Origin of the sequence: Oceaniglobus indicus, assembly GCF_002751875.1 — a bacterium.
In the GTDB taxonomy this organism is placed as follows: domain Bacteria; phylum Pseudomonadota; class Alphaproteobacteria; order Rhodobacterales; family Rhodobacteraceae; genus Oceaniglobus; species Oceaniglobus indicus.
The window spans coordinates 167,335-222,227 of record NZ_NMZM01000007.1 but is presented as its reverse complement, the minus strand read 5'-3'; the positions used below and the strand labels follow the sequence as shown (position 1 = coordinate 222,227).

Here is a 54,893-nt window from a genome sequence, read left to right as displayed (position 1 = left end):
TCGTTCGGCACCTTTTCGGTGCGTGACAAGTCGGCCCGCATCGGACGCAACCCCAAGACCGGCGAAGAAGTGCCGATCCATCCGCGCCGCGTTCTTACGTTTCGCCCGTCGCACCTGATGAAGGATCGTGTGGCCGAAGGCAATCGGACCTGACCGCCGTGACGAAATCCCCCGACGCCTTCCGCACCATCAGCGAGGTCGCTGAATGGCTTGACGTGCCAACCCACGTTCTGCGCTTCTGGGAAAGCCGCTTTACCCAGATCAAGCCGGTGAAACGCGCGGGCGGGCGGCGTTATTACCGACCATCGGACATGGAATTGCTGGGCGGTATCAAGAAGCTGCTGCACGAAGACGGGCTGACCATCCGCGGTGTTCAGAAGATCCTGCGCGAGGAAGGGCCGAAACACGTTGCCGCCCAATCGCCGTCGATCGATGCCAGGGGATCTGACGACGCCGAAGGACCGATGGCCGTCGATGTGCCACCGCTGCCGCCCAAGGGCGAGGTGGTGCAGTTCGCGCCCGAACGCGCCGCCCCGGCAGAAGATCCGCCCGCCGATCCGGACGACGCGTTGTCGCGCTGGCCCTTTGCCAACGATGCCGACGACGCCGATCAGGTGGCCGACCCGACCCCGCCCGAGCATTCCGCGGCCAGTGAAGACAAGGCGCCGCCGCCCATCGACGACAGCGCCGACAAAGATGAACCGTCCGCCGAACCGGAACCACAGCCCGCCGACACAGCGCCGAGCGAGGCCGACACCGCCCCGGCGCGGGCCGTTGTCGCCGTGCCCGATGACGCGCGCGGTTTGGCGGCCTATATCGCCGCGCTTCCGGCGGAGCGTCTGACCAACCGCGCGCCCGATCTGATCCCGCTCGTGGGCCGGATGGAACAGTTGCGCGCCCAATTGACCGACCGGATCGGGGCCGAAACCGGGTAAGCGGCAATCGGGTAAAAGAAGCCCAATTCGCCTCTTGTCACCGCGGCCAACTTCGTTAAAAGCAACCTCAGTCGGGCTATGGCGCAGCCTGGTAGCGCGTCCGTCTGGGGGACGGAAGGTCGCAGGTTCGAGTCCTGCTAGCCCGACCAACAGCTCTACCATCGCTATTTTCTTCCCTTACGGCCAAGGATTGTCAGGATGAAAGGCGTTCTTCCCAGTCAATCCCTGTCGGCCCTTATCGATCGCGGTGCCATCGTGGCCGATCCGCCGATCGATCCTGCACAACTGCAACCCGCATCGCTCGACCTTAGGTTGGGCACCGTCGCCTGGCGGGTCCGGGCGTCTTTTCTGGCCGGCGCGGGCGCCAGCGTGGCCGACCGGTTGAACGATTTCGCGATGCATCGGGTCGATCTGACCGAGGGCGCGGTCCTGGAAAAGGGCTGTGTCTATGTCGTGCCCCTGATCGAGGGGTTGAACCTGCCGCGCGATGTTCAGGCCGTTGCCAATGCCAAAAGCTCGACCGGCCGACTTGATCTTCTGACCCGCACCATCACCGACGGCGGAACCGAATTTGACCGGATTCCCGAAGGTTACGCCGGTCCGCTCTATGCCGAGATCTGCCCGCGGTCGTTTTCGGTGCTGGTGCGGCCGGGAATGCGGTTGAATCAGATCCGCTTTCGATCGGGCGCGGCGCGGCTGGATGATGCCGCCCTGCGTGCGTTGCACGATGAGACCCCCTTGGTCGACGGCGAGGCCATCATCGACGACGGATTGGCGTTCTCCGTCGATCTGCGGCCCGAAACCGGCGATCTTGTCGGCTATCGCGCCAAACCACACACCGGCGTGATCGATCTCGATCGGATCGGCGCCTATCGCGCGGCCGAGTTCTGGGAAGAAATCCGCACCCGTGACGGGCGTATCATCCTCGATCCCGGCGCCTTCTATATTCTCGTCTCGCGCGAGGCGGTGACGATTCCGCCCCTATATGCCGCTGAAATGGCGCCCTACCTGGCGATGGCCGGGGAATTTCGGGTGCATTATGCCGGTTTCTTCGATCCCGGCTTTGGCTGGGCCGCGGCCGGCGGCAACGGATCGCGCGGCGTTCTCGAAGTGCGCTGCCACGAAGCGCCATTCGTTCTGGAACATGGCCAGGTTGTCGGGCGGCTGGTGTACGAGCGGATGTCAGACCGGCCCGAGCGGCTTTATGGCGTTGAAATGGCGTCGAACTATCAGGGCCAGGGCCTGAAGCTCGCCAAACAGTTCACCTTGGGCGATGCATCCGATGCCGGGGGCCAACCGCCCGCGACAGCCCGACCCTAGATCTTTCGCAAACCGCGCGCGGCGTTCAGAAACGGCCCGCGCGACGGGCCATTTTGATCGCCTGCTTGGCGCGCTTGGCGTTGCTGCGCCCGGCGTCCGCCTGGCGGCGTTCCTCGGGCGTCATGTCCTTGCGGGCCTTGCCCTGGCCGAATGCATGATCGATCCCGGCGTTTATGCCCTTGTTCATGAACATGCGCGTGAGCATGCGGATGATCTGGTTCATGTCTCGTCCTCCTGCTGGGGCGTGTCGTCGAAAAGACCGCCCTGGGTGTCCTCATCCGGTCGGTTGTCATCGGCCGCTTCCGGAGGTGGCCGGTTTTCAAGCAATCCTGCGGCGCGGAGTTCCTTCAACCCCGGCAGATCGCGGGCCGATTCCAGACCGAAATGATCCAGGAACGTCTGTGTCACGACAAAGGTGACGGGACGGCCCGGTGTCATGCGGCGGCGCCCGATCCGGATCCATTCGAGTTCGAGCAGTTGATCGATGGTCCCGCGCGAGACGGACACGCCGCGGATCTCCTCGATCTCGGCCCGGGTCACCGGTTGATGGTAAGCGGCGATCGCCAGCGTTTCAATGGCGGCGCGCGACAGCTTGCGCAGTTCCACCGTTTCCTTCTGCATCAGGAACCCCAGATCGGGGGCGGTTCGCATGGCCCAGGCTTCACCTACCCTGACGACCTGAACGCCGCGCCCGCGATAGCGGTCGCGCAACAGCAGCAACGCCGCCGCCGCATCACAGCCATGGGGCATCCGCGCGTTCAGATCCGCCACCGTGACGGGTTCGGACGAAGCAAACAGGATGGCTTCGACCATGCGTTCCTGTTCGGGCATCCCGGGCGCGGCGAACAGGCTGCCGGTGCCGGTCTCCTCGCGCTCAGACATCGTGGGGATCGCGGGCACGGATCTGGATCGGAGCGAAGGTATCGTCCTGGCGCAGATGTATCCGGCCCGCCTTTACCAGTTCAAGCGAAGCGGCGAAATGGCTGGCCGTGGCGGATCGGCGGCGCTTCGGATCACCGCCCCACCCCTCGGGCAGGTAACTCAGCAGATCCGTCCACTCGCCGGCATAGCCGATCAGCCCGCGCATCCGTTCCAGCGCCTCTTCCAGCGTCATCACATCGGTGCGGTCCATGACGAAGGGACGGAAATCGTCGCGCGTGCGGATCCGCGCATAACCCTGCATCAGATCCAGCAGCGTGGCGGTGTATTTCACCCGGCGCACCCGCCGCATCCCTTCGCTTTCGCCGCGGGCGAAAAAGTCGCGCCCCAGACGGTCACGCGCCATCAGCTTGGCGGCGCAATCGCGCATGGCAGCCAGCCGTTCAAGCTGAAACGCCAGGTGGGCGGCGAGATCGTCACCCGACGGCCCCTGATCGCTGGGGTCGGGCGGCAACAGCAGCCGGGATTTCAGGAAGGCCAACCACGCCGCCATGACCAGGTAATCGGCGGCCAGTTCGATCCGCAGCGCCTTGGCCTGTTCGACAAAGGCAAGGTATTGCCGCGCCAGGGCCAGGACCGAAATCTGGCGCAGATCCACCTTCTGGGTGCGGGACAGGGTCAGCAACAGATCCAGCGGCCCCTCGAAACCGTCGACATCGACGATCAGCGCCTCGGCGGCCAGCCGGTCGGCGACGCTGTCGAATTGCGGATCGGGATCGCTCATGCCTCAGCCCCGTGCCAGGTGGCGCGCAAGTTCGGCCTCCAGCGCGGGCAAGTCAATGGTGTCGGGCGTTTTGCGCCACGTCATCGCACGATCGGCGCGGGCCTGCGCCGCGGTGCCCATCCGGCCCGCCACCGCCGCCACGTCCTGCATTTCGGTCATGTCGGCGTGGCAATGCAGGATCATGTCGCACCCGGCGTCAAGCGAGGCACGCGCCCGGTCAACGATCGTGCCGCCAAGGGCGTTCATGGAGATATCGTCGGTCATCAGCACGCCATCGAACCCGATGATGCCGCGGATCACCCCGCCCACGACTTCGGCCGACTGGGTGGCGGGCCTGTCGGACAATTCCGGCAGGACGATATGGGCGGTCATTGCCAGAGGCAGGTCACGCAGGGCGCGGAACGGCGCGAAATCGATGGCTTCAAGGGTTTCGGCGTCTGCGTCCGCCACCGGCAGATCCTTGTGGCTGTCGACGCGGCCCAGCCCGTGACCCGGCATATGCTTCATCACCGGCAGGACACCCCCCGCCAGCAACCCGTCGGCCGTGGCGCGGGCGTTGGCGGTGACCGATGTGGCGTCGGTGCCGTAACACCGGTTGCGCAGGAACGCATGGGTTTCGGGGCGGGCCACGTCGCAGGTGGGCGCGCAATTCGCGTCGATCCCAACCGCGCGCAGCTCATCCGCAATGATCCGGGCGCGCAGATACATCGTGCGCGCCGCCTGTGCGCCTGCCGCTTCGATCTGATCCAGCGGCGCCATCCAGTCGCGCCAGTGGGGTGCGCGCAAGCGTTGCACCCGACCGCCTTCCTGATCCACCAGAACCGGCGCATTCCGACCGACGGCAGAACGCAGATCGCCGGTCAGGCGACGCACCTGGTCGGGCGTCTCGATATTGCGCGCGAACAGGATGAAGCCCCACGGCTGGCTTTCGGCAAAGAACGCCGCCTCATCCATCAACAGATGCGGGCCGTGACAGCCGAAAAGATAGGCGCCCTGCCCGGCCATTGAATCAGCGCACCACCACGGGAATGCAATCGGCGCTTTTCGCCAGCAGCGCCGAACAGAACCGGCGCGAGTCGGCCAGATCCTCGAACCCCATGGCGCGCAGGCGATAGAACGTCTTGCCGCCCGATTGCGCCCGCTGCACGACGCGAGACTTGCCGGCGAAGTATTCCTCGAACCGTCCCCCGATGGCGTCCCACTGTGCGCGGGCCACTTCGGCGCTTTCGAAGGCGCCCAACTGCACCAGGCGGGTGCCGCTGGCCAGGCTGTCGGCCGCAACCTCGACGGTCGTCTCGGCGGACACCGTCTGGACGTTCGTCGCCCGTACCGGTGCGGCGCGCACCGTTTCCAGGCTTGCGGGGCGCGACGGCGGGCGCGGCGAGCGGGCGATGCCGAGATCGTCGTTCACGGAGGCGACGGCGTCTTCCGGCTCGGCCCCCGCACCGCTGAGGGGTTCGACCCCCGCGCTCAGCGCTTCGGCAAGGGCCAGGGCATCGGCGCGTGAATCGCCCGTCAGTTCGGGCATCGGCGCGGCCGGTTGCAGGGCTTCGGCCACCGCACGGTCGGTGGCCAGCGAATCCTCGGGAATATCCTCGACCTCGCCCAGGGCCAGATCGCCTGTTGCGGTGTCGGCGGTCGTATCGGCGTCGGCCGTGACCGTTTCGGCCGCGGGCGCTTCGAATTGCGGCAGGCGTGGGCGCGGCAGATCTTCCTCGGCCAACTCCAGCGGGGCCGGCGCAAGGATCAGGCGATCGCCCGGCGCACCGGCGGACCCGGCGGCCGCCACTTCGTTCACGGCAAGCCCCTGATGTTCGGCGCGCTGCCCCCCCGGATCATCGGGCGCCACCCGGATCGGGCCTTCCAGGGCGCGCACCACCGGAACCCCGGTGACGTCACGCACCAGCAACTTGTAACCCCAGACACCCGTGCCCGCGATCAGCGCAAGGGACAGCAACCCACCGGTCCAGTTCATGACGTGGCTCATGCGGCGCGCCGGCTCTTCCCCGGGTGCGTCCGAGTGATAGCGTTCGGCGCGCAACTGCGCCCTTTCGGTTTCGTCGTAAACGTCCGCCATGCCTTGCCTCTTGCTGCTCGCACCGCTTTTCAAACCTGGCACGATGCAGGTCCGCGGTGTCGTTTCTTCGTTGCCTTCGTCCGGTAACGCGCCTGTATCCCCCCGCCCGGCGCCTTTTTTCAGCGCATTTCTTCCGCAGGAGTGACATTAAGGATACCAAGACCTGCGGAAATAACAACGGAAACGGCGCGCGGCAGCGCGATTTTGGCCGCCGAGGCCGAATTGTTGCCATCCTGCAAAAACCGCAGCGACGGATCGTCGTTGCCCCGGTTCCACAGCGCATGAAAATCCGACGCCAGGTCATAAAGATAAAAGGCCACGCGGTGCGGTTCATGGGTGCGCGCCGCGATTTCCACCAAGCGTGGCCATTCGGCCAGCTTGCGCGCCACGGCGATCTCTGCCGGATCGGACAGATCGGGCACGTCGTTCAGCGCGATCCCCTGATCTTCGGCCTTGCGCAGGACCGACCGGATGCGCGCGTGGGCGTATTGCACGTAATAGACCGGATTGTCCTTGGATTGCTCGACGGCCTTGGCGAAATCGAAATCCAGCGGTGCGTCGTTCTTGCGCGTCAGCATCACGAAACGGGTGACGTCGGGGCCGACCTGGTCGACGACATCGGCCAGCGTCACGAAGGTTCCGGCGCGCTTGGACATCTTGAACGGCTCGCCGTCGCGATAGAGCTTGACCAGTTGCGTCAGCTTGACGTCCAGCGGCACGGCACCGTCCGACAGGGCCGACACCGCCGCCTTCATCCGCTTGACATAACCGCCGTGATCGGCGCCGAACACGTCGATCAGCGCGTCGAACCCGCGCTGGATCTTGTCGTAATGATAGGCGATGTCGGGTGCGAAATAGGTCCAGGCGCCATCCGATTTCATCACCGGGCGGTCCACGTCATCGCCATGCGCAGTCGAGCGGAACAGCGTCTGCTCGCGCGGCTCCCAATCGTCGGGCAGCTTGCCCTTGGGTGGCTCGAGCGTGCCCTCATAGATCAGGCCCTTGGCTTTCAGATCACCGATCGCGTCCTCGATCCGGCCGGTGCCATACAGCGACTTTTCGGAATAGAAGCTGTCCATCACGACGCCCAGCTTCTTGAGGTCGGCGCGGATCAGCTCCATCATCGCGTCGGTGGCGAAGGTGCGCACGTCGCCCAGCCAGACCTGTTCGTCCTTGCCGACATAGGTGTCGCCGACGCGGTCCTTCAACGCGCGCCCAACCTCGATCAGGTAATCACCCGGATAGGTGCCGTCGGGAAACGCCACCTCCTGTCCGTGTGCCTCGAGATAGCGCAGATAGACGGACCGGGCCAGAACATCGACCTGCGCACCGCCGTCGTTGATATAGTATTCGCGCGTGACGTCCCAGCCGGCATAATCCAGCAGCGACGCCAAAGCATCACCGAACACCGCACCGCGGGTGTGACCGACGTGCAGCGGACCCGTCGGATTGGCGCTGACGTATTCCACCAGAACACGGTGCCCGGCGCCCATGTCCGAACGGCCATAATCGGGTTCGGTCAGGATGCGGGTGATCACCCCCGCCCAGATATCACCGGACAGCGTCAGGTTCAGGAATCCCGGCCCCGCCACTTCAACCGTCGAGATGCGCGGATCGTCCGCCAGCCGCGCGGCCAGCTTTTCGGCAAGTTCGCGGGGCTTGGCCTTCGCCGGTTTGGCCAGCACCATCGCCGCGTTGGTGGCCATGTCGCCGTGGGCGGCGTCGCGGGGCGGTTCGACCGCGACGTTGCCCAGATCCAGCCCCCCGGGCAGATCGCCGGCGCGCGCCATGTCTTCCAATGTGGCGATGACGAGGGCGCGAATGTCGGCAAAAAGGTTCATGGCGGCGGTCCTTGGGAAAGACATCGGAATGCACTGGCCGTGTATCACGCCGTCGCACGGGGTCAATATCGCCGGCTCCGGCTTTCCACCGAAGACCGTGATCCCGCAGGCGGCACAGGCCCTATCTGCGCCTGTCAGACCCGCGCCACGGCGCCTGGCGCTTCGCTTCCCCCTGCCCGTTACCCGGCAGCGGGCCGATCAGGCGGCGGCCGAGACATCGTCGCCGGCATCCGGCACCATGGCAACCAGCCGCAGATCCGGTTCGCCCTCGAACGCCTCCTGCTGTTTCTGGCCCAGCGGACGGAACGCGCCCTGCCCGTCGATGTGGCCCAGCAGAACCGCGTCGGGGCGGCGCGCGCGCCAATCCTCCAGCGTGAATTCCTCGCTCAGGGTGGTGACCGAGAAGCGCCACTTGCGCCAGACTTTGGCGTTCAGTGCCTCATAGGTGGCACCATCCGCCAACAGCCGCCCGCCCAATGTGGGGGGCAGTTGATAGCGCGCGAATTCGCTTTTCTCGCGGCCCAGCTGATACACATGCTCGCGCCCGAATTCCGGCGCCAGTTCGGTCGCGACAAGGGTGTTGTAGGCGTCGTTGTCGGTGGCGGCGATCACCGTTGAAAAGGCGTTCAGCTCGACCCGGTGTTCGGCCGCTTCCGACAGGATGTCGCCAAAGAACGTCTCGATCCCGGCGGCCCGCGCACGGGTCAGGCGCGAGCGGTTGGTATCGGCGATCATCACCGGAACCTCCTGTTCCTTCAGCGCCTCGGCCAGCCCGACACTCCAGTGCGAGCCGCCCAGGATCATCACACCGGGCGTGCCCGAGGCCACCAGGCCAAGCGCCCGGGCAAAGGGCGCAAGCGTGAAGCCATGGACGACCACCGTGGCCGCCACCAGAACGAACGCGATGGGACCGATCAGGCCGCCGTCGGCAACGCCAAGATCCGCCAGGCGCGTGCCGAAAAGTCCGGCCACCGCCACCAGGACCACACCACGCGGGCCGGTGAAGGCCACCAGAAGCCGTTCCTTGAACGGCACCTTGGTCGACGCCAATGCCACCAGCACGGTCAGCGGACGCACCGCCAGCACGACCAGTGCCACGAACACGAGCGCGCGCCAGTCCAGCCGCGCCAGTTGCGAGAAATCCAGCGAGGCCGCCAGCAGGATGAACACCCCCGACACGAGCAAAATCGTCGCCTGCTCCTTGAACCGGCGCAGGTCTGAAAAGGACGCGAGGTTCGAATTGGCGATCACGACGCCCATGACGGTGACGCCCAGCAGCCCGCTTTCATGCAGCATCGCATCGCTGAGCGCGAAGACCCCCAGGATCGACACGAACAGCGCCGGCACCTTCATGTATTCCGGCACCATCGCCCGCTTGTACGCATAGGCCAGCCCCCACCCGGCAGCGAACCCCAGAACACCCGCCAACCCGAGACCAAGAACGAATTCCACCGCCGCGCCACCCGCCGTATCCCCGGCGTTCAGCACCAGAACGACGGAAAACGCCAGCACCGCCGCCAGCGCGCCGATGGGATCGTTCAGGATCGCCTCCCATTGCAACAGGGCGGCGGGACGGCGCGACAGGCGCGCGGTGCGCAACAGAGGCGCGATGACGGTGGGCCCAGTGACGATCATCAGACCGCCGAACACGGTCGAGCTTTCCCACGACAGGCCGGCGCCGAATTTCAGCGCCAGCGTCGACAACAGCCAGCCGAGCGGCGCGCCGATGAACACCAGGCGCTTGACGCCCTCGGCGGCATCGCGCAGCGATTGCAGGTTCAGCGTCAGACCGCCCTCGAACAGGATCACTGCCACGGCCAGGGATATCATCGGTCCGGTCAGCGGGCCGATATCGCGGTCGGGATCGAAGATGCCGGTCACCGGCCCCGCGATCAGACCGGCCGCCAGCATCAGCACGATGGCCGGCAGGCGCAGCTTCCAGGCGACCCATTGCGCACCGACGCCCAGAACGCCGACAAGGGCGAATGCCGCCACCGGGCCGATGGCCCCTTCCATTCCGGTGGCCATTGCCATCCTCTCCCTGTTTCGCCTGGCGCACAGTGCACCGGCGCCCGTTGCTGTTGCAAGACTGCCGATGCCGGTCAGCCGTTGGTGGTGTGCGGCGTGTCCTGTGCGACGGGCCAGATCACGGTGCGTCGATAAAGATGCCAGGTGGCATGTCCAAGCACCGGGAAAATGACGCAAAGGCCCAGGAACGCCGGGACCATGCCCAGCAAGGACAGCACCGCGACCGAAATCCCCCAGACCAGCATCACGCCAAGGTTGCCGATGACCGAACGGACGCTGAGGATCATCGCCGTCACGAAGTCGATCTCGCGGTCCAGCAGCATCGGCAGGCTGATGGCGGTCAGCGAAAACAGTAGGAAGGCCAGCACACCGCCGACGGCAAATTCGGTCGCGATCATGGCCAACCCGTTCGAGGTCAGGAACACCTCATAGGAGGTCTGAACGTTCGTCATCGTGCTCAGCCCCATGAACAGCGCAAAGATCATGTGCGCAAGGAACGTCCAGAACAGGAAATAGATGACGATCAGCGCGCCGATCAGCGGGATCTGGCGGCTGCGTTCGGCCCAGACATTGCCCAGAACACTGCCCCATCCCAGGGGCTCGCCCTTTTCCAGGTGCCGGCTGACATCATACAGCCCGACCGCGGCAAAGGGCGCGATCAGCGGAAAGCCCAGCGATATCGCCAGGGTCCACCACACCGTTCCCGCCCCGAGCAGCACCAGAAGCAATCCGCCGAAGGCATAGAAACCGCCGAAAAACAGCCCGAACATCGGGGCCGCCCGAAAGTCGCGCGCGCCTTGGACAAGAGCATCGGTCAGATCGGCAAGGCGCAGGGTGGCGATTTCCGGCTTTGGTGCCATGGCATGTCCGTATCAGGTGGCGGGAAGAAGAGTATCGCGGGCGCGGTCAGTCGTCGGTGTTGGCCTCCGCCCGGCTTTTCCCGGTCAGGTCCATGGCAAGGGTCGCCGCCATGAAGCGGTCCAGATCCCCGTCCAGCACGCCTTGGGAGTCGGATGTCTCGACGTTCGTGCGCAGATCCTTCACCATCTGGTAAGGTTGCAGCACATAGGATCGGATCTGGTTGCCCCAACCGGCGTCGCCCTTGTTCTCGTGGGCTTCGTTGATGGCCGAATTGCGCCGTTCCAGTTCCATCTGGTAAAGCCGCGATTTCAGGGCCTTCATGGCGATGTCGCGGTTCTGGTGCTGCGACTTTTCGGAACTGGTGACGACGATCCCCGTCGGCAGGTGGGTGATCCGCACGGCCGAGTCGGTGGTGTTGACGTGCTGGCCGCCCGCACCGGATGATCGATAGGTGTCCAGCCGGATGTCGTTCGGCGCGACCTCGATTTCGATGTTGTCATCGACCACGGGATAGACCCAAACCGACGAAAACGACGTGTGCCGCCGTGCCGCGCTGTCATAGGGGGAAATGCGCACCAGCCGGTGAACCCCGGATTCGCCCTTCAGCCAGCCATAGGCGTTGGGGCCGGAAATTTTGTAGGAGGCCGACTTGATCCCCGCCTCGTCGCCCGGGCTTTCCGATTGAAGTTCGACCTTATAGCCCTTCTTTTCGGCCCAGCGGACATACATGCGCGCCAGCATCGACGCCCAGTCACAGGATTCGGTGCCCCCGGCGCCCGAATTGATTTCGAGGAACGTATCGTTGCCGTCGGCTTCGCCGTTCAACAGCGCCTCGATCTCGGCCTCGCCGGCGCGGCTGGCCAGCGTTTTCAGCGCCCGTTCGGCTTCGGCGACGACCTCCTGGTCGTCCTCCATCTCGCCCAGTTCGATCAGCTCGATATTGTCCGAGAGCTCCTGGCTCATCGTGTCATAGCGGGTCATGGCATCGACCAGCATCTGCCGGTCACGCATCAGTTTCTGGGCCTTGTCGGGATCGTCCCACAGGCCCGGATCCTCGACCATCGCGTTGAATTCCTCCAACCGGTGAGGCGCGGTTTCGACGTCCATCCGCTGCCCCAGAAGGTGCAGCGATTTTCGGATCGCCTCGACCGTGTTCTGTGCTTCCGCGCGCATAACCGTCCTGTTCTGGTGTGTTTTCCGTTCCTGCTGTTACCAACGCGCCGCGCGATGGGCAAGCGGCACGGCGGCGCGCGTCAATATAGCCCGCCCGATGACAGCGACCCGAAACTGGCGCGGTTCTTGGGAATCTTGGCCACGTTGCCGTCCGAGGTGCGCACGTTGACCCCCTCCTCCGACCCCTCGCCGGACGAGAACAGCGGCAGGTTGGCGCCCATGGCGAAACCGCCGTCGAAGGCCACGCCGAACACCGGCTCCTCGCCGATGCGGAAATACTCGGCGATCACGTTGTCACCCGTGGCATTCGCCGACAGACGGGCGCCCGTGAAGCGGTCGATGTTGATGAATTCGCCGCCCGGCGGCACCGCGAAGGGACCACCGCCATACTTGCGGGTGGCGACCTGCATGAACTGGTCGAACACCGGCGCGCACAGCCCGCCACCCGACCCGGACCGGCCCATGGGACGCGGCCGGTCGTAACCGATGTAACAGCCCGCCGCGATGTTCGAGGTGAAGCCGACGAACCAGGCATCCTTTTCATCGTTGGTCGTGCCGGTCTTGCCGGCGACCGGAACGCCCAGGTTGATCTTGCCGCGGGCGGTGCCGCGTTCGACGACGCCGCGCATCATCGACGTCAACTGATAGGCGGTGATCGCGTCCATCACCCGCTCGCGGTTCGACGTGATGGCCGGCGAGGCACCGGGCGACAGCGACGCGACCTGGCATTCGGGACAGGCGCGCTGGTCATGCTTGTAGACGGTCGCGCCATAGCGGTCCTGCACCCGGTCGACCAGCGTCGGTTCGACCCGTTCGCCGCCGTTGGCAAACATCGAATAGGCCGCGACCATCTTGAACAGGGTGGTTTCCTCGGCCCCCAGCGCATTGGCCAGGAACCGGCCCATGCTGTCGTAGACGCCGAATTTCTCGGCATAGCGCGCGACGGTGTCCATGCCGATCTCCTCGGCCAGGCGCACGGTCATCAGGTTGCGCGACTGCTCGATCCCGGTCCTGAGGGGGGTCGGGCCGTAAAAGCGGTTGGAATAGTTCTTGGGCCGCCACAACCCCTGGGGCGTGTTGATCTCGATCGGGGCGTCGACCACGATGGTGGCCGGGCTGAACCCGGAATCCAGCGCGGCGGCATAGACGAAGGGCTTGAACGACGATCCGGGTTGGCGCGTGGCCTGCGTGGCGCGGTTGAACACCGAATGCTGATACGAAAACCCGCCCTGCATCGCCAGCACCCGGCCGGTGTGCACGTCCATCGCCATGAAGGCGCCCTGCACCGCTGGGATCTGGCGCAGGGTCCAGCGGATGAACGAGCCATCGGAATCCGACGTCATCCGGCGCACCAGCACCACGTCGCCCACATCCAGCAGGTCACCCGCCACCTGCGCGCGATCGCCCAGCTTGCCATTGTCCAGCCGCGGACGCGCCCATTGCACGTCCTTGGGTTCGATCCAGTGACCGTCGGCGTCCTCTTCGACGTCCTCGATCCCGATCCGCGCCGAGGTGTCTCCGACTTCCAGCACTACGGCCGGATACCAGGTGTTTTCCAGATCGACGTCGCGCGACACCCGCACGTCGGCCAAGGCCGCGCGCCATTCGTCCTGGGTGCCCAGCTTGGCGGGATCGATGCTCTTGCCGGTGCCGCGCCAGATGCCCAGGCCCCGGTCATAGGTTTCCAGCGCGAGGCGCAGCGCATCGGCCGCCTCGTGTTGCAATTCGGGATCGACCGTGGCGCGCACGGTCAGACCACCGGAAAAGAACTCGCCCTCGCCAAAGTCTTCCGACAGCTGGCGGCGGATCTCGTCGGTGAAATAATCCCGGTCGGGCAGCGACGACTTGAACGATTCGTAATCGCCGTTCTGCACCGTGCGCAGCGGCTCGACCCGGGCGGTGCGGTATTCGTCCTCGGTGATGTATCCGTTCTCGAACATCTCGCGCAGAACGAAATTGCGCCGGCTGATCGCGCGCTCCTTGGCGCGCACCGGATGATAGGTCGACGGCGCCTTGGGCAGCGCGGCCAGATAGGCGGCTTCCTCGGGCTTCAGATCGGATAGGGTCTTGTTGAAATAGGTCTGCGCCGCCGCCGCCACACCGAACGAATTCTGACCGAGGAAGATTTCGTTCAGGTAAAGCTCGAGGATCTTGTCCTTGGGCAGTGTGCCTTCGATCCGGCTGGCCAGGATCAATTCCTTGACCTTGCGTTCCGCCGACCGTTCGCCGCCCAGAAGAAAGTTCTTCATCACCTGCTGGGTGATGGTCGACGCACCGCGCAGCGCACCGCCCTTTGCGGCCGTGATCGCCGCCGCCACCATGCCCCGCGGATCGTATCCGCGGTGGGTGTAGAAGTTCTTGTCCTCCGCCGAAATGAAGGCGTTCTTCACCAGGTCGGGGATCTCGGACGCCGGGGCGAACAGGCGCCGTTCCTCGGCGAATTCATCGATGATGCGGCCTTCGGCCGAATAGATCCTGCTGATCGTGGGCGGCGCGTATTTCGCCAGCTGATCGGTGTTTGGCAGGTCGCGGGAATACATCCAGAAGATCGCACCGATGGTCAGCGCCGCGAACAGGGCTCCGATGGTGATCCAGCTGAAGATGGCACCGAAGAAGGACAGGATGAAGCGGACCATGACAGGCTCCCTAACGCGATTGAACCTTCATAGACCACGCGGCGGGCGGGGTCAAAATCACGACGCGTCACGATGGGCGGAAATCGGTGCCGTGGCCGGTCACGTTTTGGCGATGCCCGGCGCGCGCCTCACTGGCGCAACTGGCGCGCTTCCGCGGCGTCGGCCTCGGCCCAATCCGCCAGCGCATCGCGGATGCCCTCGGCCGCGCGGCGCCGCCAGGCCGGATCGGTCAGGTTGGCGCGGTCGCGGTCCGACGACAGAAACCCCAGTTCGACCAGCACCGAAGGAATATCCGGCGCCTTCAGCACCGAAAACCCGGCCCGCAGCCGCGGCCGTTTGTGCAGATCGCCGGTGTGCTGGCCCAACTCGCGCACCAAGGCGCGCGCCAGGCGGTCGGAGCGGGGCGTGGTGTTCAGACGGGCCATGTCCATCAAGACCCCCGCCACCACGTCATCATGGCCGGAAAGGTCCAGTCCCGCCAGCAGATCGGCACGATCATGACGTTCGGCCAGGACGCGCGATGCTTCGTTCGATGCTTCCTGCGACAGGGTATAGACCGTGGCGCCCGACGCCCGCCCTTCCGCGACCACATCGGCATGCAGCGACAGGAACGCGTCGGCACCAGCCGCCCGCGCCAGCGACACGCGGGTTTCAAGCGGCACGAAGGTGTCATCGTCGCGGGTCATCGTCACGCTGAAACGCCCGTCCGCTTCCAGCACGGCGCGCAGATCCCGTGCAAACTGCAACATCAGGTCGGCCTCGACGATGCCATCGACCTCGGCGCCCGGATCAAGCCCTCCGTGACCCGGATCCAGCATCACCATCACCGGCCTGTCGCCCGTCTGGCGCGCCGGTGCCGGCGTCACCTCGGCCGGGGCGGGCAAGGTCAGCACGGCCCCTTCCGGCGCACCGGCATTGGCGGCAAACGACGCGGCATCGCCCGGCGCAAGCTGAACCTTCAAAGTGGCGCCGCCGTCAGCCTCGCCCGTGGCCAGTCCCGCGGTTTCGATCATCATCGGCGCATCGAGGCCCAGAACCAGCCGCGACCAGCCGCGCCGGAACGGTCCGCTGAGCACCGAGGTCACGATATCGCTGCGGTCGATCGATGCCACGTCCTGTCCGGCCCAGTCGACGACCGAGAAATCGATCACCAGGCGGCGTGGCGTGTCGAGGGTGAAGATGCGGAACGGCACCGGCTGGCTCAGCGCCAGGGTGATCTGCAGGTTCGCGCCGAAATCGGCAATGTCCGACTCTTCGACGATGGGCCGCGCCATCGCGCCCAACGTGTCCTGGGCGCGCGCCATGGGCGCCATAAGCGTCAAACCGGCCGCAAGGGCCGCCGCCAGGGTCCGTAACTGTATCATCGACTGCTCTGCCTTCTCGGTCTTTTGACGACCGTTGGTGTCATGCTAACGCAACTCGGCCACGGGCGGAACGCAAAAATCCGCCGATCGGACAATTCGGTTTGACGAACCGCTTTTCGGTTCCCTTTGCCCGTGGGCGGCGCCACTATCGGGACATGATCGAACCTGACTTCACGCTGGGCATCGAAGAGGAATACCTGCTTGTCGATGCCGACACCGGCGCCCTGGCCGCCGCCCCCGAGGCGCTGATCGAAACCTGTCGCAACCGGCGCGAAGGCCAGGTCAGCCCCGAGTTCCTGCAATGCCAGGTCGAGGTCGGAACGACCATCTGCGCCGACATCTCGGCCGCCCGCGACGATCTGCGCTGCCTGCGCCGGCTGATCCGCGACGAGGCCGCGCATCACGGGTTGCTGCCGATGGCCGCCGCCTGTCACCCCTGGGCGCGCTGGCAGGACCAGCGCCTGCGCGACCGCGACCGCTATGCCGCCCTGGAATCCAGCCTTGCCGGCGTCGCCCGTCGGATGCTGATCTGCGGAATGCACGTGCACATCGGGATCGAGGATCCCGACCTGCGGATCGACCTGATGAACCAGGCGCGCTATTTCCTGCCGCACCTTCTGGCGCTGTCGACGTCATCTCCGTTCTGGCAGGGGCACGACACCGGGCTGGCCAGTTACCGGGTATCGGTCTTCGACAACATGCCGCGCACCGGCCTGCCCCCCGCGTTCACATCCTTTTCGGAGTTCCAGCGGTCCGTTCAGACCATCGTCCATGCCGGTCTGATCGAAGACAGCTCGATGGTGTGGTGGGATCTGCGGCCGTCCAACGCCTATCCGACGCTCGAGACACGGATCTGCGACGTGTCGCCCCGAATCGAAGAGGCGCTGTCGATTGCGGCGCTGACGCAATGCCTGTTCCGGATGCTGTGGCGGCTGCGTTGCAACAACCAGCGCTGGCGCGTCTATGACCGGTTCCTGATCGGCGAGAACCGCTGGCGTGCGCAACGCTATGGCACCACCGACGGCCTGATCGACCTGGGCCGCGGCAGGGTCATCGATTATGCCGATCTGCTCGACGAGATCATCGCGTTGGTCCAGGAAGACGCCGAGGCCCTGCACTGTCTGCGCGAGGTCGAAGCCGCCCGCGCCATGGTGACGACCGGCACCAGCGCCGAACGGCAACGCGCGGTGCACCGCCACGCCATGGAAAACGGCGCAACCCATGACGAGGCCCTGCGCGCCGTCGTCACCAACCTGTGCGAAGAGTTCAACGAAGATCTGTGAAGGGATTTGTAACGGCGATCACCTGAATCCAGCGAGCGGCGCCCGCTGCTGCGCAAGAACCCGGGGCGCTGCCCCGGACCCCGGAGTATTTAGAGCAAGAAAAAGCCATCGCATGCAGGCAAGGTCGATCAGGCGCTCGACCGTTTCGCAGCTTTTTCTTGCTCTAAATACTCAAGAAAAAACGGCCGTCCCGCGCGGGACGGCCGGATATCTCGGAGCGCCGGATCACATGCGCGATGCGACATTTTCCCAGTCGACCAAGTTGTCGAGGAAGTTGGTCAGATAGGCCGGGCGTTTGTTGCGGAAGTCGATGTAATAGGAATGTTCCCACACGTCGCACCCCAGCAAGGCGGTTTGATCGAAGCACAGCGGGTTGACGCCGTTTTCGGTCTTGGTGACCTTCAGCGAGCCGTCCTTGTCCTTGACCAGCCAGGCCCAGCCCGAACCGAATTGACCGCCACCGGCGGCGGAGAATTCTTCCTTGAACTTGTCGACCGAACCGAAACTGTCGGTCAGGGCCTTTTCAAGCTCGGACGGCATTTTCTTGTCGTCCGGCGACATCATTTCCCAGAACTGGTTGTGGTTCCAGAGCTGCGAGATGTTGTTGAAGATGCCTGACTGCGCAACGGCGGATTTGTCGTACGTGCCCTTGATGATCTCTTCCAGCGACTTGCCGGCCCATTCCGTCCCCTCGATCGCCTTGTTGCCGTTGGTGACATAGGCGTTGTGGTGGATGTCGTGATGGTATTCCAGCGTCTCTTTCGACATGCCCTTGGCGGCCAGCGCGTCGTGGGCATAGGGAAGATCGGGAAGTTGGAAGGTCATGGGATACCCCTTTGTTGATATGTCATTCGACGCTTGATACCTGCTCCGGTCGCCCCGCGGCGTCAAGTCTTACACTGTGCAACGGTCCAGCCCTGCTATTGTTCCGGATTGCCGGCTCCGGCGGTCCGGTGCACCTCGCTGCCCGGCCGGGCGGCATTCGACAGCAATCCGAAGACATATCGCGCAACCGAGCGAAAGCAAAGCACATCGGCCCGATCCGGCCCCTGGAACAGGATCGCCGCCGGCACCTGCGCCAAGCGGGTGCGCCGGATCGTGCCCGGCGGGGAGGCCGCGGGCGACAGGTCGGCCGGCGACAGCTTGGCCAGAACTTCGCGCAGGGCGCGTCCTTGCAGGCGGATCATCGCGCGGGCGTCGGATACGTCGGCGGCAAGGTGGTGGCGGTCGCCCATGGCGCTTGCGATCCGGGCCAGTGCGTCCGGGACATAGCTGCGCGGCGCCATCAGCAACAACTCATCGGGCGACATCCAACAGATCGTGTTGTCGCCAATGACCTCGGCCCGGCCCCTGGCGGGCACGCCTGCGCCGATGACGCCGTGCAAGGTTTCGGACAGGTGCGGATCGGCCAGATCGCCGCGCAGCGTGATCATCCCCGTCGGGCCGGCTTCCGCGATCGTCACATAGCCGTCGAAGCGGGCGTGGTTCAGGGGGGTGACGGGGTCAGACATCCTGCTGCTTGCCTTCCTTGTCATAGAACACCGGGTCGCAGACGCGGGCGTGCACCGCCGTGCCGTCGACCTTGGCAAAGCGCAGCATCTCGCCCATCCGATCCGGTCCGGCGTGCACCAACCCCATGGCGATGCCCCGTTTCAGTGTTGGCGAGTAATAGGTCGAGGTGACGCGCCCCTCGGTGTTGCGCTGGCCGTTGGCGTTCAGCCCCTCGCGGGTGGCATAGGCGCCATCGGGCAGGACCGATCCGTCGGTCGTCTCCAGCCCCACCAGTTTCCAGCGGGCGGGGTCGGTCATGTGCGACCGCTCCTGGGCGCGCTTGCCGATGAAATCGTCCTTCTTCTTGCTGATTGCCCAGTTCAGGTTCAGATCCTGCGGGATCACCGTGCCGTCGGTTTCATCGCCGATCATGATGAACCCCTTTTCGGCCCGCAGGACATGCAACGCCTCGGTGCCGTAGGGGGTGATGCCCTGCCCCTGCCCGGCCTCGAGCAGCCTGTCCCACAGCGCGCGGCCCTGGCCTGCCGCCACCGCGATCTCGAAGCTCAGCTCGCCCGAGAACGAGATGCGGAAGACGCGCGTCGGGATTCCCGCCAGCGTGCCCTCGCGCCATTGCATGAACGGCAGGGCATCACGGCCCAGATCGATGTCGCTGCCGAGCGATTGCAGGATCTCGCGCGCCTTGGGGCCGACGACGGCGATCTGCGCATAATGTTCCGTCAGGTTGGCGGTATAGACCTGCCAATCCCACCATTCGGTCTGAAGCCATTCCTCCATGTGCGCATGGATATGATCCGCGCCGCCGGTGGTGGTGTGACACAGCCATGTGTCGTCCGACAGGCGCGCGACAACGCCATCGTCCATCAGGAAGCCGTTTTCGCTGCACATCAGGCCATAGCGGCATTTGCCCACCGCAAGGTTGGACATCATGTTGGTATACATCATGTCCATGAATCGCCCGGCATCCGGCCCCTTGACCAGGATCTTGCCGAGGGTCGAGGCATCGAGCAGCCCGACACCCTTTCGCACCGCCAGCACCTCGCGGTTCACCGCATCGCCGATGGTCTCGCCGGGACGCGGATAGCAATAGGGGCGGCGCCAGTGGCCGACGGGTTCCCAGTGGGCGTTGTTGGCGTCGTGCCAGTCGTGGATCGGGGTGCGGCGCAGGGGCTGGAACAGATCGCCGCGCGCCTCGCCCGCAATGGCGCCCATGGAAATCGGGGTATAGGGCGGGCGGAAGGTGGTGGTGCCGACCTGGGGGATATTTTTGCCCAAGGATTGAGAAAGCACCGCCAGACCGTTGATATTGCTCAGCTTGCCCTGATCCGTGGCCATGCCGATGGTGGTATAGCGCTTGGTGTGTTCGACGGATTCGTATCCTTCCTGCGCGGCCAGTTGGACGTCGGACACCTTGACGTCGTTCTGGAAGTCCAGCCACATCTTTGCGCGCAACCTGTCGCCCGCGTTCCGCGGCATGACCCACACGGGCGTCGGCGCGGTGCCCGGATCGGGGGCCGGCACGTCCGCGACCGTATCGTGATCGCCCTGCGCGCGGGCAGCGGCGATGCGCCCGGCAGCGTCGCCATCGGCCAGCGCGGCATCGGCAGACAACGCGCCGCTGGCCGCGCCTGCGGTCACGACAAAGGGCTGCCCGTCCTGGCCTGTGGGTGCATGCGACGGGTCGGGACGAAAGTGCGCCTGCGCCTCGTCCCAGGTCAGCTTGCCGCCGCAATGGGACCACAGGTGCACCACCGGCGACCAGCCGCCGGACATCGCCACCGCGGTGCAGGGAATTTCTTCGATGGCAGTCCCGTCACCATCCTGCGCGCACAGCGCGACGCCGGTGACGCGCTTGCCGCCCAGCACCTTCGCGATTGCCTTGCCGGTTTCCACGCGGATGCCCATGGCGCGGGCGGTTTCGCTCAGCGCGCCGCCCGCCGCGCGGGCGTCGATGATCGCGGGCACGTCCAGCCCGGCCTCTTTCACGGCAAAGGCGGTGCGATAGGCGTCGTCGTTGTTGGTCACGACCACCACCGCATCGCCCGCCGCCACGCCGAAGTTGACGATATAGTCGCGCACGGCCGAGGCCAGCATCACCCCCGGCACGTCGTTGCAGGCAAAGGACAGCGGCCGTTCGATGGCCCCCGTCGCCGTCACGATCTGGCGCGCGCGGATCCGCCACAGACGGTGGCGGGGGCCTTTGTGGTGCGGCAGGTGATCGCCCAGCCGCTCATAGGCCAGGAGCGAGCCGTGGTCGTAAACCCCGGCCCCCATGCAGCGCAGGCGCAGGGTGACGTTGCCCATCTTTTCAAGTTGCGCGATGGTCGCGGCGATCCAGGCATCGGCGCCCTGCCCGTCGATCCGGTCGCCGTCCACCGGCGCGCGACCGCCCCAATGGGCCGTCTGCTCCATCAGCATCACGCGGAGGCCGGATTGCGCCGCCGTGAGTGCGGCGCGAAGGCCCACGATGCCGCCGCCCACGACCGCCACATCAACATGGGCGTGCAGGTGTTCATAGGTGTCGGCATCCGGCCCCTCGGGCGGACGACCCAATCCGGCAGCGGCGCGGATCACAGGTTCGTAGACATGCTTCCAGAACGATCTGGGATGCATGAACATCTTGTAATAGAAGCCGGCAGGCAGGAACCGCGACAGGACACTGTTTACCGCACCGATGTCATGGTCCAGCGACGGCCAGCGGTTCTGTGACACGCAGGTCAGCCCGTCGAACAGCTCGGTGGTGGTGACCCGCTGGTTCGGTTCGGCCCGCCCGCCGTTGCCGAGGGTGACAAGACCGTTGGGTTCTTCCGCACCGCTGGCGATCACACCGCGCGGCCGGTGGTATTTGAACGACCGGCCCACCAGCATCCGATCCCCGGCCAGCAGCGCCGACGCCAGTGTGTCGCCCGCAAAGCCCGACATCCGTTTGCCGTCGAAGGTGAAATCCAGCGGTTTCGTGCGGTCGATCAGGCGACCGCCTGTGGCAAGGCGGATGCTCATGGAACGGCCCTTTCGGATTTGGCAACGGCGGGCGGAAGGTGAGCATTTCCATCAGCAAGAAATTGCAAAGGTCGGGCCATCATGATTGCCAGTCCGGGCGGCGGGCGGTGATCCGGTCCAGCACGTCCTGCGGCGGTTCGCTGGTCTGGGCCGAATAGGTCGCGAACACCTCGTTCGTGACGGTGCAGCGCGCGGCGTGAAACCACTTGCCACAGCCCATGGCGTGGCGCCAGCGTTCGAAATGAACGCCGCGCGGGTTGTCGCGCAGGAACAGGTAGCCTTCGAAATCGGAATCGTCCGATCCCGGGCCGAAACGTTTCAGATGCGCCTGACCACCGGGGGACAGTTCGGTTTCATCCGCGGCGATACCGCAGTTCGGACAGGTGAGGATCAGCATGGAATGTCCAGACGCGGAAGGGAGCGGACGCACGATTGCCCCCGCCCCGCATTGCCCGGCGACCGGAACGTCCGCGCGTCAGTTGCCGGTTGATTCTTCGACCGCGTCGGGGGCATTGTCCGCCGCATCGCCGGCGCCTTCGACAGTGACGTTGACGTCGCCGCCTCCGGTGCCTGCCGTGTCGCCGCCGTCCGTCGCAAACAGGACATAGGCAATGACCGCCACGGCAACGACCAGCCCCCCGACGATGAAAGGCATCGCGTTGCCCGATTTGTTATCTTCAGCCATGCGCCAATTCTCCTGAACATGTCATGTGACACTGCAATCGCCGGGTCCGTCAGGTTGTTCCGAAGAAAGTTCATCAGTGCGCCACCCCTGCCGCGACGCTTTCGTCGATGAAGCGCCCTTCGCGGAAGCGGAACATGCTGAATGGATCGGCCAGCGGCGATGTGCCCTTGGCCATCAGCTCGGCCATGGCCCAGCCTGATCCGGGGATCGCCTTGAACCCGCCCGTGCCCCAGCCGCAGTTGACGAAGATGCCATCCACCGGTGTTTTCGACAGGATGGGCGAGCGGTCACCGGTCATGTCCACGATGCCGCCCCATTGGCGCAGCATCTTGAGGCGCGAGATCATCGGAAAGGTTTCGACCAGGGCGCGCACGGTTTCCTCGATATGGTGGAAGCTGCCGCGCTGGGTATAGTTGTTGTAGCCGTCGGCGCCGCCGCCGATGACCATCTCGCCCTTGTCCGACTGGCTCATGTAGCCGTGCACCGTATTGGCCATCACCACGACGTCCATGCAGGGTTTGATCGGCTCGGACACCAGCGCCTGAAGCGCGACGGATTCGATCGGCAGGCGGAAGCCGGCCATGTCGGCCAGCACGCCGGAATGCCCCGCCACGACAAGGCCCAGCTTGTCGCAGGCGATGTCGCCCTTGGTGGTGGCAACGCCGGTGACGCGGCCACCGTCGCGGCGGATCGCCGTCACCTCGCACTGCTGGATCACGTCCATTCCCATGTCGGAACAGGCGCGGGCATACCCCCAGGCCACAGCGTCGTGGCGGGCGGTCCCGCCGCGCGCCTGCCAGAGCCCGCCCAGCACGGGATAGCGTGGGCCGTGAATGTTGATGATCGGCACCAGTTTCTTCACCCTGTCCGGGCCGATGAATTCGGTCGTCACCCCCTGCAGCGCGTTGGCGTGGGCGGTCCGTTGGTATCCGCGCACCTCGTGGTGGGTCTGGGCCAGCATGATGACGCCGCGCGGGCTGAACATCACGTTGTAGTTCAGATCCTGGCTCATCGTCTCGTACAGGCTGCGCGATTTCTCATAGATCGCGGCCGACGGATCCTGGAGATAGTTGGAGCGGATGATCGTCGTGTTGCGCCCGGTATTGCCACCGCCAAGCCAGCCCTTTTCAAGGATCGCCACGTTGCGGATCCCGTGGTTGCGGCCCAGCCAATAGGCCGTCGCCAACCCGTGCCCGCCGGCCCCGACAATGATCGCGTCATAGCGTTTCTTCGGCGCGGGCGATCGCCACGCACGCTGCCACCCCTTGTGGAAACGCAGGGCCTCGCGGGCGACGGCAAAGACGGAATAGCGCTGCAACGGGCGGCCTTTCACTTGGGCGCGGACGGAACCTGCCCGTCCGGCTTAGCGGCGAATATCACGGCAGGCCCATCCACGGAACGGCATCTGCGCGACGGTTTGCGACAACCACCGTGCAAAACGCTGTGACCGGTTGCCGCGCCGCACTGGCATTCGGCGCGCGCGCAGGGCAGATAGGGGTGAATTGGCGGAAAGGGGTCCGATGTTCTGGGGAATAGCCATTGCGCTGGCCGGCGTGGTCGCCGCGCTGATCGGGTTGTCGCTGACACGGCCCGCGGGCGCCACGGTCGACGCATCGTCCGACGTGCGGATCTATCGTGATCAACTGGACGAGATCGACCGCGATCTGGCACGCGGCACGCTGGAGCCCGACGAAGCCGCCCGCGTGCGGATCGAGGTGTCGCGCCGCCTGCTCGAGGCCGATCGCGCCACGAAGGCGCAGCAACCGGCCCGGATGGCACCGAAACCGGCGACATGGCTGGCCGTGGCCGGAACGACGGCGCTGGTGATCGGCGGCGGGCTGGCCATCTATGGTGCGATCGGGGCGCCGGGGTATCCCGATCTGCCGCTGCAGACCCGGATCGAGATGGCGGATCAGGCGCGCCAATCGCGGCCCGGGCAGGAGGCCGCCGAAGCCGAGGCCGCCGCCATCACCGCCGAGGCCGAAGCGCGGGCGCGCGCCACCGCCGACCCGTCGTTCCTGACGCTGATGGACCGGCTGCGCGCCACGATGGAAACGCGGCCCGACGATCTGGAAGGCCAGCGCCTGCTGGCCCGCAACGAGGCCGGGTTGAACAGGTTCGGCGCCGCCGCCGCCGCCCAGGGCCGCGTGATCGCGTTGAAAGGCGCCGATGCCACCGCCGAGGACCACGCCGAACTGGCCGAATACCTGATCTATGCCGCCGGCGGCTATGTCTCGCCCGAGGCCGAAGCCGCCCTGAGCGCCGCGTTGCAGCGCGACAGTCATCAGCCGACCGCCCGATATTATACCGGCTTGCTTCATGCCCAGACGGGGCGGCCGGATCTGACGTTCCGGATCTGGCGCGATCTGCTGGCGCGGGGGCCCGAAACCGCGCCCTGGATCGCACCGATCCGCGCGCAGATCGACGAACTGGCCGCCTTGGCCGGCGTTCGCTATACCCAGCCCGAGCGGGGCGGCCCAGATGCTGCGGATGTCGAGGCCATGGCAGCCCTTGGCGCCGAAGATCGCCAGGCCGCCATCGAAGGCATGGTGGCCAACCTGTCGGCCCGCCTGGCCGATGCCGGCGGACCGCCCGAGGATTGGGTGCGCCTGATCGTGTCGCTTGCGGTGCTGGGGCGCGACGATCAGGCCGGCGCGATCCTGAGCGAGGCGCGCGGCGTCTTTGCCGACGATGCCGCGGCGATGCGCACCCTCAACGAGGCGGCCGAACGCGCCGGAGTGCAGCCATGATCACCGACGACGTCGAAACCTTTGCGGCCGCCCTGCCCGCGCGGCGCCCGCTGGCCGGGCTCGACCTCGGCACCCAGACCATCGGTGTGGCGATTTCCGACGTGCTCTGGTCCATCGCCACGCCGTCCGAAACGATCCGGCGCAAGAAGTTCACACTGGACGCCGCCCGCCTGCTTGAGATCTGTGCGAAGCGCGAGGTCGGCGGTCTGGTCTTGGGCCTGCCACGCAACATGGATGGCAGCGAAGGGCCCCGCGCCCAGGCGACACGGGCCTTCGCCCGCAACCTGTCACGCCTGAGCGATCTGCCCCTGGTGTTCTGGGATGAACGCCTGTCCACCGTCGCCGCCGAACGCGCCCTGATCGAGGCGGATACGTCCCGTCGGCGTCGCGCCGAGATCATCGATCATGTCGCCGCCGGCTATATCCTCCAGGGGGCACTGGATCGTTTGCGTCATCTGAAGGAAAACCCTCGCCCATGAAAGACATCGATCCCGATCTGATCTGGCGGCGCGAGGAACCGTTGTCGCCCTGCGTCAAGGTCTGCGTCGTCCACCCGGTCGAGCGGATCTGCATCGGCTGCTATCGTACAACCGATGAGATCGCCGCCTGGTCGAAGCTCGACAATGAAACCCGCCGCGCGCTGATGAACGAGCTGCCCGAGCGCGCGGTGCGCCTGAAGGTGCGGCGCGGCGGGCGCGCAGGCCGGCTGCGGCGCGAGGGGTCGGACTAGACCGCCACGGGCGTGGCATCGGCCACCCGGCGCAATGCCTCTTCAAGCACCTCGATGCCGGCACCGGCACGATGGCTGCCGTCGGACAGGGTCCGCCGCCAGTGCCGCGCCCCCGGCTGACCCGCGAACAGCCCCAGCATGTGCCGCGTGATCTGGTTGAGGCGACCGCCGGCGCCGAGGTGTGCGTCGATATACGGATACATCGCCCGTGCCACGTCGGCGCGGGTGCGCGTCTGCGCCGGCCGACCGAAGATCCGCGCGTCGGCGTCGCCCAGGATGTCGAACGGCGCATGATAGGCCGCCCGCCCGATCATCACCCCATCCAGACCGCGCGCCAACAGCCCCTGCGCCTGCTCCAGCGTCTCGATGCCGCCGTTGATCGAAACATGCAGGTCGGGAAACGCCTGTTTCATGGCAACGACCAGATCGTGATCCAGAGGCGGCACATCGCGGTTCTGCTTGGGCGAAAGCCCCTGCAGCCAAGCCTTGCGGGCATGGATCTGCACGCGACGCACGCCGGCCGCCGCAATCCGTTCCAGAAACGCGGGCAGACTGTCGTGCGGGGATTGATCATCCACGCCGATGCGGCATTTCACCGTCACCGGCAGATCACCCGGCACCGCGTCGATCATCGCCGCCACGCAATCGGCCACAAGGTCCGGCTTTTCCATCAGAACCGCGCCAAAGCTGCCCGATTGCACACGGTCCGAAGGACACCCACAGTTCAGGTTCACCTCGCCATACCCCGCATCAGCCCCCAGGCGGGCCGCCCGCGCCAGTTCCTGTGGGTCCGAACCTCCAAGCTGCAACGCAACCGGCGCTTCTGCCGGATCATGTTCAAGCAGATGCAGCGCGCCGCCGCGAACCAACGCCGGCGCTGTCACCATCTCGGTATAAAGCAACGCATTCCGGGACAACTCACGATGAAACATGCGGCAATGCCGGTCGGTCCAGTCCATCATGGGTGCCACGGAAAGCCGAGAAGAACCGCAAGCATCTGATTTTGCTTTACTAATCATTCTTTACCCGTCGGCTGTTCAGCTTCAAAACTACTCCATTCCGGCGGGTTATGCCTTATTTCGCCGGGTTTCGCGAGCCGTGTTGCTACGGCGTAGCAACTCACGACGCCACCTTCAGTTCTACCCAGTTACTTCCATCCGCCCTATCACAGGAATTTCATCATCCACCGCAAGAATCCGCTTCTTGCCGTTTCCGCCGGAAAACCGATCGACCGATCTCCTGGTCACAACCCGAGCAGCAACGGAGATCAGGAATGCTTGCCCGTATCAGGTCCCTCGTCGGCAGGGGTGACGCGAACGCGTCGAAGCCGAACTTTTCAGTCCCGTCCGGCGACACCGCCCCTCCGCCCCAAGAGCCCGTACCGCTGCCTCACGCGGAACCGCCGACCACCGCTTTCCCGCTGGAAAGCCTGACACCGAAGCTCCGCAGCGCAGCCGAGGCGATCGTGAGAAAGACGCAGGGACCGGCTGCAATTGCCGCTCAATCAGTGCTATCCGTGGCCTCGCTGGTCGCGGGGAGCCGGGCGAAGGTGGATACTCTCGGATCGCCTGCGACCGCAACTGTGGCCTGCGTCACGATCGCACTATCCGGAGAGCGCAAGAGCGCCGCCGACAAGATCGCGAAGACCGGGGTCAACCGTGTGATCATGCGTCTCCGGAAGGAACACGAGATCGCCATGGCGCGCCACAAGTCGGAAATCGCAAGCGCCGGACGCGGAGAAGAAAAGCCTTCTGCTCCGGTCTGTCCGAGCTTCCTCGTGACGGAACCAACTATCGAGGGCGCCTTCAAGACAATCGCGTCCGGATGCGGGTTTCTGGGCTGGTTCACGGACGAAGCTGCCAGCTTCTGGGGAGGTCATTCCATGTCCAAGGACCAGCGCGCGAAAACGAGCGGCATCGTCTCGAAATTCTGGGATGGCGACTATTTCGTCCGTCCGCGAGCCGGGCAGGAAGGGGACGGCTATTTGCCTCCCACTGCAACAACGATCAATCTCATGTTCCAGCCGACTCTCATCCGTGACACCTACGGCGACGAATTCCTGATCGGCCAAGGCATTCTGGCAAGGATGCTCCCCTGCTGGCCCGTCAGCAACATGGGTAACCGAAAATATCGGCGGCCGTCCAAAGAAGACGAAGCCGCTGTGAGTCGCTTTCATGACGAGGTGGAAGCCGCGCTGATAACTACGCTGGAGGACACCACCGAGCGGCTTCTCGCGCTTTCGGAGGACGCCTTACATCGCGCCCCAGGTGGACGAGGTGGCGGTGATGGGTGAACATGATCGCCTGTCCGGTCCGCCCCATCTCCGCGGTCAGCGACAGGGCCGCGGCCGCGCGGGTGTCGTCGAAGGTTTCGAGGATGTCGTCGGTCAGGAACGGAAGCGCCCCGAAGCGGGCGGTGAAATCGGCATGGCCGGCCACCCGCAGCGCCAGGTAGAGCTGGCCGCGCGTGCCGGTGGACATGGCGTCGGCGGCGACCGGCTGGCCGTCGCGGATGCCGACGAGCCGCTCGCCCGCCCCCGTCGGCTGCGCCTCCAACCGCGGCCATTCCCCGCCGGTCATGCGCGCGAAGGCCCGTTCCGCGGAGGCAAGCATCGGGCCGCGCCGATCCTCCCGAAGACGGCGCAGCGCTCCGGATGCCGCCATCAGGCCGATCCGGGTCTCGGCGGCACGGCGCGCGGCCTCGCGCAGCTCTTCCAGAAGGGCGGCCCGCGCTTGCCCCTGGTCCACGCCGCCGACGGTGCCGAGCGCGCCGTTCAACGCCTGCCGCGCCTCGCCCCGTCGGCCGATGGCCTCCTCCCGGTCCGTCTCCGCATCCTCCACGGCCTCGCGCAAAGTGTCGGTGCGGACCGGGTCGGTTTCGGCCTCCTCGGCGGATAGCGCGTCGGCATCGAACCCCTCGGCGGCCCTGGCGCGCTCTGCGTTCAGTTCAGCGATCTCGGTGCGCAGCCCGTCCCGGTCCAGAAGGCGGCGCAGGGCGCGCAGCGGGGCGTCCCCGGGAGCGATCTCCTGGCCCTGGAAGACAGTGGCGATCTCTTTGGCGGCTCGCTCCACCGAGCGGGCCTGACGCTCGCGTTCCGCCTCTACCTTTTCGCGCGTCCTGCGGGTCTCCTCGATCCGACGGGCGGTTTCCGCCGCGCTCTTCGTGCGCTCTCGGGCGAGGCGCAGCGTCTCGTCCACCGGGCTGTCCTCGCGCAGCCCGAGCTTGTCGCGCAGCGCTCCTGCCCGCCCGTCGAAAGCTGCACGGGCGGCTTCCAGTAGGCCCACCCGGCGGTCGAGGTCCCGCGCCTTCCCGTGCAACTCCGCGAGCTCGGCAAGGTCGTCGCCGATCCGAAGTATCCTTTCGACGCCCAAGTCCGCGCACCAAAGTCCGGAAACCCGCGCCTCGTAGGCAGCCACGGCATCGGCGTGGGCTTTCTCTTTCGTCTTTTTCTGCGCCTCGAGGCCGCGGACCATTTTCTCGGAGATGCGGATCCGCCTCTCTTCCAATGCCCTGTGCAGGCGCCGCGCGGCGGCGACGGCATCCTGTCCGGCAGGCGGATCGCCTGCAATACCTTCGGCCGCGCGAAGGACCGTCTGCTCGACCTCCGAGCGCGCCTTCTGCGCCTCATGCAGATGCACCATCGCCTGGGGGATGCCCGGCATCACGACAAGCGTGCCTTCGGCCTCGTGCACCGCCCGCTTGTGGATGTGACCGAGCGCCCAATAATCAAAGCCATGCCCGACCAAGTCCGCCAGCGCGCAGGGGGCGTAGGGATCGTGCCCGGGAGCGCCGTCAAGCGAGGTGTGCATGAGCCCGATGTTCCAGCGTCCTGGATCGGGGCGCGGGTAGCGGGGCAGCAGGCTCTCGGCCATGTGCGTCGCGGTGAAGCCCATGCCGTGGACCGAGGCCTCGCCGACACGGAAGGTGGGTGCATCCGGCGTCAGCACCGTCAGCGCGTCGGAAACCGGTCCGTAGCGGTCGAGGTCGAGCAGCGCATCGTGGTTGCCCTGGATCAGGACCGCCGGGATGCCGGCGCGGGCGAGACGCGAAAGCTCGGTCGCCAGCGCGGCGCGGCTCGCCACGTCGGCCACGTCGTTATCGAAGGTGTCCCCGGCGAAGAGCACGGCATCCACGCCTTCGGAAACGGCCGCATCGACGAGCCGCGCCAGCACCCGCCGCGACGCCGCGCGCAGGCTCTCACCCATCGCGCTGTCGCGCGCCGCCTGGGTCCTGAGCGGCGAGTCGAGGTGGAGATCAGCCACGTGGAGGAACTTCATGCCTTGATCCTTAGGTTTTGCGGCCCCGACATGCAGACGGGCACTCGCCGCGCGAATTTCAGTGCCATCTGCCCGCAGCGAACCAACGATTCGTTGACAGGTTCATCGAAACACAAAAGGATGTCAAAATCTGTCACCCACCCGGAACTGCCGATGTCCTACACCAAGGCCACCGATCTGCTTCGCCTCGCCGACATGGCCACCGCGCGCTTCGACGGCGTGTCCCTGCAGGAGATCACTGAGGAATTCGGATGCGACCACCGTACGGCGCAACGCATGGCCCGCGCCTTCGAAGCTGCCTTTCCGCACGCCGAGGTGAAGGACGACGAGGATCGCCGTCGACACTTGCGCCTCCCCCGCTCCGACCCGCGCTGGCTCCAAGCCCAAGGGCTGCGCGACAGCGAACTCGCCGCGCTCGACATGGCGGCCCAGCGCGCCGAGCGCGATGGCGCGCCTGACGATGCCAAGCGCCTCTGCGCTCTTCGGGACCGTTTGCTCGCCGCAATGCCATCCTCTCTGGCACGCCGCACCGAGGCCGACGCCGAGGCATTGCTCGAAGCGCAGGGGTTCGCCTCCCGCCCGGGACCCCGCGTCGCAACGGACACGCACCTGCTCGGCGTGTTGACTGAGGCGCTGCGCGCGCCTTGGAGGCTCAGGGTCTCATACCGCGGTGCACGGGACGACTGGCCGCGGGAACGGCTCGTCGAGCCCCACGGCCTTCTTCTGGGAACCCGCCGCTATCTTGTGGCGCGCCCCGCGGTCGGTGATGGCATCATGCGCCGCTTCCGCCTCGATCGGATCGAGACTGCCGAGATCACGGCAGAGAGCTTCCGCCGCGATCTCGACTTCGATCTCGCCGCATATGCCTCCCGCGCCTTCGGGTCCTATTACGGTGACGACGAATACGGCCCCGTTACTTGGCGTTTCTCCCCGGAGGCGACAGCGACGGCTCGGCAGTTTGTCTTTCATCCCGACCAATCGATGACAGAAGAGCCAGACGGCTCTCTAATCGTTCGATTTGAGGCCTCTGGGCACTTAGAAATGGCTTGGCATAAGCTACCCCCCGAAATTCGGACACTGACATAAGCTACGATAAGCTCCATCTCCGTGTCGGCATTGACCGCACCAGCAAGTTCGCCGTGACCCGGCTCGTCGAGAAGGCAGACAGGAAGACGGCGTGGGCGTTCCTGCAACACATGCTCGAGGCCGTGCCCTGCAAGGTCCACACGATCCTCACGGACAACGGCATCCAGTTCGCCGAGCAGCCCCGGAACCGCAACACCATCCACTCCCGGCCGATGCGCTTCGACATGATCTGCGAGGGCGAGACCTTGTCCGCCATTGTTCCGAGGACAATGGTCGAGCGGGGTCGAGCACCGCCTGACCAAGCCCAACCGCGCCTGGACCAACGGTCAGGTCGAGCGGATGAACCGCACGATCAAGGAGGCGACCGTCAAACGCTTCCATTACGAGAGCCACGACCAGCTGCGCACCCACCTCGCCGACTTCATGGCAGCCTACAACTTTGCGCGCAGGCTCAAGACCCTCGGCGGCCTCACACCGTACGAATACATCTGCAAAATCTGGACATCAGAGCCGGACAGATTCATCCTCAATCCGATCCACCAGATGCCGGGACTAAACACCTAGGACGCCCCTTTTCTGTGATTTTTATGTGCGCCTATTCAAGACCTTCGCTGTCTGACCTCTAGGGCTCCAACTCCGCGTCCCAGTACAGGAAATCGCGCCATGTGTCGTGCAGGTGGTTTGGCGGGAAACGCCGGCCGATGTTCTTCAACTCCTCGGCGCCCGGCTCGCGGGCGGGACGGCGCAGGGTCAGGCCGCAGTTCTTCAGGGTCTGTGCGCCCTTTCGCAGGTTGCACGACGAACAGGCGGCAACGACGTTGTTCCACGAGGTGATGCCGCCGCGCGCGCGGGGCACCACGTGATCGAAGGTCAGATCCCCATGGGCGCCGCAATACTGACAGTTGAATTCATCGCGCAGGAACAGGTTGAACCGCGTAAAGGCGACGCGCTTCTGCGGCTTGACGAAATCCTTCAACACCACGACCGACGGTATCCGGATGCTGGTGGTGGGCGAACGGACGACCTGATCATATTCGGCCAGGATTTCCACCCGGTCCAGCCAGGCGGCCTTGATCGCTTCCTGCCACGGCCACAGCGACAGCGGGTAATAGGACAAGGGCCGGTAATCCGCGTTCAGCACCAGAGCGGGATGATGGCGCAGGTTGCTGGGTTCGCGCACGAATGTGGTTCTGAAATCGCCGTTCATCGTCGATCTGTCTCCGCTCGCTCTGGCCGTCGAACGACCATGGGGCGGGGTAGCCCGCGCCCCTGTCAGGCGGACTATATATGGCGGTCGGCTTCTGACAACCCCCTGATAGAGGCGTTTGGCGGCGATGGATCGACGGTCGCGCGACCGTGATGGCGCAGGGGCGGCGGCGCCCTCAGCCGGCGCCGTCCTCAAGGTCCAGCTGTTCGCGCATGAAGCCCAGGGCGACCGACAATCCGTCGGGGGCGATCCCGTGCCCCGTGCCCTTCATGACATGGGCATAGACGTCGAAGCCCGCTTCCTGCAGCGCGCTTGCGGCCGCCGGCAGGCTGTCGGGCGGCACCACCTCGTCCAGATCGCCATGGATCAGCAGGACCGGCGGGCGGCTGACGGCCTCGTCCGCCAGCGCCTCGGGCTGCAACAGCCGCCCCGAAAAACCCACGACGCCGGCGATTTCATCTTCAAGCCGGGGCACCACGTGCAGCGCCATCATCGTCCCTTGCGAGAATCCGACCACGATCAGGCATTCCGGTTCGACGTCCTCGTCCGCCAGGGTCGCCGCAAGCCAGGCGTTCAGGTCATCGACGGCGGCGCGCATCCCGGCCTCGGCTTCCTCCTCGCTCGATCCGTCGATCCAGGGAATCGGAAACCATTGGAAGCCCGCGGGATTGCCGGTGCAGCGTTCCGGCGCATTGGGGGCCAGAAAGGCGGTGCCGGGCATGTGCGGCATCAGCGGATCGGCCAGGCCCAGAAGATCGGCGCCATCCGCGCCATAGCCGTGCAGGAACACCACCAGCCGTTCGGCCTGTCCCTTAGGTGCGCCCTTGCGCCTGCTGTCCAGGGTTCTGGTCATAACGTTCCCTCTTTTGCCTTTATATGCTGGTAGTAGGCCCAAAGCCCCCGCGCCGCAACGCCGCGCCAGGGCGACCAGGGTTCGGCCATGGCGCGCAGTTCGCCGTCGGTCGGGCGGCGCGGCAGATCCCACAACAGCCGCGCCGCCTCCTGCATCGCAAGATCGCCCGCGGCAATGACATCGGCCCGCCCCAGCGCAAATCCGGCATAGATCTCGGCCGACCACCGCCCGATGCCCAGCAGGCCCGACAGCGCCGCGATCACCGCCTCGTCGGGCATGTCGCGCAAGGCGTCGTAATCCATGTCGCTGGCGGCGATGGCACGCAGATACCGCTGTTTCGGGCGCGTCAGACCGCAGGCCCACAGCTCGTCGTCCGAGGCCGCCCGCACCCGCGCCGCATCGTCCATCCCCGCCGCGCGCACCCTGTCCCACACGGCCGCGGCCGATGCCACGCTGACCTGCTGGCCGACGATGGCGAACACAAGCGCCCCGAACCCGTCGGCGCGCCGGCGCAGCGGCCAGGGCCCGGTCATGGCGCGGATCTCGGCGAACCGCGGCTCGATCCGGGCCAGGGGCGCGATGCCCTCGTCCAGGTCGGCGGGGGTCTGGATCACGCGACCGGTATAGCGCGCGCCGTTCATGCCAGGGTCCGGGCCCAGTCCAGGGCCGCGGCAACGGTTTCGACCGTCCGGCCCAAAGGTTGCGCCGGGCGACGGATCATCGCCACCGGCACGCCCAACAGGCGCGCCGCGTCCAGCTTTGACCGGCTGGCCGCGCCGCCGGCGTTCTTGACCACAAGCCAATCGATCCTCAGCGCGCGAAACAACGCCATCTCGTCATCGACCGAAAACGGCGGATTGCCATGCAGGAACCGGCCATCCGCAAAGGGAAACCGGCCGTCGGGCGTGTCGATCACCCGCACGATCATCCGCCGCCCGGCCATGGCGCCGAACCGCTCCAGCGTCTGGCGGCCGGTGGCAACAAAGACGCGGGCGCCGCGGGGGATATGAGCCGCGGCCTCCTCTTCGCTGTCGATCTGGGTCCAGCGGTCATGGGGTCCCGGCACCCAGGCCGGACGCAACACCTGCATCAGCGGCACCTTCAGGGCGGTGCAGACCTCGAACGTGCGCTGCGACATTCGGGCGGCAAAGGGATGGGTCGCATCCAGCACGGCATCGATGTTTTCGGCGGCCAGGTAATCGGCAAACCCCTGCCGCCCCCCAAAACCGCCGCTGCGCGTGGCAACCCCCATGGGGCGCGGCGCACGGGTCGCCCCGGCCAGCGACGCGATGACGTGGATCGCGGGATCATCGCGCAACCCTTCCGCCAGATCGCGCCCCTCGCGCGTGCCGGCCAGCAACAGCAGCCGGATCATCGGGCGCGCGCCAGGATGCCGCCCGCCCGGTCGCAGACAACCACATCCACCGAAATGCCCTTGTCCTCCGTCATCTTGTCCAACTCGCCTTTCGCGTCCCGCGCAACCGCTTCGGCCAGGGGCGCTCCGACCATCTCATAGGCATGCAGGGCGGTGCGCGCACCTGCAACCTCGGGCACGCCGCACAGGTCGGCCAGGCGGGTGAAATCCACCTGGGTGCGCGACGAATGCAGATCGCGCGCGCCCTGCGCCAGCTTGCTCAACTTGCCGATCCCCCCGCCGACGGTCAGATGCGGCACCGGGTGGCGGCACAGGTACTTTACCAGGCCGCCGACGAAATCCCCCATGTCCAGCATGGCGTGATCGGGCAAGCCATAAAGCTTCTGAACCGCCAGCTCGCTCTGCGCCCCGGTGCATCCGGCGACATGAGCCAGGCCGACGGCCCGCGCCACATCGACGCCGCGATGGATCGACGCGATCCAGGCGGCACAGGAAAACGGGCGCACCACCCCCGTGGTGCCAAGGATCGACAGACCGCCCTCGATCCCCAACCGCGGATTCCACGTCTTCAGCGCGATCCGCGCGCCCCCCGGAATCGACACCGTGATCTCGACATCGGGCGCCGCGCCGTATTCCGCGGCCAGCGCCTCGACCTCGGCGATCATCATGCGGCGCGGCACCGGATTGATCGCCGGCTCGCCGGGGGCGATCGGCAGACCCGGCATGGTCACGGTTCCCACGCCCTCGCCGCCGCGAAAGACGATGCCGCCGGACGATGCGGCGACCCGCGCGACGATCAGCGCCCCATGGGTCACGTCCGGATCGTCGCCCGCGTCCTTTATGATTCCCGCCTCGGCCCAGTCCGCGCCAGACGCATGATGGGCCAGCGCGAACCGGGGCGCCTCGCCCCGGGGCAGGATCAGCGTCACCGCCTCGGGAAACGCGCCCCCCCACAGCCGGATCAGCGCCGCCTTCACGGCCGCCGTGGCACAGGCGCCCGTGGTCCAGCCACGGCGCAATTCATGGGCGGGCTTGCCTCTCATGCCCTGCTTATAGGCGCGCGCTCCGGCGTCGCCAATGTCCGATCGAACGCCGTGACGGGGTTTGCCATTTCCGGCGAAGCGGGCATAACGGATCCCATGACCGACTCGCCCGCCCTTCCCGTCTCAGACTGGCCCGTGCTGCATCCCGGCTGGGTCTGGCTGTGCGGGGCCGGGCCGGGCGATCCGGGGCTGCTGACGCTGCACGCCCTCAATGCACTGCGGCAGGCGGATGTGGTCATCTTCGACGCGCTGGTCGAACCCGCGATCCTCGATTGGGCGCCGCAGGCGGAACACATCTATGCCGGCAAACGCGGCGGCAAACCATCGGCCGTGCAGCGCGACATCTCGCTGCAACTGGTGGATCTGGCGCGCAAGGGCCGCCGGGTGCTGCGCCTCAAGGGCGGCGATCCCTTCGTGTTCGGCCGTGGCGGAGAAGAGGCGCAGACGCTGGTTCAGCACGGCGTGCCGATCCGCATCATCCCCGGCATCTCGGCCGGGATCGGTGGACTAGCCTACGCCGGGATCCCGGTCACCCACCGCGACGTCAACCAATCCGTCACCTTCGTGACCGGCCACGACCAATCCGGCAATGCGCCCGGATCGCTGGACTGGCCCGCGATTTCAAAGGGATCGCAGGTGATCGTGATCTACATGGGGATGAAGCACATCGCAAGGATCGCCGCGGCGCTTCTCGATGCGGGCCGTCCGGCGTCGGAACCCGTCGCCATCGTCACCGACGCCACGACGCCGCGCCAGCAGGTGCTGGAAACCACGCTGGCCACCTGCACCGCCGACATTGCCGCCGCCGCGATCGAGCCGCCCGCCATCATCTGCGTCGGACGCTCGGCCTTGATGCGCCGCACCCTCGACTGGCAGGGCATGGCCGCGGGGATTGCGCCGCGCGACCTCGATCCGCTGGGCCGCGGCCGTCCTGCCGAATCCGCCTGAGCCGATGACCCGCCCCGCTGATATCCGGCACCTGTATTTCTTACCGACCCAAATACTCCCGCCGGAGGCATCCGCCCCTTCGACCCCCGCGACGTCATAGGCATGAACGCCGGTCTCATCATCGCGGCGCCCCATTCGGGCAGCGGCAAGACCACCCTGACCCTCGGGTTGCTGCGGGCCCTGACACGCGCCGATCACCCGGTGCGCGGAGCCAAATCCGGCCCCGACTACATCGATCCGCGCTTTCACGAAGCGGCCTGCGGCAGGGCCTGCCCCAATCTCGACGCCTGGGCGATGGACGCCGCGCGCATCCGCGCCCTTGCCGCCGGACCGGGCACCGTGCTGATCGAAGGCGCCATGGGGCTGTTTGACGGCGCGCCGCCCGATGGCAGGGGGGCGACCGCCGATCTGGCGCGCCTGCTGCACCTGCCGGTGATCCTTGTCGTCGATGCCGGACGCATGGCCCAATCTGTGGCACCGCTTGTGGCCGGGTTCGCCGGTCATGACCCCGAGGTGCGGATCGCCGGCGTGATCCTGAACAACGTCGGATCCGACCGGCACGAGCGGATGCTGCGCCGCGCGCTGCGACCCCTCGGGCTGCCGGTGCTCGGGGCGTTGCCGCGTCAGAGGGCGCTGGCGCTGCCCTCGCGCCATCTCGGGCTTGTCCAGGCCGGCGAGCGCGCGGATCTGCACGCCTTTCTCGACACCGCCGCCGACCTGGTGGCGCGGCACGTCGATCTGGCCGGCGTCCTGTCCTGCGCCGCGCCTTTGACCGGTGCACCGCCCGGCGCGCCGCCGCGCCCGCCGGCCCAGCGGATCGCCGTGGCGCGCGACGCGGCTTTCGCATTCGCCTATCCCCACCTGCTCGCCGATTGGCGGGCCGGTGGAGCAGACCTCGCCTTCTTCTCGCCTCTGGCCGACGACCCGGTGCCGGACGCCGATCTGGTCTTTCTTCCCGGCGGCTATCCCGAACTGTACGCCGGCCGGATCGCGGCCGCCTCCAACTTCATGCAAAGCTTGCGGACCGCCGCACAGGTTACTGATATCTATGGCGAATGTGGCGGCTATATGGTTCTTGGAGAGCACCTGACCGATGCCGACGGGATCGTGCACCCCATGGCCGGTCTGCTGCGCCTGCACACCGGGTTTGCCGCCCCGCGGCTGCATCTAGGGTACCGCGCGCTGCATACGACCCACGGTCGTTTCCCGGGCCATTGGGCGGGCCACGAGTTTCACTATGCCACCACCCTGTCGGCCGAAGGACCGCCGTTGTTCGCGGCCCACGACGCGGAAGGACACCCGTTGCCCGCGATGGGACTGCGCAATGGCCGTGTGTCGGGCAGTTTCGCGCATCTGATCGAGCGGCGGCCTCCCGCTCCCTAGGCGGGCGGATCGACCCTCCGGTGCAGCCGCCCCATGACCGTTGCCGTCCCCCCGGTCGGCTTCAGAGCGCGAGGATCAGCACGAGGATTGACAGGGTCAACAGCGCCATTCCCATCCCCTCGCGGCCCGACAACCGTTCGCGGAAGACAAGCACCGATGCCGCGATCGAAAACAGCACCTCGATCTGGCCCAGCGCGTTGACATAGGCCGCATTCTGCAACGTGAACGCGGTGAACCAGCAGAACGAGCCGACCATCGATGCCAGCCCGACCAGCCCCGCCACACGCCAGGCCCGCACGACCTGGGTGATCTGGCCCTTTTCGCGCCAGGCCAGCCAAGCGGCCATGGCCGCGGTCTGGGTCGCGGTGACCAGCGCCAGGGTAAATCCCGCCCGCAACACCACATCGCCACTGTCCAGCGCCAGCGACGCGCCGCGATAGCCGACGGCGGAAAAGGCGAAGAACACCCCCGACAGCAGGCCAAGGCCCGCCGCGCGGTTGAACAGCCGCCTGCGCCACGGCCCGGTGCCCCCCGGCGGGTCCGACAGCAGCAGAACGCCGAGAAACCCGATGCCGATGGCCAGCGCGCCCTGGGCCGATACCCCCTCGCCCAACACGCCGGTGGACACAAGGGCGGTCTGCACCACCTCGGTCTTCTTGAAGGTGATGCCGACGGCAAAGTTGCGGTGCGCGAAGATCGCGACGACGCACATCGTCGCCAGAATCTGCGCCGTGCCGCCGACCAGCGCGAAGGTCCAGAACCGCGCGTTCGTGCCCGGCAACGCCTGACCGCTGAAGGTCGCGTAGGACAGGATCAGGATCGCCACCAGCGGCGCCGAGAACAGGAACCGTGCGAAGGTGGCGCCGCCGGTCGACAGGGCCATCGTCTTCAGCTGTTTTTGCGCCATGAACCGAAGGGTCTGGGCAAAGGCGGCGGCGATGGTGATGGGAATCCAGATATCCATGGCCGCCCTCATGGCACGGTGCGACAAACTGTGCCAGTGGCTGTTGCGCCGGCGCCCTAGTGGGTGTGCGGCGTGTCGTCGTCAAGGTTGCCGTGGATGGCGAATTGGTCCAGGCCCGCCGCCTCGGCCTCGATCACGCGAAAGGATTCGTGCACGCCGCTTTCGCCCAGCTCGCGCGCGACGGTCAGCAGGGTGTTGGGCGCGTGGCCGTCGCACAGGTCGGCCATCTGGCGCATCTCTTCGGCGGCGACACCGCGCGCCGCCTCAAGCGAGGGGGCGCCATAGATCGCGACGAAATGCGCCGCCAGCGCATCGGTCAGGGCCTCGATCTCGCCCGGCTGCACCTGCGTCACGGCGACGAAACTGACCCGCCCGAAGGTCTCGAGCCCCAGCCAGCCGTTGGAAAACGCCTGCCGCGCCTTGCCGGTCAGATCTCCCTCGGACCAGTTCGAAAACTCGAACCCGCCCGAGATGCACCATTCACCGGTGCGCGCGGGGTTGTGGAACACGCGGGTGTCGCTGTCGTCGAAATGGATCGCGCGGGCCAGGTTCATGTCGGATCCTTCGGGTCTGTCAAGAGCGCGCCAAGCGGGATCGCCCGCGTCGCATCGCCCTGTTTCAGCAGCAAGGCGAAGTTTTCGTCAAGGCCCGTGAAGGTGCCATGTTCGCCGGCCACGTCGATCCCTGCGCCGATGACATGGGCGAAACCCGCCCATTCCCGGTGCAGCGGCGCGTTGCCCTCATCCTCCCAGCGGTTGAGCCAGACGAGGGTGTGGCGGATCCACGCTTCGATCAGGATGTCAGGCGCCACGTCGACGCAGCCTTCGGCGTAAAGCGCGGTGGTATCCGGCGTCTCGCCCCCCTCGTGCGGACCGGGCCAGAGGTCAAGCGTCAGTCCGATCACCAGCCAATCGGGCACCGCATCGGGGTCACGGGTGGCGGCGGCGATCCGCAGCGCCCCGGCCCGCCCGCCGTTCACGCGCAACCCACCGTCCCAGTCCAGGTGCACCGACACTTCGGGCGGGGCCAGCGCGCCCAGCGCGTTCTGGAACCCGACCGCGCACAGCGGCAACATGGTCATGGCCCGCGCCAGCGGCACGTCGGGCGCCAACACCAGGGCGGCACGCAGGCGTTCAAGTGCCAGATCGTGCAGCACCAGCCCCGCGTCGCATCCCGCGCCGGCCCGCGCGCAGGCATCGGCGAACGGTTCGCCCGATGCCTCGGCGGTGAACAGCGGCGGCAGGGTCAGGCCGGTCATGCCTGTCCGGCACCGATCAGCGTGCGCGCCACGGTGCGGAACGCCTGGGCCTGCGGGCTGTCGGGTTTGGCCACCACGATGGGCGCGCCGCCGTCGGCCGCGACCCGGATATCCAGATGCAGCGGAATTTCCGCCAGAAGCGGCACGCCAAGTTTTGCCGCCTCGGCCGCGACGCCGCCATGGCCGAACACGTGTTCCTCGTGACCGCAATTGGAGCAGATGTGCGTGCTCATGTTTTCGATCATGCCGAGGATCGGGGTCTTGAGCTGGTTGAACATGTCGATGCCCTTGCGCGCGTCCAGCAAGGCCACGTCCTGGGGCGTCGAGACGATGATCGCGCCGGTCACATCGGCCTTCTGCGCCAACGTCATCTGCACGTCGCCGGTGCCGGGGGGCAGATCGACGATCAGCACGTCCAGCGCGCCCCATTGCACCTGCATCATCATCTGCTGCAACGCACCCATCAACATGGGACCGCGCCAGACCACCGCCTGATCCTCGTTCGTCATCAGGCCGATGGACATCATCGTCACACCATGGTTGCGCAGCGGCAGGATCGTCTTGCCGTCGGGCGACGCGGGCCGTCCCGAAACCCCCAGCATCCGCGGCTGCGACGGGCCGTAGACATCGGCGTCCAGCAGCCCGACACGCCGTCCCTCGGCCGCCAGCGCACAGGCCAGGTTGGCGGCGACGGTGGATTTGCCGACACCGCCCTTGCCCGACGCGATGGCCAGGATCCGATCGACACCGGGGATCTTCTGTGGCCCCGACGGTTCAGACTTGCGTTGCGGTTTCAGATCGGGCGGCGCGGCGGGCGCGGAATGGGCGGTCATCACCACCGATACCTTCGTCACCCCGTCCAGCGCACCGATCCGCTGTTCCGCCTGGGCTTTCAGGGCGGTGTAGGCATCGGCGTGCTGCGGGCTGATTTCCAGCACGAAGCGCACGGCGCCCTCGTCCACCGTCAGCGCCTTGACCAGCCCGGCCGACACCGGATCGGACCCGCTCAGCGGATCCTCCAGCGTCTTCAGGATCTCCAGAACCGCGTCGCGGGTGGGCGCCATGTCAGCTTTGACCCTTGATCGTGCCGGTCACGACATGTTCCAGATCGATGCCGTTCACGGTCAGCACCACCTTGGCGTCGAACGTCTTGCCCGCCGTGTCGCCGGCTTCGCGCATCGCATCCTCGATCGCCTGCTGCGAGGTCACGCCGACCTGTTTGAGGAACTTGCGCATGGACATGTTGAAATCGTCGCTCATCTTGACTTCCTTTCAGGATGGGTCGCGGGATCGCCGCGATGGCCCAGATCTGCGCCGCCGGGCCCGGAAACGCAAGCAGCGGCGTCAGTGGTCGCGGCGTTTTGACAGGTAATCCTCGGTCGTGCGCACGCGGGGCCGTTCGCCTGCCGTCATCGGGTTGTTCTGCATGTGGTGTTGGGCATTGACGCGGCAGTTGTCGCACATGCGGATCATCCGCGCCGCACCTTCGCTGGCGAACATCGCGTGTTTGCCTGCCAGCTTTTCCACGATCTTCTCGACCGTGGATTTCACACCGAACAGCGCGCCGCACTCAACGCAGGCCGCCGGTTCCTCCTCGTGCAGCACGACCTGGGTCAGGGCCGCATCGGTCAGGTTCAGCCGGGGTTCCAGCGTGATCGCGCTTTCGGGGCAGATGTTGGCGCATAGCCCGCATTGCAGGCAGGCGTCCTCCTGAAAACGCAACTGCGGCATGTCGGGGTTGTCGCCCAGCGCGCCGGAGGGGCACAGCGACACGCACGACAGGCACAGCGTGCAGGCGTCGGTGTCGACCAGCACCGCCCCATAGGGTGCATGGGGCGGCAGCGGCAGCACCGCGTCACCCGCCATGGCGCGTCCGGCGAGGCGCGCAATCTGGCGGCGCGATCCCATGGGCAGGACCGGATCGGCCAGGGGCGCGCGCGGCTCGGCGCCATACAGATGGTCGCACAGCGCATCGGGGTCGGCCGGATCCAGCAGGGCGATGCGTCCCGCGCCCGCGATGGCAGCGGCCAGCGCGCTTTCACGTTCGGGCGGTTCGCGTTCGGTGCGCGGCGACAGCAGGACATCGACCGACACGAACCCCGACGCCAGCGCGCCCAACATCTCGGCATGGCCGAACCCGGCCAGCGCGTCGACCGCGAAGGGGATCACGTCGGCCGGCAATCCGCGGCCGTGGCGTGCGCCCAGCGCGATCATCTCAGCGCCGTGGCCGGTGTCATGCACCAACAGGCGCGGCGCCTGCCCGCCGGCCTTGCGATAGGTCGTGGCAAGGGCGGTCAGGCGGCGGAACACGGTGTCGACCGGCGGCGCATCCAGCGCGATGGCGCCCGACGGGCACACCGCCGAACAGGCACCGCAGCCCGCGCAGATCAACGGATCGACGCTGACGTGTTCGCCCGCGGGGCTGATCGCGCCGGTCGGACAGATATCGAGGCAATTCGTGCAGGCGACCTGTTCGGCCCGCGAATGGGCGCAGAGCGTGGGTTCCAGGCGCACATGCAGCGGCTTCTCGAACGTGCCGACCATATGCGACGCCGCCATCACCGCCGCCGCCACCGCCCCGATGCCGCCCGGATCGGCGCGCAGGTATCCGTCGCGTTTTTCGGGGGCGGGAAACAGGGGCACGTTGCCGCTGAGGTCCAGGATGATGTCACAGGCCGATTGCGCACCGTCCTTCGGCGCCGTCCATTCCGCCGCACCGCGCCCGCCCGGAATAACCTGGCGGAAGGCGTCGATCCGCACGTCGAACTGGCCCAGCGCGCCGCTGGCCCGCGCCAGACGACCGGCCGCGATGTCGAAGCGCGCGTCGGGATCGATGTCGGTGATCCCGGGCAACAGCACGGTCACGGCAAGGTGATCGCACAACTCGGCCGCCGCCTTCAGCGCGACATCGGCCGCGCCGACGATCAGGCAGGTCCCCTCGCTCACCACGTCGAGGGTGCGCGCCATCGGCATCTCGATCGCCGCCTCGGCCAGCAGCGCGGCCATCTTGGGGCCGGCCTGCGCGCCCTGTTCCGACCACCCTGCCCGGTCGCGCAGATCGACGAAACCGGGCACCGGCGCGCCCAGCTCGGCCGCCAGATCGCTGAACCGTGCGCTTTCCTGCATGCAGGCGATCGTCACCTCGCCGCTTTCAATGCCCTGCGCGGCCAACGCCATCTCATCCGTGCACAAGGCGCGGTGCAGCGGCGAACAGGGCACGCCGGTCGCCGCGCTCAGCGCAGCACCATCCACGGATTGCGTGTCGAGGCAGGAACAGATCATCAACGTCTTCGTCATGGCGGACCTTTCAGAGCGGCGGGCAGCACCGGCACACATCTGGTCAGGAAACACGCGCGGCGTAAACCCGAAACGCGCCCGATCCCGAAGGGCGGCCGCGGTCTTTCGCCCCGGCCGGGGGCAAGATAGCGCTTTGTTTCGCGCAAGAGTTCGGGCAGGATGGTGGTGTGTCATGCAACGATCGGGGAAACCTTGGCCTTCCGTTATCCAGATGCCCAATCGGTGCCGGTTGGTATCGTCCTGCGCCGCAGTCCCGGCGTAACCCGCTGGGCTGCCTGGGCCTGGCGTGCCACGGACATCCTGCCGGGGGCCGGACCGGCCGACTGGAAGGTGTTGCAGCAAATGGGGGATGAGACGCTGTTTCACGCGGCCACCCTGCCGTTGACGCTGTATGTTTCGGACACCGAAGCCTATGTTCACGAACTGCAATCGCGCACCCCGTCCGTCTATGTGATCCTGCGCAACGGCAGCGATCGCACCCGCCCGCTGAACGCGGTGCGCGTGACCGCCTCGCCCTATGAGGCACAGGATTATTCGGACACCGGCGAGGAAATCGTCGAGAAGGTGGCGATGCCGAAACCGATGCACACCTGGATCGAGGCCTTCGTCGCCCGCCATCACGAAGAGGAGACCTTCGTGAAACGGCGCCGTGACAAGGAACGGACCGACCGCGTGCAGAACGGTATCGGCGATCCGCGGATTTCACAGACCACCGATGTCTATCGCGCGCCCACCGCGCACAAGGACGTCACATGAGCCGGCCCGCATCATTCTGGGACCGCCGGCGCGCGGCCGTGCGGGCAGAGGCCGAGGTCGAGGGTGCGGTGGAGGCTGCCGACACCCCCGCCGACCCGCGCAGCGACCAAGAGATCCTGGACGATCTGAAGCTGCCCGATCCCGCGACGCTGAAGATGGGTGACGATTTCAGCGCGTTCATGGCCAAGGCCGTGCCGGTACATCTGAAAAACCGCGCCCTGCGACAGCTTTGGCGCTCGAACCCGGTTCTGGCCTGTGTGGACGGGTTGAACGATTATGACGCCGATTACCTGACCGGATCGACAGGCAACGGCCCGGTCAAGACGCTCTATCAGGTCGGCAAGGGCATCGTCGCGCGCCTCGACGAACCCGTGCACACCGCCGATGCCGAAACGCCCGGGCCCGACACCGCCGAACCCGACACCGCGTTCAGCGACGCCGAACCCGCACGGGCCGACACCCAGGCCGCCGAAACGACGCCCGAGGCATTTGCCCTTGAAGACGACGACACCGACGCGCAGACCGTCGCGCCGGCCCCGCGCCGGATGCGGTTTCGGTTTCAGGAGCAGACGACATGACCGACATCGCCCCCGAAGACCACCTGCGCGCCGATCTCTACAACTATCTGGGCGTGATGCTGGCCGGTCCGCCCGACGCGATCCTGCTGGAGCAGACGGCGGCCCTGGGCGGTGACGACAGCGATCTGGGCCGGGCCATCGCCGGCCTTGCGCGGGTGGCCCGGGTGACGAAGCCCGCCGCCGCCAGGACCGAGTTCAACGCATTGTTCATCGGCCTCGGGCGGGGCGAGCTGTTGCCCTATGCCAGCTACTACCTGACCGGATTCCTCAACGAAAAGCCGCTGGCCCGCCTGCGCGCCGACATGAACCGCCTGGGCATCCAGCGCGCGCCCAACGTGTTCGAACCCGAAGACAACATCGCATCGCTGATGGAGATGATGGGCGGCATGATCGTCGGCCGTTTCGGACGCCCCGCCACGTTGGAACAGCAGCAGACGTTCCACGCGACCCATATCGCGCCCTGGGCCGCGCATTTCTTTACCGACCTCGAAGGCGCCAAGGCGTCGGTTCTCTATGCCTCGCTCGGCTCGGCCGGACGCGCGTTCATGGAAATCGAACGCGAAGCCTTCAGACTGACCGCGGCATGATCCGCCGCCACCGCAACACGTTGAAAGGGAGAACGACATGACCGACAAGAAGGATGGCACCGCCAGCCGCCGCGACTTCCTGAAACTGGCCGGAACCGCCGCGCCGGCCGCCGTCGCCGCCGTTGCGGCCGGTGGTGCGGCCAATGCCGAACCCCTGGCCGTTGATCTGAACAGCCAGCGGATGCAGGATACCGAACATACCCGCGCCTACCTGGCCAGCGCGCGGTTCTGACCAACGACCGGGCCCCCGGGCCAGGGACGACAAACGCCACCCCGGAGCGCGCCACAGGCCGCCCGAAGGCAGCAAGGGAGACGGGAATGCTGAGGAAAAAGACGAACGGCGTCGCACGACGCAGCGCGGGCGCCGGGATGATTTCGCAAGTGGCGCGCGCCACGCTGGACCGGCGCAGCTTCCTGCGCGGCTCGGGCCTTGCCATCGGCGGTCTGGCCGCGATCTCGGCCACGGGCGGATCGGTGACGCAGGCCAGCGCCCAGGATGCCATCGCCGGCAACATCCAGACGATCAAGTCGGTCTGCACCCACTGTTCGGTCGGCTGCACCGTGCTGGCCGAAGTCCAGAACGGCGTCTGGATCGGCCAGGAACCCGCCTTCGACAGCCCCTTCAACCTGGGCGCCCATTGCGCCAAGGGGGCGGCGGTGCGCGAACACGCCCACGGTGAACGCCGGCTGAAATATCCGATGAAGAAGGTCGGCGGCAACTGGGAGCGCATCAGCTGGAGCCAGGCCATCAACGAAATCGGCGACAAGATGCTGTCGATCCGCGACACCGCCGGGCCCGATTCCGTCTATTGGCTGGGCAGCGCCAAGCACAACAACGAACAGGCCTACCTGTTCCGCAAGTTCGCGGCCTACTGGGGCACCAACAACGTCGATCACCAGGCGCGGATCTGCCATTCGACCACCGTGGCGGGCGTGGCGAACACATGGGGCTACGGCGCCATGACCAACAGCTACAACGACATCCACAATTCCAAGGCGATCTTCCTGATCGGCAGCAACCCGTCCGAGGCACACCCCGTGTCGATGATGCACCTGCTGAAGTCGAAAGAGGAAAACAACGCGCCCCTGATCGTCTGCGATCCGCGCTTCACCCGCACGGCGGCCCACGCCGACGAATACGTCCGCTTCCGGCCCGGCACCGATGTCGCGCTGATCTGGGGAATCCTGTGGCACATCCTGCAGAACGGCTGGGAGGACAAGGAGTATATCCGCACCCGTGTCTGGGGCATGGACCAGATCAAGGACGAGGTCGCCAAGTGGACGCCCGACGAGGTCGAGCGTGTCACCGGCACCCCCGGTGAGCAATTGCGCCGGGTCGCGATGACCCTGGCCAACAACCGCCCCGGCACCCTGATCTGGTGCATGGGCGGCACCCAGCATTCCAACGGCAACAACAACACCCGCGCCTATTGTGCGCTGCAACTGGCGCTTGGCAACATCGGCCGCGCCGGGGGCGGTGCCAACATCTTCCGCGGGCACGACAACGTTCAGGGCGCGACCGATCTGGGTGTTCTGGCCGACACCCTGCCGGGTTACTACGGCCTGTCCGAAGGGTCCTGGGCCCATTGGGCGCGCGTCTGGGAAGAGGATCTGGATTGGCTCAAGGGCCGGTTCGTTTCGCTTGAGGGCAAGGGGCAGGACGGCGCGGACCTGCCGATGATGCAGGAGCCTGGAATCACCGTGTCACGCTGGATCGACGGCGTTCTCGAAGACCGCGACAACATCGTTCAGCCCGACAACGTCAAGGCGATGGTGCTGTGGGGACACGCGCCCAACAGCCAGACGCGGCAGAAGGAAATGAAGACGGCGATGGAAAAGCTCGACCTGATGGTCGTGGTCGATCCCTACCCGACCGTTTCCGCCGTGTTGCAGGATCGGCAGGACAACACCTATCTGCTGCCCGCCTGCACCCAGTTCGAAACCCGCGGTTCGGTGACCGCGTCCAACCGGTCGCTGCAATGGCGCGACCGGGTGGTCGAGCCGCTGTTCGAATCCCTGCCCGACCAGACGATCATCGCCCTGTTCGCGCGCAAGTTCGGGTTCGAGGACAGGCTGCTGCGCAACATCTCGATGGACAGCGCGGACGAGCCCAACATCGAGGACATCACCCGCGAGTTCAACCGCGGCATGTGGACCATCGGCTATACCGGCCAGTCGCCCGAGCGGCTGAAGATGCACATGGCCAATCAGCACACCTTCGACAAGACGACCCTGCGCGCCAACGGCGGCCCCGCCGACGGTGATTTCTATGGCCTGCCCTGGCCCAGCTGGGGCACGGCCGAAATCAACCACCCGGGATCGGCGATCCTCTATGACATGTCGACGCCGGTGGCGAAGGGCGGCATGGGGTTCCGTGCCCGTTTCGGCGTGGAACGCGACGGTGAAAGCCTGTTGGCCGACGCCGTCTATCCGGTGGGGTCCGAAATCGAGGACGGATACCCCGAGTTCACCATGCAGATGCTGATCGACCTGGGGTGGGACGGCGACCTGACACCGCAGGAACGCGCCGTCATCGAATGGGTCGGCGGGTTCCGCGACACGCGCCCCGGCACCGAAGAGGTCGGCGAAACCAGCCAGCAGGGTGATCGGCCGTCGGATTACAACGACAAGGTCGGTGGCGTGAACTGGAAGACCGACCTGTCGGGCGGGATCCAGCGGGTCGCCATCGCCCACGGCTGTGCGCCCTACGGCAACGCCAAGGCGCGCACCGTGGTCTGGACCTTCCCCGACCCGGTGCCGATCCACCGCGAACCGCTCTATACCGCGCGGCGCGATCTGCTTGACGATTACCCGACCTACGAGGACAAGACGTTCTGGCGCCTGCCGACGATGTATGCGTCGATCCAGGAACAGGATTTCTCGCAGGAATACCCGATCGTCCTGACCTCGGGCCGTCTGGTCGAATACGAGGGCGGCGGCGATGAAACCCGCTCGAACCCCTGGCTGGCCGAATTGCAGCAGGACATGTTCGTCGAGATCAACCCCCGCGACGCCAACAGCCTTGGCGTGCGCGACGGCGCCATGGTCTGGGTCGAAGGGCCGGAAGGCGGCCGCGTCCACGTCAAGGCGCTGGTCACCGAACGGGTCGCGTCGGGGGTGGCGTTCATGCCGTTCCACTTTGGCGGCGTCCTGGAAGGTGTTGATCTGCGAAGCAAATACCCCGACGGGGCCGACCCCTATGTTCTGGGCGAATCCAGCAACACCGCGCAAACCTATGGCTATGACAGCGTGACGCAGATGCAGGAAACCAAGGCCACCCTCTGCAAGATCAGCGCAGCGTAAGGAGACGGAAAATGGCACGAGCGAAATTTCTCTGCGACGCCGAACGCTGCATCGAATGCAACGCCTGCGTCACCGCGTGCAAGAACGAACACGAGGTGCCATGGGGCATCAACCGCCGCCGGGTCGTCACGCTGAACGACGGACAACCCGGCGAACGGTCGATCTCGGTGGCGTGCATGCATTGCTCTGACGCGCCCTGCATGGCGGTCTGCCCGGTCGATTGCTTCTATCAGACCGAAGACGGGATCGTGTTGCACTCCAAGGATCTGTGCATCGGCTGCGGCTATTGCTTTTATGCGTGCCCGTTCGGCGCGCCGCAGTATCCGCAGGCCGGCAACTTCGGGTCACGCGGCAAGATGGACAAATGCACCTTCTGCGCCGGTGGCCCGGAAGAGAACCATTCGACCATCGAATTCCAGAAATACGGCCGCAACCGGATTGCCGAGGGCAAGCTGCCGCTTTGTGCGGAAATGTGCGCCACCAAGGCCCTGCTGGCCGGTGACGGTGACACCGTGTCCAACATCTATCGCGAACGGATCGTCGCGCGCGGATTTGGCGCGGGCGCCTGGGGCTGGGGCACCGCCTATGGTCAGAAGGGCGGCTGATCCTTCGACATCGCAATAAAACGCCCCGGCCTGAAAAGGCCGGGGCGTTCTTCGTTTCAAGCGCCGGTCAGGCGACGCGATCAGACGGTGTCAGTCGTCCCATTTGGGAAGCTGTTCCAATTGTTCTTCGGTCATGTCGACGCGGATCTCGCCGTTCACGATCTGGATGTCGTCCAGCATCATGACGATGTCTTCGTCACCGAGACCCAGGAACCCCTCGGTTTCGATCACCACGGCGCCAACCTTGCCATCGGGGCCGATCAACACGCTTTCGACTTCGCCGATCTTGTCGCCGGTCGCGCCGATCACGTCCATTTCGTCAAGCTCGACATAGCCCTGAAGCGTGGTCACGGTCGCGGTTTGAGCGACCGAAACGGCAGGCACGGCAAGAGCGGCGGCGATGGCGGCGGCCGAGAGGGTCTTTGCAAGGGTCATGGTATGCTCCTTCAATCTGTTTCACCGCCTCAACCCGGCGGCCGGGATAATGTTCCGCACTGCGGCGAAAGCCCGCGGCGGGGCGGCGCCGATCACGTGTTCCAGGCGTAATGCGCAAGGAAGGCACGGTCCGGCTCGACGCCCAGGCCCGGCCCGTCGGGCACCGCGACGGTGCCGCCCGACGCCTTCACCTGTCCCTGGATGTCCAGCGGTTCGGCCAGCAACTCGTCGCGGAAACGGTTGTCGGTGGTGTCGAATTCCAGCATCGGCTCCCACGGGTTCAGGCCACCCGGCAGCGGCGGCATGGCGGCCAGAAGTTGCAGGTTCACCGCCACCGCCACTGCCGATCCCCAGACATGGTTCACCACCGGCGTGAAATGGGCGTGGCACAGGGCCAGCACCCGCAGGTATTCGCTGACGCCGCCCAGGGCGCAGACCTCGGGCTGGGCGATGTCGAGGCCGCGGTTCTCCAGGATCGCGCGCCATCCCCAGCGGTTGAACTCCGCCTCGCCGCCCGAAATGTTCACCCGCAGACCGGCGCGCAATTCGCGGTAGCCGTCCAGATCCTCGGGCGCGACCGGTTCCTCGAACCAGTAGAACTCCATCTCGTCCAGCGCGCGACCGACATGGAAGGCGTCGGCCGTGGTATAGCAATGATTGGCGTCGGCCATGATGCGAAACCCGTCACCCGCGCCATCGCGCACGGCGCGGGCCAGTTTGATGTCGTCGCGCGGGCCAAGCCCCAGCTTCATCTTCGTGGCAACGAATCCCATGTCCCGGATCGCCGCCGCCTCGTCCGCGAAGCGCGCGACGTGATCGGCCACGCTTTCGCGTTTCAGCATCATGCCATAGCCATAGGCCGGAACCCGGGTGCGGTGCGCGCCACCGATCAGCTTGTGCAGCGGCAGCCCCGCCACCTTGCCGGCGATGTCCCAAAGCGCGATATCAACCCCCGACAACGCCTGCAGCGGCATCCCCTTCTGGCCGTGATCGCGGGTCAGGTTATAGACGCGATGCCAAAGAACATCGCGGTCCAGGGGGTCGGCGCCGAGGATCATCGGGGCGATCACCTTTTCGACGATCGCCGCATTGGCCACCGCGATGGCACCCGGCCCGAAACATTCACCCCACCCGGTGATGCCCTCGTCGGTGCTGACTTCGACGATGTGGGCGGTGCGGCGCGCGTAGTATTGCTGCGAATATCCCAGTTCCTCGGGCAATTCGTATTGCAGCACGTGACTTTTGACGCTGGTGATCTTCATGGCGACGAAATCCCTGTAAATCTTGCGAAAAGCGGCGTGAAACCGGCAAATCCCCGCCGCATGCTATGGCTAATCCTGATGAAATGTCATTTCCAAATTGCAGACGGGAACCGAACGTATATCCTGTGGTTGGATATGTGCGTTATTTTTGGAGAGTCCCATGAAGAAGATCCTGCTTGCCCTGCCCCTCGTTGCGCTTGTCGCGGGATGCAACACCTATAATACCGGTCCGAACACCAACGCGACCCTTGGCGGCGGTGCGGCTGGTGCCGCGCTGGGCGCCGCGATCGCCGATGACGGCGACCGGTTCGAAGGCGCGCTGATCGGCGGCGCGCTGGGTGCTGCCGCTGGCAACCTGATCGGACGCGCGCAGAACCGTCCGGGCCAGTGCATCTATCGCAACTCGGCCGGTCAGCAGTATTACGCCGCCTGCCCGTAACCGATCCGGCCTCACGGCCCATTGCATCACGCCGCGTCCGGACACCGGGCGCGGCGTTTTCCTTTTTGCGCCTTGGCTCCCGTGACGGCTTTTCAGGTCTGGCGCGCTGGTCTAGGATCGTGAAATCGTTGGGGAGGTGGTTGGCCATGTTGCGTATCGTCGGTTTCATGCAGGTTATGTGCCTGCTTCTGTTCGCTTCTCTGGCGCAGGCCCAGAATGTCCGCCCGCCCGGCGCCGATGCCCCGCTCGACATTCGCGCGGGCACCGGTGGCGCACAGACCTTGCAGGACATCCTGGCCCGACAGAAGGGTCTGACGATCAACAACGACTTCCGCAAGACGCCGACCGACCTGCCCTCGCCCGACGTCGGCGCGCTGGGCACGCGGGGTGGCGCGTCGGATGCCGACCTGTGGCGTGGCGTGCGCTTTGACACCGTTGACATGCGCACCCAGGTGAACGGCCCGGCCACCGACGTGCTGGTGCAGGACACCGGTATGTGGTGGCTCGAGGTGCGGCGCGGGCCATTGCCGCGCTATGGCCTGTATCTTCTGGGCGGCACGCTGGCCGTGCTGGCGCTGTTCTTCCTGATCCGGGGCCGGATCCGCATCGAGGGGCCGATCACCGGCCGCACCCTTCTGCGCTTTACCGGGATCGAGCGGTTCGCACATTGGCTGTTGGCCGCGTCCTTCATCCTGTTGGGGTTGACCGGCCTGTTCTCGCTGTTCGGCCGCAAGGTGCTGATCCCGACCTTCGGTCACGATAGCTTTGCATCCGCGGCGGCGGTCACGAAATGGCTGCATGACAGCGTATCGTGGGCCTTCATGCTGGCGTTGATCCTGATCTTCGTCTTCTGGGTCATCCACAACCTGCCCGACCGCACCGACCTGAACTGGCTGGCCAAGGGCGGCGGCCTTGTGGGCAGCGCGCACCCGCCCGCCAAGAAGTTCAACGCCGGTCAGAAGCTGATCTTCTGGTCGGTCGTGATCTTCGGCACATCGATTTCGGTGTCGGGGCTGTCGCTTCTGTTTCCGTTCGAATTGCACCTGTTCGCCCCCACCTTCGCCCTGCTGAACGATTGGGGTGTGGCGGGTTGGTTCGGCCAGGCACCGTTCCCCGCCGATCTGACCCCGCAAGAGGAAATGGCCTATGCCCAGCTTTGGCATGCGATCCTGGCCTTTGTCCTGACGGCCATCATCTTTGGCCACATCTATATCGGCACCCTGGGCATGGAAGGCGCGTTCGACGCCATGGGTTCGGGTGAGGTGGAGGAGGAATGGGCCCGCGAACACCACAGCATCTGGGCGGCCGAAGAGATCGCCCGCCGCGACGCCCCTGCCGCACCGCGTCACACTAATGCGCCCGTCCTGCCGAAAGGGGCCTGAGATGAAAGCCTTCCTGCTGTCCCTCGTCGCGCTGATCGTGATCGCGTTCGGGATGAATTACGGGTTGAACACCTATGCCGGGTTCTCGGCGGCCGAGCGCACGACAGTCGGGCACAGCGTCAGGCTGGACTAGCGCGCGGGGGTCGATCCGCCGATGACCAGCCTGGGCGTGACCTCGATCCGCTGAAACGGCTGGTCCATGGTGTCGCGCGCCAGGATCAGGCGCGCGGCGGCCGCCCCGATGGCGGACGGGAATGGGTCGATCGTGGTCAGGGTCGGCACGCAGACCGAAGCGATCTCATAGGCGCCGAAGCCGGCGACGGCCATGTCATCGGGCACCCGCACCCCGGCCCGCGCACAGGCCGAAAGCGCGCCGAAGGCCGACAGGTCGGACACACAGATCACCGCCTGGGTGTCGGGCATCTCGACCAGGAGGCGCGCCATGGCGTCGGCCCCCTGGCGCATCGATATCGGTGGCGCACCCATGCCGATCAGCCGGTCGGCCGCAAGACCGCGCCGTGCCATGGCCGCCAGGAACCCGCGCTTTCGATCCGCGCCGCGCGTGTCCTGGTTCGTGTCGCCGCCGACAAAGGCAATACGGTGCAACCCGCGCGACGTGAGGTGCTGCACCATCATTTCCATCGTCGCGGCGTTCGAAAAGCCTACCACGTGGCCGAGCGGTTCATCCGGCAGATCCCAGGTCTCGATCACCGGGATCGCGGCCTTGGCCAGCATGTCGCGGCAGTGCGCGGTGTGGCTGCCGCCGGTCAGAACAACGGCCTCGGGGCGGCGGCGCAGCAACTGGCCGACCAGCCGTTCCTCCTGCGCGACATCGTAACCCGTCGCGCCCAGCAGCACCTGAAGGCCCTCGGCCCCCAGTGCCCGCGACAGCGCGCCGACCATATCGGCGAAGTTGGCGTTGTTCAGCGTCGGCACCGTGACCGCGATAAAGCCCGTGCGTTGCAGGCGCAGGTTGGCCGCCGTCGCATCGAACACATAGCCCAGATCGCGGGCCGCCGCGCCCACGCGGGCGCGGGCCTCGGCGCTGACCGACCCGCCGTCCTTCATCGCGCGGCTGACGGTCATCACCGACACGCCGGCCGCGCGCGCGACATCCTTCATGGTCGGAGGGCGGGGCATCAGCGCACCTTGTCAGCCGGCCGCATACTCCGACATTTCCGTAACGTGGTGGTGGATGCGCCCATCGAAGCATTCGGCGACGATTTCGCCGGTTATTTCGCGCGACTGGGCACGGAACGGGCTTTCCAGCGCGCGCGCCATGGCGTCGCGGTCGGGATAGGTGATGGCCAGGATCAACGGAAACTCGGGCGCACCTTCGTCGCGCTCCTCTCCGAACATCACGCGCACTTCGGATGCGCCGGGAAACTGACGCCAGAGCGGCACCAGCCGGTCGGTGACGGCGGCACGGAAGGTATCGGTCTTGCCGTCTTTCAAAGTCCCTTCGAACAGGGCGAAACGGGTGATCATGGCAGGTTTTCCTTGTTGGGTCCGGTAAAGAATTCCATCAGCGCCGCCTGATCCTCGCCACCCCATCCCGCCGCCGTCATCTGGCGGTGGATTTCGGCGCAGATCGCGGTCAGCGGCATCGGCGTATGTGTGGCGCGGGCCAGATCCTGCGCGCCGTTCAGATCCTTGACCATGTTGTCGATCCGCCCGGTGCGCCGGTAATCCTTCGCGACATAGCGCGGCATGTATTCCTGCAGGATCGCGCTGTCGGCACGCCCGCCCTTCAGCGCCTCGGGGATCTTCGCGGCGTCCACCCCGGCGTCCAGCGCCAGCTGCGTCGCCTCGGCCACGGCGAGAAAGTTCAGACCGCACAGCACCTGGTTGATCAGCTTGGTGGTCTGCCCGGCCCCCGCCGGCCCCATGTGTGTGATGTTCGCGGCGACATGGGACAGCACGCGCCGCGCGTCCGCGACATCCGCCGCCGCGCCACCCAGCATCAGCGTCAGCTCTCCTGTCGCCGCCTTGGGCGC

The 54,893-nt window shown here is 66.4% G+C and carries 55 protein-coding genes, 1 tRNA gene and 1 pseudogene (2 of these 57 only partly in view); 22 read left to right on the top strand and 35 right to left on the bottom strand.

Going from position 1 to position 54,893, the window contains the following annotated elements; all coding sequences use genetic code 11:
• From ihfA to CFP68_RS12825, 4 genes are all read left to right on the top strand, one after another.
• On the top strand, window positions 1-153 hold the 3' portion of the coding sequence (ihfA, locus tag CFP68_RS12840; protein WP_099827330.1) for an integration host factor subunit alpha. Its footprint begins 150 nt before the window's first position; only the last 153 of its 303 coding nucleotides appear in the window; the start codon falls outside the window, past its left edge; its stop codon occupies window positions 151-153.
• Between the two features lie 5 nt (window positions 154-158).
• Window positions 159-935 (top strand): MerR family transcriptional regulator, encoded by a 777-nt coding sequence (locus CFP68_RS18460; RefSeq protein ID WP_241524073.1) that lies wholly within the window; start codon window positions 159-161, stop codon window positions 933-935.
• 72 nt (window positions 936-1,007) lie between these two features.
• A tRNA-Pro gene (locus tag CFP68_RS12830) sits at window positions 1,008-1,084 on the top strand.
• A 49-nt stretch (window positions 1,085-1,133) separates the two neighbouring features.
• The gene (locus CFP68_RS12825) at window positions 1,134-2,255 is read left to right on the top strand and encodes a 2'-deoxycytidine 5'-triphosphate deaminase (protein WP_099827329.1); all 1,122 of its coding nucleotides are present in this window, start codon (window positions 1,134-1,136) and stop codon (window positions 2,253-2,255) included.
• 25 nt (window positions 2,256-2,280) lie between these two features.
• Here the strand turns inward: CFP68_RS12825 and CFP68_RS12820 are convergent, their stop codons facing one another.
• The 11 genes from CFP68_RS12820 to CFP68_RS12770 all read right to left on the bottom strand — a co-directional run bounded on the left by CFP68_RS12820 (window position 2,281) and on the right by CFP68_RS12770 (window position 15,898).
• Window positions 2,281-2,478 (bottom strand): hypothetical protein, encoded by a 198-nt coding sequence (locus tag CFP68_RS12820; protein WP_099827328.1) that lies wholly within the window; start codon window positions 2,476-2,478, stop codon window positions 2,281-2,283.
• A complete protein-coding gene (gene scpB, locus CFP68_RS12815) occupies window positions 2,475-3,137 on the bottom strand; it encodes an SMC-Scp complex subunit ScpB (RefSeq protein WP_099827327.1) in 663 nt (220 codons plus the stop codon). The genes CFP68_RS12820 and scpB overlap by 4 nt, the downstream gene beginning before the upstream one ends.
• Complete coding sequence (locus CFP68_RS12810) at window positions 3,130-3,918, bottom strand: segregation and condensation protein A (RefSeq protein WP_099827326.1); 789 nt, start codon at window positions 3,916-3,918, stop codon at window positions 3,130-3,132. The genes scpB and CFP68_RS12810 overlap by 8 nt, the downstream gene beginning before the upstream one ends.
• A gap of 3 nt (window positions 3,919-3,921) precedes the next feature.
• Window positions 3,922-4,923: a beta-N-acetylhexosaminidase gene (gene nagZ, locus CFP68_RS12805; protein ID WP_099827325.1), complete on the bottom strand. Its 1,002-nt coding sequence runs from the start codon at window positions 4,921-4,923 to the stop codon at window positions 3,922-3,924.
• Window positions 4,924-4,927: 4 nt separating this feature from the next.
• A complete protein-coding gene (locus tag CFP68_RS12800; protein ID WP_099827324.1) occupies window positions 4,928-5,995 on the bottom strand; it encodes an SPOR domain-containing protein in 1,068 nt (355 codons plus the stop codon).
• A 119-nt stretch (window positions 5,996-6,114) separates the two neighbouring features.
• A complete protein-coding gene (gene argS, locus CFP68_RS12795) occupies window positions 6,115-7,836 on the bottom strand; it encodes an arginine--tRNA ligase (RefSeq protein WP_099827323.1) in 1,722 nt (573 codons plus the stop codon).
• A 198-nt stretch (window positions 7,837-8,034) separates the two neighbouring features.
• Window positions 8,035-9,864, bottom strand: coding sequence for a cation:proton antiporter (locus CFP68_RS12790; RefSeq protein WP_099827322.1), 1,830 nt, complete (start codon window positions 9,862-9,864; stop codon window positions 8,035-8,037).
• A 74-nt stretch (window positions 9,865-9,938) separates the two neighbouring features.
• Complete coding sequence (locus tag CFP68_RS12785) at window positions 9,939-10,724, bottom strand: DUF2189 domain-containing protein (protein ID WP_099827321.1); 786 nt, start codon at window positions 10,722-10,724, stop codon at window positions 9,939-9,941.
• A gap of 46 nt (window positions 10,725-10,770) precedes the next feature.
• Window positions 10,771-11,898 (bottom strand): peptide chain release factor 2, encoded by a 1,128-nt coding sequence (prfB, locus tag CFP68_RS12780; protein WP_099827320.1) that lies wholly within the window; start codon window positions 11,896-11,898, stop codon window positions 10,771-10,773.
• 80 nt (window positions 11,899-11,978) lie between these two features.
• On the bottom strand, window positions 11,979-14,534 hold the full coding sequence (locus tag CFP68_RS12775; protein WP_099827319.1) for a penicillin-binding protein 1A: 2,556 nt from the start codon (window positions 14,532-14,534) through the stop codon (window positions 11,979-11,981).
• Window positions 14,535-14,662: 128 nt separating this feature from the next.
• Window positions 14,663-15,898 (bottom strand): N-acetylmuramoyl-L-alanine amidase, encoded by a 1,236-nt coding sequence (locus tag CFP68_RS12770; protein WP_099827318.1) that lies wholly within the window; start codon window positions 15,896-15,898, stop codon window positions 14,663-14,665.
• 155 nt (window positions 15,899-16,053) lie between these two features.
• On the opposite strand from CFP68_RS12770, the gene CFP68_RS12765 reads away from it, so the two are divergent.
• Window positions 16,054-17,181 carry a carboxylate-amine ligase gene (locus CFP68_RS12765; RefSeq protein WP_099827317.1) on the top strand — a complete coding sequence of 376 codons (1,128 nt, stop codon included), beginning with the start codon at window positions 16,054-16,056 and terminating at the stop codon, window positions 17,179-17,181.
• A 225-nt stretch (window positions 17,182-17,406) separates the two neighbouring features.
• Here CFP68_RS12765 and CFP68_RS12760 read toward each other — a convergent pair whose 3' ends face one another.
• From CFP68_RS12760 to CFP68_RS12735, 6 genes are all read right to left on the bottom strand, one after another.
• A complete protein-coding gene (locus CFP68_RS12760; protein ID WP_099827316.1) occupies window positions 17,407-18,006 on the bottom strand; it encodes a superoxide dismutase in 600 nt (199 codons plus the stop codon).
• A gap of 95 nt (window positions 18,007-18,101) precedes the next feature.
• Window positions 18,102-18,692 carry a sarcosine oxidase subunit gamma gene (locus CFP68_RS12755; RefSeq protein WP_099827315.1) on the bottom strand — a complete coding sequence of 197 codons (591 nt, stop codon included), beginning with the start codon at window positions 18,690-18,692 and terminating at the stop codon, window positions 18,102-18,104.
• Complete coding sequence (locus tag CFP68_RS12750) at window positions 18,685-21,693, bottom strand: sarcosine oxidase subunit alpha family protein (RefSeq protein ID WP_099827314.1); 3,009 nt, start codon at window positions 21,691-21,693, stop codon at window positions 18,685-18,687. Before CFP68_RS12750 ends, CFP68_RS12755 begins: the two co-directional genes overlap by 8 nt.
• Window positions 21,694-21,772: 79 nt before the next feature.
• Window positions 21,773-22,090: a sarcosine oxidase subunit delta gene (locus CFP68_RS12745; protein ID WP_099827313.1), complete on the bottom strand. Its 318-nt coding sequence runs from the start codon at window positions 22,088-22,090 to the stop codon at window positions 21,773-21,775.
• Window positions 22,091-22,168: 78 nt separating this feature from the next.
• Window positions 22,169-22,378, bottom strand: coding sequence for a hypothetical protein (locus CFP68_RS12740; RefSeq protein ID WP_099827312.1), 210 nt, complete (start codon window positions 22,376-22,378; stop codon window positions 22,169-22,171).
• A gap of 73 nt (window positions 22,379-22,451) precedes the next feature.
• The gene (locus tag CFP68_RS12735; RefSeq protein WP_099827311.1) at window positions 22,452-23,696 is read right to left on the bottom strand and encodes a sarcosine oxidase subunit beta family protein; all 1,245 of its coding nucleotides are present in this window, start codon (window positions 23,694-23,696) and stop codon (window positions 22,452-22,454) included.
• 202 nt (window positions 23,697-23,898) lie between these two features.
• Here CFP68_RS12735 and ccmI point away from each other — a divergent pair, with 202 nt between their 5' ends.
• The 3 genes from ccmI to CFP68_RS12720 are packed head-to-tail and all read left to right on the top strand — an operon-like array spanning window position 23,899 to window position 25,858.
• A complete protein-coding gene (ccmI, locus tag CFP68_RS12730; protein WP_099827310.1) occupies window positions 23,899-25,128 on the top strand; it encodes a c-type cytochrome biogenesis protein CcmI in 1,230 nt (409 codons plus the stop codon).
• On the top strand, window positions 25,125-25,607 hold the full coding sequence (gene ruvX, locus CFP68_RS12725) for a Holliday junction resolvase RuvX (RefSeq protein ID WP_099827309.1): 483 nt from the start codon (window positions 25,125-25,127) through the stop codon (window positions 25,605-25,607). Before ccmI ends, ruvX begins: the two co-directional genes overlap by 4 nt.
• Window positions 25,604-25,858, top strand: coding sequence for a DUF1289 domain-containing protein (locus tag CFP68_RS12720; RefSeq protein ID WP_099827308.1), 255 nt, complete (start codon window positions 25,604-25,606; stop codon window positions 25,856-25,858). Before ruvX ends, CFP68_RS12720 begins: the two co-directional genes overlap by 4 nt.
• Here the strand turns inward: CFP68_RS12720 and dusA are convergent.
• Entirely contained in the window at window positions 25,855-26,877 is a 1,023-nt protein-coding gene (gene dusA / locus CFP68_RS12715) for a tRNA dihydrouridine(20/20a) synthase DusA (protein WP_099827307.1), read from the bottom strand. The genes CFP68_RS12720 and dusA overlap by 4 nt on opposite strands.
• Window positions 26,878-27,131: 254 nt before the next feature.
• On the opposite strand from dusA, the gene CFP68_RS12710 reads away from it, so the two are divergent.
• Window positions 27,132-28,151, top strand: a complete 1,020-nt coding sequence (locus CFP68_RS12710) for a DUF3987 domain-containing protein (RefSeq protein WP_158234170.1) — start codon at window positions 27,132-27,134, stop codon at window positions 28,149-28,151.
• On the opposite strand, the gene CFP68_RS12705 is transcribed toward CFP68_RS12710, so the two are convergent.
• Complete coding sequence (locus CFP68_RS12705) at window positions 28,060-30,135, bottom strand: metallophosphoesterase (protein ID WP_099827305.1); 2,076 nt, start codon at window positions 30,133-30,135, stop codon at window positions 28,060-28,062. The two genes, CFP68_RS12710 and CFP68_RS12705, sit on opposite strands and share 92 nt — an antisense overlap.
• Window positions 30,136-30,288: 153 nt before the next feature.
• Here CFP68_RS12705 and CFP68_RS12700 point away from each other — a divergent pair, with 153 nt between their 5' ends.
• Window positions 30,289-31,221, top strand: coding sequence for a helix-turn-helix transcriptional regulator (locus tag CFP68_RS12700; protein WP_145953450.1), 933 nt, complete (start codon window positions 30,289-30,291; stop codon window positions 31,219-31,221).
• 8 nt (window positions 31,222-31,229) lie between these two features.
• Window positions 31,230-31,785, top strand: a pseudogene (locus CFP68_RS12695) (integrase core domain-containing protein); the annotation flags it as partial.
• A gap of 58 nt (window positions 31,786-31,843) precedes the next feature.
• Here CFP68_RS12695 and CFP68_RS12690 read toward each other — a convergent pair.
• From CFP68_RS12690 to CFP68_RS12670, 5 genes are all read right to left on the bottom strand, one after another.
• Window positions 31,844-32,428 carry an HNH endonuclease gene (locus CFP68_RS12690; RefSeq protein WP_099827303.1) on the bottom strand — a complete coding sequence of 195 codons (585 nt, stop codon included), beginning with the start codon at window positions 32,426-32,428 and terminating at the stop codon, window positions 31,844-31,846.
• A 175-nt stretch (window positions 32,429-32,603) separates the two neighbouring features.
• A complete protein-coding gene (locus CFP68_RS12685) occupies window positions 32,604-33,281 on the bottom strand; it encodes an alpha/beta hydrolase (protein ID WP_099827302.1) in 678 nt (225 codons plus the stop codon).
• Window positions 33,278-33,922, bottom strand: a complete 645-nt coding sequence (locus tag CFP68_RS12680; protein ID WP_099827301.1) for a DNA-3-methyladenine glycosylase family protein — start codon at window positions 33,920-33,922, stop codon at window positions 33,278-33,280. Before CFP68_RS12680 ends, CFP68_RS12685 begins: the two co-directional genes overlap by 4 nt.
• The gene (locus tag CFP68_RS12675) at window positions 33,919-34,656 is read right to left on the bottom strand and encodes a cobalt-precorrin-6A reductase (protein ID WP_338152815.1); all 738 of its coding nucleotides are present in this window, start codon (window positions 34,654-34,656) and stop codon (window positions 33,919-33,921) included. The genes CFP68_RS12680 and CFP68_RS12675 overlap by 4 nt, the downstream gene beginning before the upstream one ends.
• A complete protein-coding gene (locus CFP68_RS12670) occupies window positions 34,653-35,699 on the bottom strand; it encodes a cobalt-precorrin-5B (C(1))-methyltransferase (RefSeq protein ID WP_099827300.1) in 1,047 nt (348 codons plus the stop codon). The genes CFP68_RS12675 and CFP68_RS12670 overlap by 4 nt, the downstream gene beginning before the upstream one ends.
• Window positions 35,700-35,795: 96 nt before the next feature.
• Between CFP68_RS12670 and cobA the strand changes: the two genes are divergently transcribed.
• Together cobA and CFP68_RS12660 are read left to right on the top strand one after the other, a co-directional pair.
• The gene (gene cobA / locus CFP68_RS12665) at window positions 35,796-36,647 is read left to right on the top strand and encodes a uroporphyrinogen-III C-methyltransferase (RefSeq protein ID WP_099827299.1); all 852 of its coding nucleotides are present in this window, start codon (window positions 35,796-35,798) and stop codon (window positions 36,645-36,647) included.
• 102 nt (window positions 36,648-36,749) lie between these two features.
• A complete protein-coding gene (locus CFP68_RS12660) occupies window positions 36,750-38,030 on the top strand; it encodes a cobyrinic acid a,c-diamide synthase CobB (RefSeq protein ID WP_099827298.1) in 1,281 nt (426 codons plus the stop codon).
• A 61-nt stretch (window positions 38,031-38,091) separates the two neighbouring features.
• Here CFP68_RS12660 and CFP68_RS12655 read toward each other — a convergent pair whose 3' ends face one another.
• The 6 genes from CFP68_RS12655 to CFP68_RS12630 form a co-directional block, all read right to left on the bottom strand.
• Window positions 38,092-38,994 carry a DMT family transporter gene (locus CFP68_RS12655; protein WP_099827297.1) on the bottom strand — a complete coding sequence of 301 codons (903 nt, stop codon included), beginning with the start codon at window positions 38,992-38,994 and terminating at the stop codon, window positions 38,092-38,094.
• Between the two features lie 56 nt (window positions 38,995-39,050).
• Window positions 39,051-39,548, bottom strand: a complete 498-nt coding sequence (locus CFP68_RS12650; RefSeq protein WP_099827296.1) for a DUF6505 family protein — start codon at window positions 39,546-39,548, stop codon at window positions 39,051-39,053.
• Complete coding sequence (locus CFP68_RS12645; RefSeq protein ID WP_099827295.1) at window positions 39,545-40,252, bottom strand: biotin/lipoate--protein ligase family protein; 708 nt, start codon at window positions 40,250-40,252, stop codon at window positions 39,545-39,547. Before CFP68_RS12645 ends, CFP68_RS12650 begins: the two co-directional genes overlap by 4 nt.
• The gene (locus tag CFP68_RS12640; protein ID WP_099827294.1) at window positions 40,249-41,316 is read right to left on the bottom strand and encodes an Mrp/NBP35 family ATP-binding protein; all 1,068 of its coding nucleotides are present in this window, start codon (window positions 41,314-41,316) and stop codon (window positions 40,249-40,251) included. The genes CFP68_RS12645 and CFP68_RS12640 overlap by 4 nt, the downstream gene beginning before the upstream one ends.
• A 1-nt stretch (window position 41,317) precedes the next feature.
• Window positions 41,318-41,512: a DUF6494 family protein gene (locus CFP68_RS12635; protein WP_099827293.1), complete on the bottom strand. Its 195-nt coding sequence runs from the start codon at window positions 41,510-41,512 to the stop codon at window positions 41,318-41,320.
• Window positions 41,513-41,596: 84 nt separating this feature from the next.
• Window positions 41,597-43,549 carry a 4Fe-4S binding protein gene (locus CFP68_RS12630; RefSeq protein WP_099827292.1) on the bottom strand — a complete coding sequence of 651 codons (1,953 nt, stop codon included), beginning with the start codon at window positions 43,547-43,549 and terminating at the stop codon, window positions 41,597-41,599.
• A gap of 222 nt (window positions 43,550-43,771) precedes the next feature.
• On the opposite strand from CFP68_RS12630, the gene CFP68_RS12625 reads away from it, so the two are divergent.
• The 6 genes from CFP68_RS12625 (at window position 43,772) to fdh3B (ending at window position 49,378) form a co-directional block, all read left to right on the top strand.
• Complete coding sequence (locus CFP68_RS12625) at window positions 43,772-44,305, top strand: DUF3305 domain-containing protein (protein ID WP_241524071.1); 534 nt, start codon at window positions 43,772-43,774, stop codon at window positions 44,303-44,305.
• Window positions 44,302-44,883, top strand: a complete 582-nt coding sequence (locus tag CFP68_RS12620; protein WP_099827290.1) for a DUF3306 domain-containing protein — start codon at window positions 44,302-44,304, stop codon at window positions 44,881-44,883. The genes CFP68_RS12625 and CFP68_RS12620 overlap by 4 nt, the downstream gene beginning before the upstream one ends.
• Window positions 44,880-45,470 (top strand): TorD/DmsD family molecular chaperone, encoded by a 591-nt coding sequence (locus CFP68_RS12615; protein WP_099827289.1) that lies wholly within the window; start codon window positions 44,880-44,882, stop codon window positions 45,468-45,470. The genes CFP68_RS12620 and CFP68_RS12615 overlap by 4 nt, the downstream gene beginning before the upstream one ends.
• Window positions 45,471-45,507: 37 nt before the next feature.
• A complete protein-coding gene (locus CFP68_RS12610; protein ID WP_099827288.1) occupies window positions 45,508-45,702 on the top strand; it encodes a twin-arginine translocation pathway signal protein in 195 nt (64 codons plus the stop codon).
• Between the two features lie 86 nt (window positions 45,703-45,788).
• Window positions 45,789-48,773, top strand: coding sequence for a formate dehydrogenase subunit alpha (locus CFP68_RS12605; RefSeq protein WP_099827287.1), 2,985 nt, complete (start codon window positions 45,789-45,791; stop codon window positions 48,771-48,773).
• Window positions 48,774-48,784: 11 nt separating this feature from the next.
• Complete coding sequence (fdh3B, locus tag CFP68_RS12600; RefSeq protein WP_099827286.1) at window positions 48,785-49,378, top strand: formate dehydrogenase FDH3 subunit beta; 594 nt, start codon at window positions 48,785-48,787, stop codon at window positions 49,376-49,378.
• A 90-nt stretch (window positions 49,379-49,468) separates the two neighbouring features.
• Here the strand turns inward: fdh3B and CFP68_RS12595 are convergent, their stop codons facing one another.
• Both CFP68_RS12595 and CFP68_RS12590 read right to left on the bottom strand, forming a co-directional pair.
• Window positions 49,469-49,813 (bottom strand): PRC-barrel domain-containing protein, encoded by a 345-nt coding sequence (locus tag CFP68_RS12595; protein WP_099827285.1) that lies wholly within the window; start codon window positions 49,811-49,813, stop codon window positions 49,469-49,471.
• 92 nt (window positions 49,814-49,905) lie between these two features.
• Window positions 49,906-51,075 (bottom strand): mandelate racemase/muconate lactonizing enzyme family protein, encoded by a 1,170-nt coding sequence (locus tag CFP68_RS12590; protein ID WP_099827284.1) that lies wholly within the window; start codon window positions 51,073-51,075, stop codon window positions 49,906-49,908.
• A gap of 160 nt (window positions 51,076-51,235) precedes the next feature.
• Here CFP68_RS12590 and CFP68_RS12585 point away from each other — a divergent pair, with 160 nt between their 5' ends.
• From CFP68_RS12585 to CFP68_RS18590, 3 genes are all read left to right on the top strand, one after another.
• A complete protein-coding gene (locus tag CFP68_RS12585; protein ID WP_099827283.1) occupies window positions 51,236-51,514 on the top strand; it encodes a glycine zipper domain-containing protein in 279 nt (92 codons plus the stop codon).
• A gap of 146 nt (window positions 51,515-51,660) precedes the next feature.
• Entirely contained in the window at window positions 51,661-52,896 is a 1,236-nt protein-coding gene (locus CFP68_RS12580) for a formate dehydrogenase subunit gamma (RefSeq protein ID WP_193825229.1), read from the top strand.
• Window position 52,897: 1 nt separating this feature from the next.
• A complete protein-coding gene (locus tag CFP68_RS18590; protein ID WP_277621462.1) occupies window positions 52,898-53,029 on the top strand; it encodes a hypothetical protein in 132 nt (43 codons plus the stop codon).
• Here CFP68_RS18590 and CFP68_RS12575 read toward each other — a convergent pair.
• The 3 genes in view from CFP68_RS12575 to CFP68_RS12565 are tightly spaced (at most 12 nt apart) and all read right to left on the bottom strand, a layout consistent with a single transcriptional unit that may run on beyond the window.
• A complete protein-coding gene (locus CFP68_RS12575) occupies window positions 53,026-54,036 on the bottom strand; it encodes a LacI family DNA-binding transcriptional regulator (protein ID WP_241524070.1) in 1,011 nt (336 codons plus the stop codon). The two genes, CFP68_RS18590 and CFP68_RS12575, sit on opposite strands and share 4 nt — an antisense overlap.
• Window positions 54,037-54,048: 12 nt before the next feature.
• Window positions 54,049-54,384 carry a hypothetical protein gene (locus CFP68_RS12570; protein ID WP_099827280.1) on the bottom strand — a complete coding sequence of 112 codons (336 nt, stop codon included), beginning with the start codon at window positions 54,382-54,384 and terminating at the stop codon, window positions 54,049-54,051.
• Window positions 54,381-54,893, bottom strand: the 3' portion of a protein-coding gene (locus tag CFP68_RS12565) for an NAD(P)-dependent oxidoreductase (protein WP_099827279.1). 375 nt of this gene lie beyond the right edge of the window; the window shows 513 of its 888 coding nt (coding positions 376-888); its start codon lies off the right edge, out of view; its stop codon occupies window positions 54,381-54,383. The genes CFP68_RS12570 and CFP68_RS12565 overlap by 4 nt, the downstream gene beginning before the upstream one ends.

What these genes read in the sequence shown, in the direction of transcription:
- CFP68_RS12825 (WP_099827329.1), top strand. Translation starts at nt 1,134, where the DNA reads ATGAAAGGCGTTCTTCCCAGTCAATCCCTGTCGGCCCTTATCGATCGC.
- CFP68_RS12820 (WP_099827328.1), bottom strand. Translation starts at nt 2,478, where the DNA reads ATGAACCAGATCATCCGCATGCTCACGCGCATGTTCATGAACAAGGGC.
- scpB (WP_099827327.1), bottom strand. Translation starts at nt 3,137, where the DNA reads ATGTCTGAGCGCGAGGAGACCGGCACCGGCAGCCTGTTCGCCGCGCCC.
- CFP68_RS12810 (WP_099827326.1), bottom strand. Translation starts at nt 3,918, where the DNA reads ATGAGCGATCCCGATCCGCAATTCGACAGCGTCGCCGACCGGCTGGCC.
- nagZ (WP_099827325.1), bottom strand. Translation starts at nt 4,923, where the DNA reads ATGGCCGGGCAGGGCGCCTATCTTTTCGGCTGTCACGGCCCGCATCTG.
- CFP68_RS12800 (WP_099827324.1), bottom strand. Translation starts at nt 5,995, where the DNA reads ATGGCGGACGTTTACGACGAAACCGAAAGGGCGCAGTTGCGCGCCGAA.
- argS (WP_099827323.1), bottom strand. Translation starts at nt 7,836, where the DNA reads ATGAACCTTTTTGCCGACATTCGCGCCCTCGTCATCGCCACATTGGAA.
- CFP68_RS12790 (WP_099827322.1), bottom strand. Translation starts at nt 9,864, where the DNA reads ATGGCCACCGGAATGGAAGGGGCCATCGGCCCGGTGGCGGCATTCGCC.
- CFP68_RS12785 (WP_099827321.1), bottom strand. Translation starts at nt 10,724, where the DNA reads ATGGCACCAAAGCCGGAAATCGCCACCCTGCGCCTTGCCGATCTGACC.
- prfB (WP_099827320.1), bottom strand. Translation starts at nt 11,898, where the DNA reads ATGCGCGCGGAAGCACAGAACACGGTCGAGGCGATCCGAAAATCGCTG.
- CFP68_RS12775 (WP_099827319.1), bottom strand. Translation starts at nt 14,534, where the DNA reads ATGGTCCGCTTCATCCTGTCCTTCTTCGGTGCCATCTTCAGCTGGATC.
- CFP68_RS12770 (WP_099827318.1), bottom strand. Translation starts at nt 15,898, where the DNA reads ATGATACAGTTACGGACCCTGGCGGCGGCCCTTGCGGCCGGTTTGACG.
- CFP68_RS12765 (WP_099827317.1), top strand. Translation starts at nt 16,054, where the DNA reads ATGATCGAACCTGACTTCACGCTGGGCATCGAAGAGGAATACCTGCTT.
- CFP68_RS12760 (WP_099827316.1), bottom strand. Translation starts at nt 18,006, where the DNA reads ATGACCTTCCAACTTCCCGATCTTCCCTATGCCCACGACGCGCTGGCC.
- CFP68_RS12755 (WP_099827315.1), bottom strand. Translation starts at nt 18,692, where the DNA reads ATGTCTGACCCCGTCACCCCCCTGAACCACGCCCGCTTCGACGGCTAT.
- CFP68_RS12750 (WP_099827314.1), bottom strand. Translation starts at nt 21,693, where the DNA reads ATGAGCATCCGCCTTGCCACAGGCGGTCGCCTGATCGACCGCACGAAA.
- CFP68_RS12745 (WP_099827313.1), bottom strand. Translation starts at nt 22,090, where the DNA reads ATGCTGATCCTCACCTGTCCGAACTGCGGTATCGCCGCGGATGAAACC.
- CFP68_RS12740 (WP_099827312.1), bottom strand. Translation starts at nt 22,378, where the DNA reads ATGGCTGAAGATAACAAATCGGGCAACGCGATGCCTTTCATCGTCGGG.
- ccmI (WP_099827310.1), top strand. Translation starts at nt 23,899, where the DNA reads ATGTTCTGGGGAATAGCCATTGCGCTGGCCGGCGTGGTCGCCGCGCTG.
- ruvX (WP_099827309.1), top strand. Translation starts at nt 25,125, where the DNA reads ATGATCACCGACGACGTCGAAACCTTTGCGGCCGCCCTGCCCGCGCGG.
- CFP68_RS12720 (WP_099827308.1), top strand. Translation starts at nt 25,604, where the DNA reads ATGAAAGACATCGATCCCGATCTGATCTGGCGGCGCGAGGAACCGTTG.
- dusA (WP_099827307.1), bottom strand. Translation starts at nt 26,877, where the DNA reads ATGATTAGTAAAGCAAAATCAGATGCTTGCGGTTCTTCTCGGCTTTCC.
- CFP68_RS12710 (WP_158234170.1), top strand. Translation starts at nt 27,132, where the DNA reads ATGCTTGCCCGTATCAGGTCCCTCGTCGGCAGGGGTGACGCGAACGCG.
- CFP68_RS12705 (WP_099827305.1), bottom strand. Translation starts at nt 30,135, where the DNA reads ATGAAGTTCCTCCACGTGGCTGATCTCCACCTCGACTCGCCGCTCAGG.
- CFP68_RS12700 (WP_145953450.1), top strand. Translation starts at nt 30,289, where the DNA reads ATGTCCTACACCAAGGCCACCGATCTGCTTCGCCTCGCCGACATGGCC.
- CFP68_RS12690 (WP_099827303.1), bottom strand. Translation starts at nt 32,428, where the DNA reads ATGAACGGCGATTTCAGAACCACATTCGTGCGCGAACCCAGCAACCTG.
- CFP68_RS12685 (WP_099827302.1), bottom strand. Translation starts at nt 33,281, where the DNA reads ATGACCAGAACCCTGGACAGCAGGCGCAAGGGCGCACCTAAGGGACAG.
- CFP68_RS12680 (WP_099827301.1), bottom strand. Translation starts at nt 33,922, where the DNA reads ATGAACGGCGCGCGCTATACCGGTCGCGTGATCCAGACCCCCGCCGAC.
- CFP68_RS12675 (WP_338152815.1), bottom strand. Translation starts at nt 34,656, where the DNA reads ATGATCCGGCTGCTGTTGCTGGCCGGCACGCGCGAGGGGCGCGATCTG.
- CFP68_RS12670 (WP_099827300.1), bottom strand. Translation starts at nt 35,699, where the DNA reads ATGAGAGGCAAGCCCGCCCATGAATTGCGCCGTGGCTGGACCACGGGC.
- cobA (WP_099827299.1), top strand. Translation starts at nt 35,796, where the DNA reads ATGACCGACTCGCCCGCCCTTCCCGTCTCAGACTGGCCCGTGCTGCAT.
- CFP68_RS12660 (WP_099827298.1), top strand. Translation starts at nt 36,750, where the DNA reads ATGAACGCCGGTCTCATCATCGCGGCGCCCCATTCGGGCAGCGGCAAG.
- CFP68_RS12655 (WP_099827297.1), bottom strand. Translation starts at nt 38,994, where the DNA reads ATGGATATCTGGATTCCCATCACCATCGCCGCCGCCTTTGCCCAGACC.
- CFP68_RS12650 (WP_099827296.1), bottom strand. Translation starts at nt 39,548, where the DNA reads ATGAACCTGGCCCGCGCGATCCATTTCGACGACAGCGACACCCGCGTG.
- CFP68_RS12645 (WP_099827295.1), bottom strand. Translation starts at nt 40,252, where the DNA reads ATGACCGGCCTGACCCTGCCGCCGCTGTTCACCGCCGAGGCATCGGGC.
- CFP68_RS12640 (WP_099827294.1), bottom strand. Translation starts at nt 41,316, where the DNA reads ATGGCGCCCACCCGCGACGCGGTTCTGGAGATCCTGAAGACGCTGGAG.
- CFP68_RS12635 (WP_099827293.1), bottom strand. Translation starts at nt 41,512, where the DNA reads ATGAGCGACGATTTCAACATGTCCATGCGCAAGTTCCTCAAACAGGTC.
- CFP68_RS12630 (WP_099827292.1), bottom strand. Translation starts at nt 43,549, where the DNA reads ATGACGAAGACGTTGATGATCTGTTCCTGCCTCGACACGCAATCCGTG.
- CFP68_RS12620 (WP_099827290.1), top strand. Translation starts at nt 44,302, where the DNA reads ATGAGCCGGCCCGCATCATTCTGGGACCGCCGGCGCGCGGCCGTGCGG.
- CFP68_RS12615 (WP_099827289.1), top strand. Translation starts at nt 44,880, where the DNA reads ATGACCGACATCGCCCCCGAAGACCACCTGCGCGCCGATCTCTACAAC.
- CFP68_RS12610 (WP_099827288.1), top strand. Translation starts at nt 45,508, where the DNA reads ATGACCGACAAGAAGGATGGCACCGCCAGCCGCCGCGACTTCCTGAAA.
- CFP68_RS12605 (WP_099827287.1), top strand. Translation starts at nt 45,789, where the DNA reads ATGCTGAGGAAAAAGACGAACGGCGTCGCACGACGCAGCGCGGGCGCC.
- fdh3B (WP_099827286.1), top strand. Translation starts at nt 48,785, where the DNA reads ATGGCACGAGCGAAATTTCTCTGCGACGCCGAACGCTGCATCGAATGC.
- CFP68_RS12595 (WP_099827285.1), bottom strand. Translation starts at nt 49,813, where the DNA reads ATGACCCTTGCAAAGACCCTCTCGGCCGCCGCCATCGCCGCCGCTCTT.
- CFP68_RS12590 (WP_099827284.1), bottom strand. Translation starts at nt 51,075, where the DNA reads ATGAAGATCACCAGCGTCAAAAGTCACGTGCTGCAATACGAATTGCCC.
- CFP68_RS12585 (WP_099827283.1), top strand. Translation starts at nt 51,236, where the DNA reads ATGAAGAAGATCCTGCTTGCCCTGCCCCTCGTTGCGCTTGTCGCGGGA.
- CFP68_RS12580 (WP_193825229.1), top strand. Translation starts at nt 51,661, where the DNA reads ATGTTGCGTATCGTCGGTTTCATGCAGGTTATGTGCCTGCTTCTGTTC.
- CFP68_RS18590 (WP_277621462.1), top strand. Translation starts at nt 52,898, where the DNA reads ATGAAAGCCTTCCTGCTGTCCCTCGTCGCGCTGATCGTGATCGCGTTC.
- CFP68_RS12575 (WP_241524070.1), bottom strand. Translation starts at nt 54,036, where the DNA reads ATGCCCCGCCCTCCGACCATGAAGGATGTCGCGCGCGCGGCCGGCGTG.
- CFP68_RS12570 (WP_099827280.1), bottom strand. Translation starts at nt 54,384, where the DNA reads ATGATCACCCGTTTCGCCCTGTTCGAAGGGACTTTGAAAGACGGCAAG.